The sequence below is a fragment of the Dyella acidiphila genome (assembly GCF_014863405.1).
GTDB lineage: Bacteria > Pseudomonadota > Gammaproteobacteria > Xanthomonadales > Rhodanobacteraceae > Dyella_B > Dyella_B acidiphila.
This window is the reverse complement of sequence record NZ_JACZZA010000015.1, coordinates 57,672-114,710: the sequence shown is the minus strand read 5'-3', so window position 1 is coordinate 114,710 and position 57,039 is coordinate 57,672. Positions and strand designations below refer to the sequence as shown.

Genomic DNA, 57,039 nt, shown 5'->3' with positions numbered 1-57,039 from the left:
GCGGGCGACATGCCGGCCCAGGGACCAAGGTTGTCGGTATCGCGCAGATACGCATCGTCGGAGAACAGCAGGCCGGCTTCGTCCGCATGCATGGCGAGATCTTCGTAGACATCGCCGATCCATTGCTTGACGCGCGGATCCCACGGCGCCAGCCGGTAGTGATCGCCGCCGGGCTTGGGCTCGCCGGCCAGCGACGGCAGTTGCGGCGCATCCGGGAAACGGAAGGCCAGCACCGGCATCCACGCATAAACCCGCACGCCGGCACGCGTGCGCAGCTGCCACTCCACGCGCGAGAACAAGTCGGCGCGCATCGGCAGATGGCGGCTGGGGAAATACACGGCCTCGGCTACGCCATCGCCCTTCGGATCGGCATAGGCCTGCAGCCACACCTGCGTCGGCTGCATGCGCTTGATGCGGTCGAGCAGCACGGACAGGTTGCGCTCCTGCTGCTTCGGATCGGGATCGTAGACATAGTCCAGATCCACCTGCACCGCGCGTACCGGATCGGTGCGCTGCTGGTGGCGGATCAGCCAGCCCAGGCGATTGGCGCTGATATTGCCGCTGATCAGAAGGCGCGGAATGGTGCTGTCGATCTGGCCGTCGGGCAACTGGTCGCCCAGGCTGAAGGACAGCGGCATGCCCACGCTGGCGGCGACCTGCACGGCAATCTTGTTGTACGAACCGTAAGGCCACACGATCGCGCGCGGACGATGGCCGATTTCCTTGGCGATTTCGTCGGAGCTGTGCTGCAGATCGGTGCGCAGGCGCGCGATGTAGTCGTTCTCGCTTTCGTAGCGATGGCCGTCCATGTCGTAACGCAGGGTGGTCACCGACGGCATCTGGTTGTTCTGCGGATTGCCGGGAATACCCATATGCAACTGCCAGGTATGCGAGGCGAATTCCACCAGGCCGGATTTCTGGATCTCGCGCACCTGATCCCAGCTCATAAAGCAGTCGCGCGTGCACTGCGCGCCGTTGTAGGCCATCTGCTGGCCCGCCGGCATATCGATCCAGGACCCGACCAATGCCGAAACCGCCGGGTAGTTGTACGCGCGCAGCAAGGGATACACGCGCGTGTAGAACGATTCCAGGCCGTCGTCGAAGGTGAGCAGTACTGCGTGCGCAGGCAAGGCCGGCCCGCCACGCGCGGCCTGCACCACCTGCTCCAGGCTGACCATGTGGTAGCCGTTGCTCTTGAGCCAGTCGAACTGGGCAATCAGGTGATCGGTGCTGATCGCATCCGCATCGTGATCGCCCAGCGGATCCACGTCATCGCGCACGTTGTGATAGGTCAGCACGATAAAGTCGGGCTTGGCCGGCGCCAGCACGGCCGCCTGTGCCAGGCCGGCGCACAGCATCAAGACAAGGGTGAGTAGCAGTCGGCGCATCGTCACTCTCCCCAATGCACGGTCAGGTCCAGCACGACACGCGATTCGTGCCGGCCGTCATAGGGTTGGTAATGCCAGCTCACGCCCCAGCCGAAACGCAGGCCGAATTGCGGCTGGAAAATCTGGCCGTAGCGCACGCTGGCCATGGCGCCGGTGCCGTAGTTGAGTTCCTGGTAAGCACCCAGCGCCACGTCGATGCGTTGCGTCCAGCTGCGATCCTCGTATTGGCTGAGCAGGTTCTGCAGGGAGCCGGTGAAGGCCAGGGAATGATCGCTGCGCGGATTGAAATACGGCCGGTTGTCTTCGCTGTTGTGCGAGCCGCCCACTTCCACGCCGCCGTCGAAGGTAAAGTTCGGCGCGGTGTGCAGGCGCTGCACAAAATCGCCCAGCCAGCCTTCGCGCAGATTGCCGTCGGTGAAGCCATCGCGGTACACCGCCAGCCGCGCCGAAGTCAGTTCGCTCGGGCGCCACTGCACGGCGGTGCTGACCGAATTGCCGGTGATGCCGTAGTACTGCGCACGCAGCGGGATGTCGTTGCTGGCGCTGTTCCAGTCGGTGGACCACGACCATTGGTCGTTGATCGCCCAGGTGAAGCCGGCGGCGATATCCGTGCGCTTCACGAAGCGATCCGCCGAGGGCAGCGCTTCCACATAAAACTGCAGCCCGTGCAGATAACCCTGCAGTCCCAGGCCCGCGCGTTCGCGCGCAACATCACCCTCCGGCAAGCCGGCGGTGGCGTATTGCGCAATCGCCAGCACGCGCCAGTGATCGGCGAGCAAGGGACTGGCCAGCGTCGCCTGCGTTTCCTGGTCGCGATCGCCGTAGTCGGGGCTGTTGCCCCAGCCGTTGTCGTGAGTGAGATCGAACTGCCAGCCGCGATAGCGATCCCACGCGGTCTGCGCATCCTGCACACGGCCGCTGCGCCCGGCTTCGGCCTGCGCCTGGGCGAGATCGGATTGCTCGGCCGCAAAGTCGTACAGCGCCTGGTGCGCCGCGGCTTGGTCGAGCGCGGCGTTGGCGTCGCGTTCGTCCAACGTATCGGCGATATGCAAGGTCTGCAGCGCGCGGCGCGGCCAGCCGCGGGCGAGCTCGGCCATGGCCAGCTGGCGGCGCAGGTCGGCGTTGCCGGGGGCTTCGGCGCTCATCGCGGCCAGTTCGTCGTAAGCCGTCTTGAGCAGGCCTTCATCTTGTTCGATCGAGGCGGCATTGCTGTCCGCGTCGACCTTACGCTGATTGCGTGCATTGCCACGCGCATCGCGCAGGTGCAGCCAGCGCGCCTCGCCGGCGGCCAGCTTGTGGATGGTGTCCAGCGCATCGTGCATGCGGCCGGCCTGCAGGTAGGCGTAGGCCAGGCCGATACGCGGATCGACTTCGCTGGGATCGTACGGACCGGGGTCGCGGCGGATGCTGTCTTCGTACAACGGAATGGCTTCGCGCGAGCGGTGCTTCTGCATCAGCGCATCCGCCACCGCCTGCTCGGCATACGGCGGCAAAGCCACGCCCTGCTGTTTGAGCGTGGCGTAGTGGCTCAGCACCTGGTCGGCGCGATCGGCCTGATCCAGTACGGCAAGCAGGTCGAAGCTTGCACGCAAGCGGATATCGGCGGGCGCGTTCGGATCGTTGGCCAGTTGCTCAATGCCGGTCGCGGCCCTGTCGGCCTCCGCATAAGGCTGATGCGCATCGGCCGGCTCACCGCGCGCCCAGCGCACCTGATGGGCGTCGTAGTCGGCCTGCAGGCGGTAGTGCTCTTGCGCATCGACCGGCAGCGCCGTGCCCAGTTCCAGCGCGCGCGCAGAAGCCCCCAGCTCGGACAACAGGGTGACGTTGAGCGCCCGCGCATCTGCGTTGTCGGGCCAGCGCGCCAGCACTTCCTGGCAATACGCCAGGGCTTCCACGCGCTTGCCCGCATGACGCGCCGCCTGCGCCTGGGCCAGCAGGCTGCCGGCGTCGGCCGCCGCCTGCGCGCAAGCCGTGCCGGCCGCACCGGCCAGCGTCAGCATCACGAGCAAAGCGATCGCGGTGCGGCGGACCGGCACGCTGCGCTTCCTGGTTGTGAATTCAATGAACATGCGAACGCCTGCATCTGCCATGCAATGGAGTCAACCGAGGAATCCCCCGTTTTGGTGCTGCGGTTCGCCCCCCGGCCGCCCTCAGCCTTGCCTTTGCGGTAAGTCGAGCAAGAAGCGGGCCATTTGTGATGTAGATCACATTTTTGGAAGGTGACGGCCTTCGCTCCGGCCGCACGCCCTGCAGAAGGGCCGGCCCAGGCATGACCCGGCGCAGCGGGTTGCCCACCCGCGTCCGAATACGACCTACTGTGCGCAATCGCCAGTCTGCCGGGCCTTGCCAATTAAACGTTTGTTGCAATACCACCCGTGCCGCAGCAATCACCCGTCGCCCCTGACGCGCTCGATGTGCGTGAAAAAATAAAGGCCTGTACGTGACAGGCCCGTTGATATACGCAAACTTGCATCGCGCTCAGCGCGCCTGCGGCCGCAAACCGAACAGGATCAGCAGCACCGCCCCCACGGTGATGCCGCAATCGGCCACGTTGAAGGTGGGGTAATACCAGTCGCGGTAATACACCTGGATGAAGTCGGTGACTTGCGAGGCGTGCAGCCGGTCGATCAGGTTGCCCAGCGCACCGCCGATCACCAGCGCCAGCGGCAGGGCCGTGCGCCATTCGCGCCGCGCCGTGCGCAGCAGCCACACCACCAGCGCGCCGCTGATCACCAGCGCCAGCAGCACGAAGAACCAGCGCTGCCAGCCCCCGCTGTGGGCCAGGAAGCTGAATGCCGCGCCGGTGTTGAAGGCCAGCGTCCAGTTGAGCAGGCCGGGGATCACCGGGTGCGGCAGGCCCTCGGGCTGCAGCGCGGTGAGCGCCCACCACTTGCTGAGCTGGTCGAGGGCGATCACCAGGGTGGAGATCAGCAGCCAGGGGAGTGCGTTGGGTTTGGGGTGCATAGGCGTACTCGATTACATGGCGTGCCGAAGAATGCCCCCTCCCCTACGTGCAGTAGGGGAGGGTTGGGGTGGGGTGAAGCCAACCTCGCCTTGAACCTGAAGAACGCGGCAAGCTCGTACAACCCCACCCCAGCCCTCCCCTGCCAAGCAAGGGAGGGAGTTGGTTTGCGGTGACGTTAGAACCAGCGCCGATCCTCGCCCGGCCCTTCCACATTGCTCACGCAGCGGCTGCAGATCTCCGGATGTTCCGGATGGCTGCCCACATCCTCGCGCCGATGCCAGCAGCGAATGCATTTGACCGCCTCGCTCACGCTGGCCGCCACCTGCACTTCGCCGTCTTCCAGCGGTACCGCCGCGGCATCGGCCGGACGCTCCTGCAAGGGCGCCACGCGCAGCTCGGAGGTGATGAAGAAGAAGCGCAGCTCATCGCCCATCGCGGCATAGCGCGCCGCGGTGGCGGGATCGGCATGCAGCACCAGCTTGGCTTCCAGCGCCGCGCCGATCTTCTCGGCCCGGCGCATCTCTTCGAGCACGCGCGACGCGGTCTCGCGCATGGCCAGCAGGTCAGCCCAGTAGCGGCGCTGCTCAGGCGAGTTCTGCGTGTTCACCAGGCCGTCGTACCAGGTTTCGAACAACACGCTTTCGCTGCGCTGGCCCGGCATGTGCTGCCAGATTTCTTCCGCAGTGAAGGACAGTATCGGCGCCAGCCAGCGCACCAGCGCCTCCAGGATGCGGTACATCGCGCTCTGCGCACTGCGCCGGCCGAGGCTTTCGGTCGGCATGGTGTACAGGCGGTCCTTGGTGATATCCAGATAGAGCGCGCCCATTTCGTTGGTGCAGAAGTTCTGCACGCGCTGCACGATTTCCGGAAAATCGTAGCGCTCGTAGGCGGCGACCACTGCCTGCTGCAGTTCGTGCGCCTGGCCGATCGCCCATTGATCGAGCAGCAGGCTCTGCTGCACCGGCACCAGTTGGGTGACCGGATCGAAACCGTCCAGATTGCCGAGCAGGAAGCGCGCCGTATTGCGGATGCGGCGATACATGTCCGCTACGCGCTTGAGGATCTCCTCCGACAGGGACATCTCGTAGCGGTAGTCGGTGGATGCCACCCACAGCCGCAGGATGTCCGCGCCCATGCGATTCATGATGTCCTGCGGCTCGATACCGTTACCCAGCGACTTGGACATCTTGCGGCCCTGCGCATCGACGCTGAAGCCGTGCGTCAGCAACTGCTTGTACGGCGGCTGGCCATCGAGCATGGCCGCGGTGAGCAGCGAGGAATGGAACCAGCCGCGATGCTGGTCCGAGCCTTCCAGGTACAGATCCGCCGGGAAGCGCAGCACATCGGCGTGCGAGCCGCGCAGCACATGCCAGTGGGTGGTGCCGGAATCGAACCACACGTCCAGCGTGTCGCGATTCTTCTCGTAGTGTTCGGCGTCGGCGCCGAGCAGCTCGGCCGGCTCCAGGCTCTGCCAGGCTTCGATGCCGTGCTGGTCCACCCGCTTGGCCACCTCTTCCAGCAGCTCGGGCGTACGCGGATGCAGTTCACCGCTTTCGCGATGCACGAAGAACGCCATCGGCACGCCCCACTGGCGCTGGCGCGACAGCGTCCAGTCGGGACGTTCGGCGATCATGTTGTGCAGGCGCTGCTTGCCCCAGGCCGGGAAGAACTGGGTGGCTTCCACGCCTTCCAGCGCGGTTTCGCGCAGCGTCTTGCCGCCGTCCTTGGGCGTGAGGTCCATGCCGGCGAACCACTGCGAGGTGGCGCGGTAGATGATCGGCGACTTGTGCCGCCAGCAATGCATGTAGCTGTGCCTGTACTGGTTCTGGTGCAGCAGCGAACCGGCCTGCTCCAGCACTTCGACGATCTTGGGATTGGCCTTCCACAGGAACATGCCGCCGAACAGCGGCAGCCACGACGCATACACGCCGTTGCCCATCACCGGATTGAGGATGTCGGCGTCCTTCATGCCGTGCGCCTTGCACGACTGGAAGTCTTCCACGCCGTAAGCCGGCGCGGAGTGCACGATGCCGGTACCGGTATCGAGCGTGACGTAATCGGCGAAGTACACCGGCGCCACGCGCGCATAGCCCGGATCCACCGCATACAGCGGATGGCGGAATTTCAGATCGCCCAGCGCCTGCCCCGGCACCGAGGCGACGATCTGCCCTTCCAGCCCGTAGCTCTTGAGGCATTCCTCCACCCGCTCGGTGGCCAGGATCAACAGGCCGCGGGCGGTATCGACCAGGCTGTAGCTGAATTCCGGATGCAGGTTCAGAGCCTGGTTGGAAGGGATGGTCCACGGCGTGGTGGTCCAGATCACCAGCTGGCCGTTCGGCTTGGGCAGTTTTTCCAGGCCGAACGCCTTGGCGACCGCCGCCGGATCGTCGAAGGCAAAGCCCACGTCGATGGCGATGTCGGTCTTGTCTTCGTATTCCACTTCCGCTTCGGCCAGCGCGGAGCCGCAGTCGAAGCACCAGTTCACCGGCTTCAGGCCGCGGTAGATGTAGCCCTTGCGCAGCAGCTCGGCCAGCGCACGGATTTCGCCGGCTTCATTTTGCGGCGCCATGGTGAGATAGGGACGATCCCATTCGCCGAGCACACCCAGGCGCTTGAAATCTTCCTTTTGCTTGTCGATCTGCGCGGTGGCGTAGGCGCGCGCCTTGCTCATCACCTCGGCGGTGGGCAGGTTCTTGCCGAACTGCTTTTCGATCTGGATTTCGATCGGCATGCCGTGGCAATCCCAGCCCGGCACATACGGGGCGTGGAAGCCGGCCAGCAGCTTGGACTTCACCACCACGTCCTTGAGGATCTTGTTGATCGCGTGGCCCAGGTGGATCGCGCCGTTCGCATACGGCGGGCCATCGTGCAGCACGAACATCGGCCGGCCCTTGGTCTGGGCCTGGATCTGCTGGTAGCGCCCCACCTTTTCCCAATCGGCCAGCCAGCCCGGCTCGCGCTTGGGCAGGTCGCCGCGCATAGGGAAGCTGGTCTGCGGCAGGTTGATGGTGTTCTTGTAGTCCTGGGTCATCGCTCGGTTGCCGTGTCTACGGTGGGCCCGCTTCGATGCCTGGAGGGGGAACCGAAGCCTCGTGCTATTGCTTGCCGCGCGCGGCGGCAAGCGCACGCGCTTCGGCGAGATGCGTCAAATAATAATGATCGCCGCGACCGCGGTTGCGGGCTCGGTGCGCTGGACTGGCAGGGATTGCAGGGTCTTCATGCCGTTACGCGTCGATCAGGGTGGGGTTCATGCCCAGGATCTCCCGGGCTGAACGTGCATCATGACTCATTTGGACCTTTAATGCGTCCAATCCGTCGAATTTCATCTCGTCGCGCAGCTTGGCCACGAACTCCACCGCCATGCGCTGGCCGTAGAGGTGGCCTTCGAAATCGAACAGGTGCACTTCCAGCAGCGGCTGGGCCACCTGGTTGACGGTAGGACGCACGCCCAGGCTGGCCACGCCCGGCCAACTGCAGGCGCTTTCGCCCAGGCCGACCCGTACCGCGAAGATGCCCTGCACCGGGGTGACCCGCTCGCGCAGATGGATATTGGCGGTGGGGAAACCCAGCGTGCGGCCCAGCTGGTTGCCGTATTCCACCTTGCCCTCGATCACGAAGGGCCGGCCCAGCAAGGGCGTGGCTGCGCCGAAATTGCCGGCCGCCAGCAGGGCCCGCACCCGGCTCGCCGACACCCGCTCGCCATCGAGCGATACCGCCGGCATGGTGCGGGCGGCAAAACCACGCTCGGCGCCGATGCGCTCCAGCATGGCGACATCGCCGGCACGCTTGTGGCCGAAGCGGAAATCCGCGCCCACCCACACCTCGCGCACGTTCAAGCGCTCGATCAGCACGCGCTGCACGAAATCCTCGGGCGACATCGCCGTCAGCGCCTGGTTGAAGCGCAGCAGCAGCGTGTGCTGCATGCCGGCGGCGGCGAAGCCGAGCAGCTTCTCGCGCACGCTGGACAGGCGCGCTACCGGCTCTCTGGAAAAGTAGGCGCGCGGCAGCGGCTCGAAACTCACCACCATCGGCGCGCAGCCGAGTGCCTGCGCCCGTTCGCGCACGTCGTTCAACAAGGCTTGGTGACCGCGATGCAGCCCATCGAAAGCGCCGACCGCAACCACACTGCCGCCGGGGGCCAGACACGGCCCCGCAACGTCCCGGGACAGTTTCATCATCGGCCAAGTATAGCGGTCAGTCGTGTTGCAATTCGCGCAGGCGGAAGCCCAATGCGAAAAGAACGATCACGTAGGTCGCACCGCCGGCCACCACCAGCAAGGCCAGTCGCCACACGCGACCGATCACCTGCAGCTGCGTCCAGTCTGGCCAGTACCAGCGGCCCAGCAGCAGCACCGCGACCATCGCCGCACAGGCCACACCCAGGCGCATGACATGGCGCGCCCAGCCAGGCTGGCGTTGATAGATCGCGGCCTGCCGCAACCAGCGCCACAGCAGCAGCAGATTGATATAGCTCGCCACCGCGCTGGCCATGCCCAGCGCCAGATGCAAGCCGGGTACGCGCGACAGGCCGTCGAACAACGGACCGGACTTCAATGCCGGCGGCGCCCACCACGCATACAGCAACAGCAGGAACAAGGCATTGAGCAGCATATTGGTGAGCAGCGCCGCCACGCCGGCACGCACCGGCGTGCGCGTATCGCGCCGCGCATAGAACGCCGGCAGCAGCACTTTCACCATCGCGTAGGCCGGCACGCCGAAGCTCAGCGCGGTCACCGACAGCGTCGCCATGCGCGTATCGAACGGGCGGAACTGGCCGTTCTGGAACAAGGTCGCCACCAGCGGCTGCGCCAGCAGCATCAGGCCGAACATCGCCGGCACTGCAATCAGCAAGGTGGTGCGCAGGCCCCAGTCCAGCGCCTTGGAAAAACCGTCATGATCGGTCGCCACGTGATGGCGCGACAGCGACGGCAGGATCACCGTGCCCAGCGCCACGCCGAATACACCCAGCGGCAATTCGAGAAAGCGGTCGGCCTGCGACAGCCACGTCTGCGAACCGGAAATCAGCAGCGAAGCGATCACCGTGTCGAACAGCAAATTGATCTGCGAGACCGAGGAACCGAACAGCGTCGGCACCATCTGGCGCATGATCCGGCGCACGTCCGGGTGCCGCCAGCCCCAGCGCGGCAAAGTCAGCAGATCCAATTGGCGCAAGGCCGGCAATTGGAACAGCACCTGCAGGATGCCGGCCGCGAACACCGCCCAGCCCAGGGCCAGAATCGGCGTGTGCAGCCAGCGCGACAGCCACCATGCAGCGGCGATCATGCACAGATTGAGGATCACCGGCGTCAACGCCGGCAGGCCGAAGCGATGGAAGCTGTTGAGCGCACCGCCGGAAAGCGCGGTCAGCGAAACGAACAACAAGAACGGGAAGGTGAGCCGCAGCAGCTCCACCGTCAGCGCAAACTTGTGCGGCTCATCCACCGCACCCGGCGAAAACACCGTCGCCACCTGCGGCGCAAACAACACGCACAAGGCCGTCACCACCAGCAGCACGCCGCCCAGGGTGCCGGCCACGCGCGACATCAGCTCCTTCAGCTGCGCATGCGTGCCCTGCTCTTTCACTTCAGTAAACACCGGCACGAAGGCGGTGGAAAACGAGCCCTCGGCAAACATGCGGCGCATGAAGTTGGGAATGCGGAACGCCACCCAGAACGCGTCGGTGGCGACATTGGCACCGAACACGTGGCTGATCGAGATATCCCTGAGCAGCCCCAGCACGCGCGAAACCATGGTCATGCTGCTGAAGGAGAGCAGGCCGCGGAGCATGCTGGGGGATTTCATGCGGGGTGTGGGTCTCGGCGCCGGGTTCGGGGGCGAATCTTGCCAGAAGGCCCGGCTTTCTCCCGCTTTGCTGGGGAAAAGGGTTGGGATGAGGGGCCAACCCCGTCATAATGGCGGTTCGTCGCCGCGCCTTGGTAGGCACGGCACCGCCAATGCGGCCCTCACCCGGCCAGGCGGCCCGCCTGCTCCCGCAGGAGCCGGGACAAGTGCTTGACCTATCGGCAAATTGCCGCCATAATTACCGCCTTTTTCCAACCCCAGCTAATTCATTCGGAGTTTTACCTTGGCTAACATCAAGTCCGCGAAGAAGCGTGCGCGCCAGTCCGAGCAGCGCCGCCTGCGCAACGTCAGCGCCCGTTCCATGGTGCGCAGCGCCCTCCGTAAGGTCGTCAAGGCTATCGAAGCCAAGGACAAGGACGGCGCCGTAGCCGCCTTCACCGCCGCTCAGCCGGTGATGGATCGTTACGCCGCCCGCGGCCTGATCCACAAGAACAAGGCTGCTCGCCATAAGAGCCGCCTGAACGCCAAGATTCGCGAACTGGCCTAAGGGCTGGTTGGCTAAGAGGGTTGGCGAAAAGCCGGCGGAAACGCCGGCTTTTTCGTGTGTGATGGCCCTTTTCCAAGGGAAAGGGCGGCCGGCGGAAACGCCGGCTTTTTCGTGCGCGCTCTGCTCCCTCTCCCCTGCGGGGAGAGGGCTGGGGTGAGGGGGCAATCTTGCGCCGCGGGCAGTTCAAAGCGTCGCTCCGATGCGGATCAACCGCGAGCGTGTCCCCTCACCTCGATCCTCTCCCCACAGGGGAGAGGAGGAAGAGCGTAGGAGCTCGGCTCCCTCTCCCCGCAGGGGACGAGGAGGAAGAGCGTGGGAGCTCTGCTCTCTCCCCTGCTGCGAGGAGAGGAAGAAAAGCTATGCCTCGCTCAATTCCCGCCGCATCGCCCGCACCTCATCCACACTGGTCCGCTCCGTATCCGGCGGCAGATCCTTCAGCGCCGGATTGAGGTAACGCATCCCCGACCGATGCACCGCACGCGCCGACCCATGAAACTCATGCGCCCGCGTCAGCCGCACCACCTCGGCCAGATTTTGCGAGCGGATCCCCGCCCCCGCCATGATCGAGATGCGCCCCGCCGCCTGCTCCACCAGCCCGGCAATCACCGCAGCACCAGCCAGGGCATTCGCACATCCGCCCGAGGTAAGCACGCGCTCGCAGCCCAGCGCCATCACCGCATCCAACGAACGGCGCAGATCCGCACTCGCATCGATCGCACGATGGAACGTCACCCCGGCATTGCCCGCCGCAGCAACCAGCTCGCGGCAACGCGGATCCACCGCACCGTCGGCATCCAGGGCGCCGATTACCACGCCTTCGAAGCCAAGCTGCACGCAGGTCTCGACATCGCGCCGCATGATCTCGAATTCGGCCTCGTCGTAAAGAAAATCGCCGGCGCGCGGACGCACCAGCACATACACCGGAATGCGCACGCGATCGCGCACCACCGCCAGCATGCCTTGGGACGGCGTGATGCCACCCTCGGCCAGACTGCTGCACAGTTCGACGCGATCGGCACCGCCCTCCTGCGCAGCCAGTGCGGAAGCCAGCGAACCGGCGGCAATTTCGAGCAAGGGTTGGCTGGACATCAGGTGTACGTCGTCTGGTAAAGGCTGGGCGAGGCGATCAGGCGGTCCTGCTGCTGCACATCGCACACGGCGTAGGTGAAACCCTTCTGGATTGCATACGCACCGCATTCGCCGTCGCGATTAAGAGCGAGGAAACCGACCTGCATGTCCTTGGTCGCCTCCGGCCGCTTCTTCACGATGCGATGCACCGCTTCTTCGCAGGCTTGCTGCGGGCTGCGGCCCTGGCGCATCAGCTCCACCACCAGGAAGCTGCCGGCATTGCGGATCACTTCTTCGCCTACGCCGGTGGAGGTCGCCGCACCCACTTCGTTGTCGACATACAAACCGGCGCCAATGATCGGGCTGTCGCCCACGCGGCCGTGCAGCTTCCACGCCATGCCGCTGGTGGTGCAGGCACCGGCCAGGCGGCCGTGCGCATCCACCGCCAGCATGCCGATGGTGTCGTGATTGTTCTTGCCGCCGGGCATGCCGAGATTCTGCACGGTGCGGTGATAGTCGAGGTTTTCGCTATTGGCCACCGGCGTGTACTTGGCGGTCTTGAGCCATTCGTGCCAGGCCTTGGCCGATTCGGGCGTAAGCAGGTCTTCTTTCTTGAAGCCTTCCTGCAAGGCGAATTCCAGCGCGCCGTCGCCGACCAGCAGCACGTGCGGGGTGTCTTCCATTACCTTGCGCGCCACCTTGATCGGATGGGCGATATGTTCGAGCGCAGCCACCGCGCCGCAGCGGCCGTCGCCGTCCATGATGCTGGCGTCCAGGGTGACCTTGCCGTCGCGATCCGGATAACCGGCGCGGCCCACGCTGTGATTGCGCAGATCCGCTTCCGGCACCAGCACACCGGTTTCCACCGCATCGAGCGGATGGCCGCCATTGCCCAGCACTGTCCACGCCGCCTGGTTGGCCGGCACGCCGAAATCCCAGGTGGAAACCACGCGTGCACCCACCCCGCCCGGCACCTTGCCGGACACGGACAATGCCGCGGTAGCTGCGCGCGACAGGCGCGGCAGGGCCAGCGCGGATGTCGCCAGCAGGGAGGTTCTCAGGAAATCGCGGCGGTTGCTCATCGGGTTCTCTCTATGGCGGTGAAAGCCTGCGGAACGTGCATGATGCGCGATCCATGCAGCGCAGGGGTCGTGTTATGCCATAGGTCACCCGTGCAGCGGGTCAAACCGCCGCGGTTTCGCGCACTCGCTCGGGCAAGGCCAGGCGGCGCTCGGTCTGGTCGTATTCGATCAGCAACACGCCCGAATCGTGGCGCCCGGTGATATCCACGAAACACGCGCCGCCGATGAATGGCTCCAGCGTCATCACCGATTTCAGCGGCGTAGCCACCACCATCTGGAAACCGAAGTTCTCGAAGATATTCATCGCCAGCGCGGTAAATTCGTTGTCGGCCTTGTCGAAGGCTTCGTCCAGCACCACCGGCGCATAGCGCGGCAGATGGCCGTCGTCGCCGCCGAGCTGATAACGCAGCGCCGCAGCCAGGCAGGTGGTGGCGAGCTTCTGGCGCTGGCCGCCGGACTTGCCGGCGCCGCTGCGATAAACCTCGACCTGGCGGCGCGTATCGGCCTCCACTTCCACGCCGACAAACTCCACATGCTGGCGCACATCCAGCACCTGTTCGCGCCAGCGCTTGTGTTCCGGATCGTCGGCGGCCAGTTTGCCCACCAGTTGGCGCAGGATGCCGAACTGCGCTTCGGCCAGTGCGCGGTCCTCGGTCTGGTGATGCGACAGCACGTCGCGCAGTTGCTGCTGAAACTCGCGCACTTCGCCCAGGCCGCGATCGGTCAGTTCGATCTGCAGCAGCGTGCCGCGGTTGAACGGCACGCGTTCCAGGCTTTCGTTGACCTCTTCCATGCGCTGGCCGATCTGCTTGCGCGCTTCCAGCATGTGCTTCTGCAAGACCAGCAGGTTTTGCTTGCTCTGGCTTTGCAGCAGTTCGAAGAAGCGCGCCTCGTGCTTGGGCAGGCCATCCAGTTCCAGCCGGCGCAAGCGCGCCAGAAAACCTTCGGCAGAATCGAGGTTGGGGGTGAAGTCGGCGCTGTCCTGTGGCCAGCGGCGACAGAAACCGCGGAAGCATTCCTCGGTTTCCTGCACCAGCCGGTTGTCGTCTTCGGCGTGATGACTGATGGCTTCGTTGAGACCGCGCTCCAGCACGCGGAACTGGTCGGCCAGGTTATCCAGCGACAACGGCGGATGCGCCGGCAAACGCTCCGGCAAGCCGCGCGCCTGCAGCGGGGTGAGCGTGGCCATGGTTGCCTTCTGCTGGCAGGCTTCGCGCTTTTCGTTGAGGCTGTTGCGCTCGCGCTGCAAGGCATTGCGCTCGCCGGCGGCGTCTTCGAACGCCGCCTGGGCACGGCGGCGCAGCTCGCGCTCGGTATCCACGCGCTGAGTGATTTCCAGCAGGCTGGCATCGCCTTCGCGCAATTGCTTCAACTGGGTTTCGATATCGCCCAGGCGCTGCAGCTTGGGAGCGACGTCGATCTCCTCCCACTCGGTCGCCGCCAAGGCAGCGGCCAGTACGCGGCGGTCGCCTTCGCGTGCGTTGTCGTCGCGCAGTGTCTTCAAGGCTTCATCGGCACCGGCGATCGCCTGTGCCAGCTGCTGGCCTTCTTTTTCGTAGATACCCAGCTTGTCGCGGTTGTCGAAGCCGAGCACCCAGTGGCGGCGATCGTCTACCGCGCGGCGGTCGTCTTTCTCGTAGCGATCGCCCGGATGCTTGACCTGCCCTTCGCGCGTGATGGCGCGGTCGGCCTGCTTCAGCGCCGCAGCCGTATCCACGCAGCTGTAGTCGAAACGGCGCGCCAGCTCGCCCGACAGCCAGTCGCGATGCGCATGGTCGCGCAGCTCCAGGCGATGCAGCATGGAGCGCGAATCGAGCTTGCGCGTGTTCAACACTTCGCCGCGGCCGACGCGGTAATACACCAGCTTGCTGCCCAGATGGGTTTTGTTGACCCAGGCCGACACTTCGCCGTAATGCTGCTCGTCCACCAGCAACGCCAGCGCGAAGCCATGCAGCACGCGCTCGATCGCACCGCGCCACGCGGCATGTTCGGATTTCACCTGCATCAACTCGCCGACGAACGGCAGGCTGTTCTCGGACAACCCCAGCTCCTGGCACAGGCGTGCGCGCACCGCTTGCGTGGGTGCCGGAATATTCGACGGATTGCGCTTCAGCGCATCGATTTCCGTGCGCACTTCGGCGAAGCGGCGGGCGGACTGCTCGCGCTCGCGCTTGGCCGTATCCATGCGCTCTTCCAGCGCAGCGGCGCGATTGCGCGCACCGTCGATCAGCTCGCGCGCCTGCCCGGCCAGTTCGGCAAAACCATGCGCCGTACCGGGCACGCTCCAGCCCAGCTCGCGGCAGGCCTGCTCGGCCTTGTTGCGGCGGCGCAGACGCTCGTCGCGTTCACGACTCACCTGCTCCTGCTCGCGCTCGAGTTGATCGATGGCGTCACCGCCCTGCTCGCGGCGCTGGCGCTCCAGGTCGGCCAGCTTCTGGTCGTGGTTGTCCAGCGACTGGCGGCGCTGCGCCAACTCGCCAGCCAGCGCCTGATCCTGCACCTGCAGTTCCGCCAGGCGCGCATCGAGCAAAGCCAGCCGCCGCTGTTCGCGATACAAGTCCGCGCCCTGCTGCAGTTCTTTCAATTCGCTGGTGGCACGGCGCAACTGCTGCAGCGATTCGTAGGCTTCGCGCGCCGGCGCCAGGGTATCGACCTGCTCGCGCGCGATCACTACCGCCTTGTGGGCCGCATCCAGCTCGCCGAAATCAGCGACCAGGCGATCGGCGGCAGCGAAGGTTTCCGGCTCGTCCAGCATGAAACCGCGCAGGAACTGGTTCAGATCGCCCAGGTTCTTGGCCGACTGCGTCTTGTGCAGCAGCTTCAGCGCCATCTCGTTCTGGATGCCGAGCACGCGGCGGAAGCGTTCGGCGTAGCCGGAGAAGGTGTCGAAGTGATGCACGTCATCGCCCAGGCGCGTGCGCAGGCGGCGGCGGTCCAGGTCGAATCCTTGCAGTTCCTTCGCCACATCGAAGGCGCGCTCGGTGACCATGTAGTGCTTCTGCACATCGGCCGCCGAGGAACTGTTGCCGCTGATCCAGAACAGGCGGATCAGGCTGACCTCCGCGCCCTGCGCATTGCGGTATTCCAGCACCACTGCCGACCAGGTCGCGCCCTTGCGCAGATACTGCGTGGCGATCTCGCCCGAATCGCTATCGTGCTGGTCGGCCCAGGCGCCACGCACATAGGAAACCAGGCTGCGGTCGCGCCCGCTGCGCTCGGCTTCGCGCGCCGCAGCGTTGAAGTCGACCAGGTTCGGCGGCACCAGCAAGGCCGACATCGCGTCCAGCAAGGTGGATTTGCCCGAACCGGAACGGCCGACAAACAGAAACCCGCGCTCGGCAATCGGCACTTCGACCAGGCCGCTGAAGGTGCCCCAGTTGAACACCTGCAGGCGGCGCATGCGGAACTGTTCGTCGCGCGGATCCGGCAGGTCCGACAGAAACAGCGATGGCGCGACCGGCTTTGCCGCCCGCACGGTCTTGCTGCGCGGCTTGCGCGCAGCGCCCTTCTCATTCGCCATCCGCAGTCTCCTCACCTTGGTCCGACTCGCGCAGTTCGCGATAGGCCTGTGCCAGCGCCTGCACGTCCTCGGCCGAGAACAACAGCTTCAGCGCAGGCGATACCTCGTAGCGATCCTCGCTGCCGCGCAGCTTGTCCAGCACGTGGTTGTCTTTCATCTTGCCGATCGCACCGGCCACGCGCTTGGCGAAGCCGGCGCGGTCGGTGGAAACGCTTTTTTCGTAGACCGACAAGGCATCGACCAGCGCCGCCTCTTCCACCACCGCGCGCTGGCCGCGCGCTTCGGCCTCGGCCAGTTGCTGGCGCAGATGCAGCAGCAACACCGAGTCGATAAAAGTCAGCGGCGAGCTGCGCAGCAGGGTCGGCGTGTCCAGCTCGCCGGTGTCGAACTGGCGGGTAAAGGCCACGCCGCCCTCGCGATCGATCACCAGTTCCAGGAACAGCTCGCACAGGCGCGAACGCAGCGCCGTTTCCTGCCGCAGCAGCGCTGTCCACAGCGGGCCATGCCGGCCGGCATCCAGGCTGGGGCCGGCCAGCAGCTGGCAGAGCGCGCGGCGCGCGTCCAGCGGCAGGCTGCCGCTGTCGCCGTCGAACAGCGCGCCCTTGGGCTTGTCCGCCACCGGCTCGATCAGAACGGTTTCGTGCTCAGGCAAATTCATTGCGCTTTTCTCTGAGGAACCATACGAGAGGAATGCGGGCATGACGATCGCTGCCGTCGTTGCCGCGCCAGCTGATGGTTTCATGCTCGCCGTCGGCGACCACGCCATGACGCGTCGCCAGCGAGAGATAACCGATGATGCTGCCCAGGCCCTGCTCGGCCGGGCGCTGCATCAGCACGGCGCCGATCGATAGCTGATCGTGCTTGCCCAGCAGTTCATGCAGATCGCGGCGCAGGCCGCGGTAGTTGATTTCCGACTGCGCCACCAGCTCGCCGACGCTGTCCAGCGAGATCGCCGCGCCGTCGCTGCGCGCGATGCTGCCGTCCACCCGCGCCTGCCGCGGATCGTGCAAACGCCATTGCGCCAGCGAACGCAGGCGGCTGGTGGTGAGCTGCAGGGTATAGGGCGTGCGCTGGCGCGCCTGCACCGAATCGCGCAATTGCAGGGCTTCGGCCTGCGCCTGCTTCAGCAACTGGTTCAGGCGGCGCTGCTCCAGATAGCCGCGGCTCTGCACAAAACCGCGCAGGCTGCGCGCGAAGTTCTGCATCACATCGTGCACGTGGCTGCCGCGTTCCAGCATTACGCCGGTCATGCCGCGCAGGAACTGCCGCTCCTGGCGCTGCAGCTTGCGTGCGAAGTTGCGCGCCAGCACGGTGTCCAGCGCGGCATCCAGCTGGGCGCTCTGCTCGACATCGTTGAGCAGGCCCCAGAACGCGTTGAAGCTGCGGCCGGCTTCGCTGTCGCCGATCAGGTCGACCCCGGCGAACAGCTTGTCGAGAATGTCGCCGCGCTCGCCTTCGTCATCGATGATGCGTTCGCGGAATTCGCGGTTGAGCTGTTCGAAATCGTCGCGGACGCGGCGGAAATCTTCGGCCAGTTCGTCGGCGAGCTGGATGATTTCGCGGGTGCGCTCCAGCGCGCGCTTGCCGTCGATGGCCGCCACCTTGCCGCTGCTGGCGCGGGCGATTTCCGCATCCAGCCGGTCGCGCTCGGCCTGCAGCGCACTGAGGCGCGCGGTGGGATCGGTTTCGGTCTGTTCGGCCAGTTGCACCAGCTGCTGGATCACCAGCGACAAACGGCTTTCGGTGGCGGCGATACGCGGCGCGTCCAGGCCGCCGACGAAGCGGATGGCCTGTGCGGCCGGCGCGGAAAGCTCGTATTCCTCTTCGCTGGCACCTTCCGGCAGGCGGCGCTCAAGAAAGCCCTTGGCCAGCCAGTCGGCCACATAGGCCTGGGCAGTGCGCGGCAGTTCGCGCGGCAGGTCGGACGCGTTGATGGCGTCGAGGTGATGCTGCAGGCGTTCGAACAGAACGGAAGCGCCGAGCTTGCGCTCCTCGTCCATCAGCAGGGTTTGCAGCAGGCCGATGATTTCGGGCGCGTGATCGGCAGCGAGCAGGCGCCATAGCGCTTCGTCGCGCAGCCGATGGTAGGCGGTAATGCGTGCCTGCAGCTTCATCTGCTTTTCCCCCTCTCCCCTCTGGGGAGAGGGCCGGGGTGAGGGGTCGCGCTTGCCTTGAATTCCATCGTCACCGTATTTGTTTTCTGCTTTTCTTTGAGCGGCATCTGCAAGCTTTATCGCCAGATTGGCCCCTCACCCCAACCCTCTCCCCGCAGGGGAGAGGGAGCAAAGATCACTCGCCGCGCAGACGCACGTCGCCGGGCAGCATATCGGTGCGGCCTTCGCGCGCCTGGCGCTGCTCTTCGAAGAAGCGCTGCACCTGCTGGCACACCGACATGGTGTTCTCGCGCGCGATCGCCGAGACCAGGAACCACGGCTGGGTCCAGCCCAGGCGCTTGATGATGTCCTCGGCCACCGCCTGGCGCTCGTCTTCCGGCAGTACGTCCGCCTTGTTCAGTACCAGCCAGCGCGGGCGCTCCAGCAGTTCGGCATCGAATTTCTGCAATTCGTGCTCGATCGCATGCACCTGCTCGACCACGTCGGAACCGTCGATCGGCGCGATGTCCACCAGATGCAGCAGCAGGCGCGTGCGCGACACATGGCGCAGGAACTGGATGCCCAGGCCGGCGCCTTCCGCGGCGCCTTCGATCAGGCCGGGAATATCGGCAATCACAAAGCTCTGGTCGGTGCCCAGGCTGACCACGCCCAGGTTCGGATGCAGGGTGGTGAACGGGTAGTCGGCCACGCGCGGAGTCGCTGCCGAGACCGCGCGGATAAAGGTGGATTTGCCCGCATTGGGGAAACCGAGCAGGCCCACGTCGGCCAGCAGCTTCAGCTCCAGCTTCAGTTCGCGCACTTCGCCCGGCGTGCCCGGCGTGGATTTGCGCGGCGCCCGGTTCACCGAACTCTTGAAATGGATATTGCCCAGGCCGCCCTTGCCGCCCTGCGCCACCAGCAGGCGCTGGCCGTGGGCGGTGAGGTCGCCGATGGTTTCGTCGGTATCGACGTTGGTGACCACGGTGCCTACCGGCACGCGGATGGTGGTGTCTTCGCCACCCTTGCCGTACATGTCGCTGCCCATGCCGTTCTGGCCGCGCTGGGCCTTGAAGCTGCGCTGGTGGCGGAAGTCGATCAGGGTGTTGAGGCCTTCGTCGGCCACCAGCCATACCGAGCCGCCGCTGCCGCCGTCGCCGCCGTCGGGGCCGCCGAACGGAATGAATTTCTCGCGGCGAAAGCTGATGCAGCCGTTGCCGCCGTCACCGGCGTGAACTTTGATGATCGCTTCGTCGACGAATTTCATGAGATTGGGTGCCGGGTAGGTCGTGAATCGTAATCGTAGCCCCGTCGCCGTCATTCCCGCGCAAGCGGGAATCCATGTTGCACGGATGCAAAAGGCGAGGATGCATTCCCGCTTGCGCGGGAATGACGGCCATGGAGGTTGTCGGGCGAGTGCCGGCCGCAACGGCCAACGTCCCCCGCCATAAAACAAAAGCCCCGCCAAAGCGGGGCCTTCGTTGCAACGCGAGGGCCTGGATCAGGCCTTGACGACGTTGACGTACCGGCGGTTGCCCTCGCCGCGGGTCTTGAACTCGACCACGCCGTCGACCAGTGCAAACAAGGTGTGATCACGGCCCAGACCCACGCCGGTACCGGCATGGAACTGCGTGCCGCGCTGGCGCACGATGATGTTGCCGGCCTCAATGGCCTGGCCACCGTAAATCTTCACGCCCAGGTACTTGGGGTTCGAATCGCGACCGTTGCGGGATGAACCTACGCCTTTTTTATGTGCCATGACTGTCTACTCCGGCTGTATCAGGCGTTGATGCCCGTGATCTCGACTTCGGTGAAATGCTGACGATGTCCCTGCTGCTTCTTGTGGTGCTTGCGGCGGCGGAACTTGATGATGCGGACCTTGTCGGCGCGGCCATGCATGCGCACGGTGGCGGTGACGGTGGCGCCGGACACGATCGGCGCGCCGACGGTGATGGACTCGCCGGAACCGACCAGCAGCACCTGGTCGAACTTCACGCTGGCGCCTTCTTCGGCGTTCAGCAGCTCCACGCGCAGGACGTCGCCCTGCTGGACGCGGTACTGCTTGCCACCGGTCTTGATGACTGCATAACTCATGGGAATAGCCCTTCTGTCGTTATTCTCTTGGGTTCGCCGCAGCCGATTCCGGTCGCAGCGAACTGGGGATTTTAGCGACGGAGGGCGTCCCTGGTCAACAACTGACCAGGTACCGGCCCGGCTCAGCGGCTGGAGCCGCCGTCCTGCACCGGCGCGGCCGGCTGGGCGCCGCCGCTATCCCCGCCGGCCGTACCCGGGCAGCGGCCCTGGGCGTCCAGCTTGCCCTGCTTCTGCAGGGTCGAGAACATGTCCGAGGTGCGCTGGCGCCCCCACTGCTGGCCGGCCTGGGCGGCCTCGGCCATGGTGGCGGGCATCTGGGTGACCAGCTTCTGCCCCAGCGGCGACTTGTAGAACTTGATCAGGCCCTCGACCTCGTCCGCACTGAAATGGTGCTGGTAGGCCGGGATCATCGCCTTGGTCAGCTGTTCCTGGCCGTTCTTGTCGATATAGGTCTGCCAGAAGCTGGCCTCCACGCAGGGCAGCTGCTGGCTCATCATGGCCGCCATCTGGTTGTTCATGACGGTGAACTGGCCGGGCACGTCCATCACCTGCATCAATTCCCGCACCTGCGCCTCGCTGGGCTGGGCCGCCAGCACGGGGGCTGCAGCCAGCGCCATGCATACGCCCAAGATCCACTTGCCTGCCGTCATGTCACACCCTCCGCCATAGAAAACCGGGGAAACAGCGGCCGAGCATATTCGGCCCTCTGCACGCTGCCTAGTCGGTCTGCAAACGCATCTGCTGACATAACGTTGTCAGCAGGTTTTTACGTAGCCCGAACGGGGCGCATGGGGTGGCTTGGTATAGTGCTCCGTTTCCCCATATCGGCGTGTCATGGACACCATACGCATTCGCGGCGCACGCACGCACAACCTCAAGAACATCGACCTGGACCTGCCCCGCGATCGGCTGATCGTGATCACCGGCCTGTCCGGCTCGGGCAAGTCTTCACTCGCCTTCGACACCATCTACGCCGAAGGCCAGCGCCGCTACGTGGAATCGCTGTCGGCCTACGCGCGGCAATTCCTGTCCATGATGGAAAAGCCGGACGTGGACCATATCGAGGGCCTGTCGCCGGCCATCTCGATCGAGCAGAAATCCACCTCGCACAACCCGCGCTCGACCGTCGGCACGATCACCGAGGTGTACGACTACCTGCGCCTGCTGTATGCCCGCGTGGGCACGCCGCGCTGCCCGGACCACGGCATTCCGCTGGAAGCGCAGACGGTCAGCCAGATGGTGGACAGCACCCTGGCGCTGGATCCGGACAAGCGCTTCATGCTGCTGGCGCCGGTGATCCGCGAGCGCAAGGGCGAGCATGTGCAGGTATTCGAGCAGTTGCGCGCGCAAGGCTTCGTGCGCGCCCGCGTCGACGGCACCGTGCACGACCTGGACGCTGTGCCGCCCCTGACCCTGCGCCAGAAGCACACCATCGAAGTGGTGATCGACCGCTTCCGCCCGCGCGACGATATCAAGCAGCGCCTGGCCGAATCCTTCGAGACCGCGCTGCGCCTGGGTGACGGGCTGGTGATCGTGGTCGACATGGATGACCCGAAAGCGAACGAGCAATTGTTTTCTTCGCGCTACTCCTGCCCGGTGTGCGACTACTCGCTGCCGGAACTGGAACCGCGTCTGTTCTCGTTCAACTCGCCGGTCGGCGCCTGCCCCACTTGCGACGGCCTGGGCGTTACCCAGGTGTTTTCGCCGGATCGCGTCGTGGGTCATCCGGAGCTGTCGCTGGCCGGCGGCGCGGTGCGCGGCTGGGACCGGCGCAATGCGCATTATTTCCAGCTGATCATGTCGCTGGCCAATCACTACGGCTTCGATGTCGATACGCCGTGGCAGAAGCTGCCGAACAAGGTGCAGCAGGCGGTACTCAACGGCAGCGGCAACGAGAAAATCGCCTTCCGCTATCTCACCGAGCGCGGCGGCAAGGTCACGCGCGAGCATGCCTTCGAAGGCATCCTGCCGAACCTGGAACGCCGCTACAAGGAAACCGAATCGTCGGCGGTGCGCGAAGAACTGGCCAAATACATCAGCGATCATCCCTGCCCCGATTGCGGCGGCCAGCGTCTGAATCGCTCGGCGCGCCATGTATTCGTGGCCGACCAGGCGCTGCCGGTGCTTACCGCGCGCTCCATCGACGATGCGCTGGCGTTCTTCGAGCAGCTCAAGCTCACCGGCTGGCGCGGCGAGATCGCGGTGAAGATCGTCAAGGAAATCCGCGAGCGGTTGAGCTTTCTCAACGACGTGGGCCTGAACTACCTCACGCTGGACCGCCAGGCCGATACGCTGTCGGGCGGCGAAGCGCAGCGCATTCGCCTGGCCTCGCAGATCGGCGCCGGCCTGGTCGGCGTGATGTACGTGCTGGACGAGCCTTCGATCGGCCTGCACCAGCGCGACAACGAACGCCTGCTTGGCACGCTTACGCGGCTGCGCGATCTGGGCAATACGGTGATCGTGGTCGAACATGACGAAGATGCGATCCGCGCTGCCGACTACGTGCTGGATATCGGTCCCGGCGCCGGCGTGCACGGCGGCGAAGTGGTGGCACAAGGCGGCCTGAAAGACATCCTCGCCTCGCCGCGTTCGATCACCGGCCAGTACCTTTCCGGCAAGCGCGAGATCAAGGTGCCGAGCGAGCGCCGCGAGCAGCTGGACAAGGATTCCTGGCTGTATCTGAAAGGCGCCAGCGGCAACAATCTGAAGAACGTGGATCTGGCGATTCCGGCCGGGCTGTTTACCTGCGTGACCGGTGTTTCGGGCTCCGGCAAATCCACCCTGATCAACGACACGCTGTTCGCCCTGGCGGCGGCGGAATTGAACGGCTCCAGCACCCAGGCGGCACCGTACAAATCGGTGGATGGGATGGATCTGTTCGACAAGGTGGTCGATATCGACCAGTCGCCGATCGGCCGCACGCCGCGCTCCAATCCGGCCACCTACACCGGCCTGTTCACGCCGCTGCGTGAGCTCTACGCACAGGTGCCGGAAGCGCGTTCGCGCGGCTATACCGCCGGCCGCTTCAGCTTCAACGTGCGCGGCGGCCGCTGCGAAGCCTGCGAAGGCGACGGCATGATCAAGGTGGAAATGCACTTCCTGCCGGATGTATACGTGCCTTGCGACGTCTGCCACGGCAAGCGCTACAACCGCGAAACGCTGGAAATTTTGTACAAGGGCCACACCATCGCCGACGTGCTCGACATGACGGTGGAAGACGCCGCCAAGCTGTTCGAGAACGTGCCGGTGATCGCGCGCAAGCTCGAGACCTTGCGCGCAGTAGGCCTGGACTACATCAAGCTCGGCCAGAGTGCGACCACCTTGTCGGGCGGCGAAGCGCAGCGCGTGAAGCTGTCCAAGGAATTGTCCAAGCGCGACACCGGGCGCACCCTGTACATCCTCGACGAGCCCACCACCGGCCTGCATTTCCACGATATCGAGCAATTGCTGGATGTGCTCCATCAGCTGGTCGACCAGGGCAATACGGTGGTGGTGATCGAGCACAACCTCGACGTGATCAAGACCGCCGACTGGATCGTCGATCTCGGTCCCGAAGGCGGTTCCGGCGGCGGCCGCATCCTGGTTACCGGCACGCCGGAAACCGTGGCGGCGACGGCGAGCTCGCATACCGGCCGCTTCCTCGCCACCCATCTCAAACCCGCCAAGCCGGCGCGCGCCAAGGCTGATACCAGCAGCGCGAACGGCAAGCCCAAGGCAAAACGCAAAGTCGCCTCATGACCATCGCCAGCAATGATTCCGACGCAGCCGTGCTGCTCTACACCGCCTCGATCGGCGTGCGCTGGCGCGACCTCGACGCCTTCAATCACGTCAACAATTCCAGTTACCTCACCTTTCTGGAAGAAGCACGCCTGCAGTGGCTGCAGCAGCTGAAAGGCGAATGGATGAACGAGCGCGCCGCGCCCGTGATGGCTGCCAGCCAGCTCAACTATCGCCGGCCGATCGCATGGCCGGCGCAGTTGCGCGTGGAGCTTCACTGCGCGCGTTTGGGCAACAGCTCCATGACGGTCGCGCATCGTATCGTCGATGCCGCCGACGGCGGCACGCTGTATTGCGATGGGCACGTGGTGATGGTCTGGATGGATCCGCTGAGCGGCAAATCGGTGGCATTGCCGCCGGTGGTTCGTGAAGCAGGGGAAAACGCCGTGCCGCAGGGCGGCTGAGCACACGCGCTGCATCCAGGTGTGCTGGCTATGATGGCGCCTCCCCTGTCGATGGAGCGCGCCATGAGGATCCAGCACCGAACCGCCCTCGCCCTTGCCTGCGCCGTATGCTGCGGCGCGCCGCTGGCGCAGGCTACCGACAACGCATCGATCACACTCTATCGCAGCGACAACCCCGACCTGTATGCCAGCAATGGCAACGGCAATGTCGACGATGGCTACGCTGTGGTGCGCGAACAGCGCAGCGTGACGCTGCAGGCCGGTGTGCACGATATCGTGCTGGGCGGATTGCCCAATCAACTCGATGCCGAGGCCATGGCGCTCGGCTTTCCCGGCGGCGAAGCCAAGGTCATCTCCCAACGGCTGCTGCTTGGCCAGGGCGCCAACGCCGCCCTTACCGGCCTCACCGGCAGCACCATCAACGTGCTCGGCGATAATGGCCAGCCTCTGGCCAGCGGTACGCTGCTGCGTGCGGGCGACGAAGGTCTGATCGTCAGCAGTGCCGGCAGCGGCACCACGCTGGTGCGCAACTATGCCGCCGTGAACACGGCCGGCAGCCATCTTGCCGCCGGCTCCAGCCTGCGCCTGCGCGTGGATGCCGCACGCTCGGGCGACACCACCGCCATGCTGAGCTATCCCACCTCCGGCATTGGCTGGCGCGCCGCCTACGTCGCCACCATGCAGCCCGGCAGCGCCTGCAGCATGCAGTTCGAATCGCGTGCCAGCATCGCCAATCGCAGCGGCAGCGACTGGCAAAACGCCAAGCTCACCCTGATTGCCGGCGAACCGAATTTCGCCAAGTCCAGCGGCCCGCGCCCGATGATGATGATGAAGTCGATGTCCGCGTCTGCCGCCGCCGAGCCGATGCCGGTGCAATCGTCCCTGGCCGACTACCGCAGCTACAGTCTGCCCGCGCCGGTCGATCTGCCGGATGGCAGCATCAGCCAGGTGCCGCTGTATGCCGCCCGCACGCTGAGCTGCGAACGCACCGAGCTGTATGAAAACGGCAGCACCTGGACGGTGAACCGGCCGATGATCAACGCGATGGAAATCAACAACAACGGCGGCAACACGGTCAGCAGCACCCTGAAGTTCAGCGCCTTCGACAGCCTGCCCGCCGGCTATCTGCGCGTGCTGACCGCCGACCGCAACGGCGTGCCGCAATTTATCGGCGAAGGCCGCATCAACGACACACCAAAAGGCGGCGACGCCAACATCACCCTGGGCACCGCCTTCGATCTGCGTGGCAATCACGAGCGCACCAGCTTCCATGTCGACAAGGCCGGCCGCAACATGGACGAAGCCTTCCGCATCACGCTCACCAATGCCGGCGACCATGCAAGCACGGTGACGGTGCGCGAGCATCCCAATCGCTGGCGCAATTGGACGCTGACTTCCTCCAGCAGCAAACCGAGCAAGCAAACCACCGATACGCTGGAATTCAAGGTCGAGGTGCCGGCCAATGGCAAGGCGGTGCTCGACTACGCCGTACGCTATACGTGGACGGCAGATGACGATCCGCAATCCTGACGATAGAGTTGCCGCTCGCGTGACACCATCGCTGCCTGCGCAGGCAGCGATGGCCACTCAGTGACACGAACGCCTGCCGGCCGGAGCCCAAGCCATGCTCAACCTCATCAAGCACGACGCCATCACGGAAATCCAGCTGGCGCGCCCGCCCGTCAACGCACTCAATCTGGAGCTGCTGCGCGCAATTCAGAACGGCATCGCCGAGGCCGTGCGTGACGGGGCGCGCGGCATTGTCTTTTCCGGTGCGCAAGGCATGTTCAGCGCCGGCGTGGACGTACCCGAACTGCTTACGCGCGACCGCGCCGGCGTGCGTGAATTCTGGCGTGAATTCTTTGCCACCTGCGCCGCGCTGGCGCATTCGCCGGTGCCGGTGGTTGCGGCGATCACCGGCCACAGCCCCGCCGGTGGCGCGGTGCTTTCCTTGTTCTGCGATTACCGCGTGATGGCGCAGGGGCCTTACCGCATCGGCCTGAACGAAGTGCAGGTAGGCCTGATCGCGCCCGATTGCATCCAGCTGGCGCTGCGCCGCGTGGTCGGCAGCTATCGCGCGGAACGCCTGCTGGTGTCCGGCGCACTGATCGATGCCGAACAGGCACTGGCCTGCGGCTTCGTCGACGAGCTGACCAATGTGGACGAAGTCACCGTGCGCGCCCTGCATTGGTTGAACGAGACCATCGCGCTGCCCTCGCACGCCATGCTGGCCACCCGCCAGATTGCCCGCGCCGATCTCACCAATGCTTATGCGGATATCGATCGCCTGCCGATCGATACCTTCGTCGACGCGTTCTTCCATCCGCAGACGCAGGCGACCTTGCAGCAGCTGGTCGCGCGCTTGAAAAGCAAGGCGAAATAAGCGCCGCCAACGCAGACGGCAGCGCGATCGCGCTGCCGCTCAGTCTTATTCCTTGCCGGTGGCGATCGGCCGCGCGGGATCGCTGACCCAGCCGCTCCACGACGGTGCATACAGCCGCGAACCGGTCAGTCCTGCGTGCTCCATCGCCAACAGATTGTGGCAAGCCGTTACACCCGAACCGCACATGTGCACCACCTGTTCCGGCGCATGGTTGCCGATCACCGCCATGAATGCCTGGCGCAATTCGGCGGCCGATTTGAAATGTCCGTCCGCCTGCAGATTGTCGGCGAAGGCGCGGTTCGCGGCACCTGGCACGTGCCCGGCGGCGCGGTCCAGCGGCTCCACCTCACCCAGATAGCGCGGTGCGGCGCGTGCATCGAGCAGCAGTTCCTGCTGCAGGCCGGCGATCGTGGCGTGGTCGAGCAGCACCTGGCTGGCGTCGTAGTGCAGCGCGACGGCGGTCGGCACCGGTTGCGGTGTGTCATGCGACACGGGCCGGTTGGCCGCCTTCCAGGCCGCGTAGCCGCCATCCAGCACGGCGACATCCTTGACGCCGCACAGCCGCAGCAGCCACCACAGCCGCGCGGCCGCCAGCGCGCCGTTGCCGGCGTCATAGCAGACCACCTGCAGGCCGGGGCGCCAGCCCCAGCGCCCGAGTGCGGCCGAGAACACCTGCTCCGACGGCAACGGGTGCCGTCCCAGCCCGAGCGGGATACGCGAGAGATCGGAAAGATCGTGGTCGAGGCTGGCAAATACCGCGCCCGGAATATGTTCCGCGCGATAGTCGCGCTCGCCTTTGCCGGCGTCGGCCAGGTCGTGGCGGCAATCGACGATCAGCACCTCCGGCGCTGCCAGCGCAGCCAGTTCATCGACCGAGATCAAGGTGGTTTTCATGCGTGCTCCATTCTCTGCAGCAGGTTCTGCAACATCGCCGCGGTGGCGCCCCAGATGCGGTGGCCATCGTGCTGGAATTCCACCATCTCGCGGCGACGGCCGCGGTAGTCCATCACGTAGCGTCGCAGGTTGCCAGGCTCTAGAAAGAACGCCAGCGGCACTTCGAACACTTCGGCCACTTCGTCCGGCGCTGGCTGGAACTGTGCTTCGTCGGCAATCCGCGCCACTACTGGCGTGATGCAGAAACCGCTGATGGTTTCAAAGCAATCGAGATAACCCAACGGCATCACCAGCCCACGCTGCAGGCCGATCTCTTCTTCGCTTTCACGCAGCGCCGTGGTCAATGCGTTGCCATCGTCCGGATCGGTGCGGCCCCCGGGAAATGCCACCTGCCCCGCGTGCGAGCTCAAATGATCGGTACGCACCGTAAAGATCATTCGCGGCGAGGCTTCCCCGCGCAGACCGATCAGCACGGCGGCAGGCGTGCGCGGCACGTCGCCGAGCAGATCATTCATCTGCGCATGGTTCCAGCCGGGAGCGGTCGGGGGCTGCGACAGCGGGCGCAAGGCGCGCAGCAGCGCCTCCATCAGGCGGACTCGCGTGCGGGCAGCACCACGTCCATGTAATGGTTGCGCTCGGTCTCGCTCATGCTGCGCCAGCGCGCAATTTCATCGCCGGTGCGATAGCAGCCCTCGCAATAGCCAAGCGGATCGAGCCGGCAGATGCCGACGCAAGGGCTGAGGATGACGGGTTGGGAAAGGGGGGAATCGTTCGACATGCGCCCGCCATGCTAACGCAGGCGCCCTGCCGGCGTCAGGGGCCGGGGGCCTGCGGATTCGGCGGCTTGATGTCCAGTAGCTCGATATCGAATACCAGCGCCTGGTTCGGGCCGATGCGCGGCAAGGCGCCGTGCTCGCCGTAGGCCAGCGAGGGCGGGATCACCACTTTCCAGCGGTCGCCCACATGCATGCGCGGAATTACGTACTGCCAGCCGCGGATCACGCGATCCACCGTGAAACTGACCGGCGAGCCATGCGCCCAGGTGCTGTCGAATTCGGTGCCGTCGATCAGCATGCCGCGGTAGTTCACGGTGACCAGGCTGTCGATGCCGGGGTTGATGGAGCCGTCGCCCTTCTTGATCACCGAATACTGGATGCCCGAGGGCAGCTGCACCACGCCCGGCAAGCCGGCGTTGTGGGAAAGAAATTCGGTGCTCTTGCGACCGTTGTCGGCGGCGATGCGGTTGTACTCGGCCAGTGCCTGCTCGTGCATGCGCTGGCCCAGGCTGACCAGCTGCTGGTACATGTCTTCCTTGGAAACCGCCGGTGCACGCTTGGCGTAGGCATCCTCGATCGCTTTTTGCAGCACCACCATGTCCACCGGGAAATCGCCCTCGGAGAACTGCGTGCCAATGCGGTAGCCGATCGCGTAGGACAATTTGCGCTTGTCCAGCTTCACCGCTGCGTTCGGCGCGGATGGCGAGGGGCTGGGCACAGCCGGCGCCTGCTGCGCCAGCGCCGGACCGGCGGCGAGCAGCAGAAACCCTGAAACCAGCCAACGCGTGTTTGCCATTACTTTCTCCGTTGCGGCAGGCAGACGGTCAAAGGCGCCATCCTAAGGGGTTCGGGCGTTTGATGCAGCTATGCCGGCGATTCGGCGACGCCATCGAGAGTCTGTGTAAGAAAGCCAGATGGGGGCAAAGGTTCCCGCTGCTAAAATCAACCCTTTACGTTCACCTGGAGCCAGGCAATGGCCTATCGCAATCTCGAGATCGGCAATCGCGATGCCGTACGCACCATCACCGTCAACCGGCCGGACAAGCTCAACGCATTGAATCGCGAGACCTTGAACGAACTGACCCTCGCCTTCGCCCAGGCCGCGCAGGACGATAGCGTCCGCGCGGTGGTGCTGGCCGGCGCGGGCGAAAAGGCCTTCGTCGCCGGCGCCGACATCAGCGAGATGAACGGCTACACACCGGTCCAGGCGCAGAGCTTCTCGCGCACCGGGCAGCGGCTGATGAGCAGCATCGAGCGGCTGGGCAAGCCGGTGGTGGCCCGCATCCAGGGTTTTGCGCTGGGCGGCGGCATGGAACTGGCCATGGCCTGCCATCTGCGCATCGCCAGCGAGAAGGCGAAGTTCGGCCAGCCGGAAATCAATCTCGGGCTGATCCCCGGCTTCGGCGGCACTCAGCGCCTGCTGCGCCTGGCGGGCCGCAGCGCGGCGCTGGAGCTATGCCTTACCGGCGGCACCATCAGCGCACAGCGCGCGTATGAACTGGGTGTGGTGAACCGTGTGGTGGCGGCCGACGCACTGGACGAGACGGTCCATGCCCTCGCCGATCAGCTGGCGGCCGCCGCGCCGCTGGCCGCCGCCGGCATTCTGGACACCGTGCTGCAAGGCGGGGAAAGCTCGATCGACCAGGGACTGGAATTCGAAACGCAGGCCTTTGCGCTGGCGTTTGCGACGGAGGACATGCGCGAAGGCACCAGCGCCTTCCTGGAGAAGCGCAAGGCGGTGTTCAAGGGGCAATAAGCCAACAGCCAGCTGCGCGCCGATATGTGTTCCCTCCCCCAACGCCGAGGGAGGGAACGCGCGATCTCAGTGCGCGCCGCGATATTTCTTTTCGCCGGCGGCAATGCGCAGGTCCAGCCGGTTTTCCGGCGGCGCCAGCGGACAGGTGGCGAACGAGGTGAACGCGCACGGCGGGTTGTAGGCCTTGTTGAAATCCAGCACGACCTTGCCGTTTACCGGCAGCGCCGCATAGAGAAAGCGCGCTGCGCCATAGGTTTCGTGGCCGGACGTGCGATCGGCAAGCACGAAGAACAGCTCTCCGCCCGGCTCTTCCTGATAGGGCAGCAGTTCATAGGTGTGACCATCACGGGTAAACACGGCCTTGCCCGGCACCTTCACCGTATCGATGGTGCCGATCACCGAACCCATCTGCAGATCGTGCGGCGGATCGAACGGCACCCAGTCGGCCACGATGCGCCAGGACGGATCGATCGGAAAGTAGTCGATGCCGAGGAAATGCTGGCGCGTGGCAGCCGTGGTGTCTTTCACGCGCAGGCCTTTGCGGCCCTCGCGATCGATCACATAGAAATTCGCCGTGCCGAACGCCACCGTCGTCGGCGAGGCATTGCCGCTTGCGTGCACATCGTCGATCAGGGTGGCTTCCTGCACTGCCTTGCCGTCGATCGTCGCGCCGCTGCCGGCATCGAGCTTGATCTGCACTTGTCCGGTCTTGTCGAGCGTGACCACGCCCAGATGGGCCGGCCCGGCCTGCAGCACGATATCGTTGTCGGCCACGCTGCCGACTTTGTTGGGGCCATCCTGCAGCCACTCCAGGCCGATCAGGCTGAGCCAGCCTTCGGGCGCGGTAAGCCGGGCGACGCGCTGGGCGCGCCATTGCTCGATGCTTTGCTGGTAGGCATCCGGCGCAGCGGTTGGGGCGGGTGTTTCAGCGTGCACGACAAGCACTCCAGTACTGAGGATCAATCCGGCCAGGACAATAGGACGCCACATCGGGTTTGCTCCGCTCGGGACAAGACTGAAGCAGGCAGTATGGACGTCCATTTGCCGAAGGCACAAGGCTGCGCGGGTACGCGGTTAACGACCACGCAGAAAAAGCTTATCCAATTCCGTCATGCCCAGCTGCACCCAGGTAGGACGGCCGTGATTGCACTGGCCGGACCGCTCGGTGGCTTCCATCTCGCGCAGCAAGGCATTCATTTCCGGCGTGGTGAGCCGGCGTCCGGCCCGCACCGAGCCGTGACAGGCCATGGTGGAGAGCAATTCGTTTTCCAGTTCCTGCAGCTGGCGCGAGCTGCCGTGCTGGGCCAATTCGCCCAGCACGCTGCGCGTGAGCTCGCCCACGTCGGCGCCTTCCAGCAGCGCGGGAATCCGGCGCACCACCACCGCCGACGGACCGCTGCGCGACAGCTCCAGTCCCCACGCGGCCAGTGCATCGCCGTGCTCTTCGGCAGCGGCAGCTTCTTTCGCGCTTACTGCCACCGACAAAGGCACCAGCAAGATCTGCGAACGCAGATTGCTGCAGGCACGTCCGGATTTCAGTTTTTCGTAGGTGATGCGCTCGTGCGCAGCATGCATGTCGACCAATATCAGGCCGTGCGCATTCTCGGCCAGGATGTAAATGGTCTTGAGTTGCGCGATGGCAAAGCCCAGCGGCGGCACTTCGCCATCATTGGCCGGCGGCAGCGACTGGGCAGCCTGCATTGGTGCCGGCGCGACTTCGCCAAGCAAGTTGGCGTAGTCCGCCAGCGGCTCTTCGCGTACACCCAATTGCAGACGGCTTTGACTGAACGAACTGCCTTGCCAGTTCCCGTTCGAACGACCGGAAAGCTGCAGCGCGGGTGCGGCCACGGTCGGCGCCGACTCCCAGGCTTCGCTTTCGGCCGGCAAGTGCTGGCCCGCACGTGTTTCGGCCAAAGCTTCGTGCAGCGTGCGAAATAGAAAATCGTGCACCAGCCGTTGCTCGCGGAAACGCACTTCGCTCTTGGCGGGATGCACGTTCACGTCGACGCCGACCGGATCCAGCTCCAGATACAGCACGAATGCCGGATGACGCCCGTGGAACAGCACATCCGCATAGGCCTGGCGCACCGCATGCGCCACCACGCGGTCGCGCACCAGCCGCCCGTTCACGTAGAAATACTGGGAATCGGCCTGCGAACGCGATGCGGTCGGCAAGCCTACCCAGCCGGACAGGCGCATGCCGGCTGCAGCGTGATCGATGCGCAGGCTTTGCTGCGGAAACGTGTCGCCCAGCACTTCGGCGACCCGCATCAGCATGGCCTGGTCATCGCGCGCAGCCTTCCACACGCGTACCGATTTGCCGTTGTGGCTGAGCCGGAATTCAACGCCGCGACGAGCCAGCGCCAGCGACTTGAGCAGATCGTCGATATGCGCGAATTCGGTACGCTCGGCGCGGAGAAACTTGCGTCGCGCCGGCACGTTGTAGAACAGGTCGCGCACTTCCACGCTGGTGCCCTGCGGATGCTGCGCCGGGCGCGCCGCCTGCATGCGGCCGCTGTCCACTTCGATGCGAAACGCCTGCTCGTCACCGCGCAGGCGCGACGTGATGGCGAAACGCGCTACCGACGACATCGAAGCCAGCGCCTCGCCACGGAAGCCCATGCTGGCTACGTGTTCCAGATCGTCGAAGCTGCCGATCTTGCTGGTGGCATGCGAGGCCACCGCCAACGACAGATCGTCGGGCGCAATGCCGTCGCCATCGTCGCGCACGCGAATCAGGCGCGCGCCGCCGAGCTCGATATCCACTTCGATCCGGGTAGCGCCTGCGTCGAGGCTGTTTTCAACCAGTTCCTTCACGACCGAGGACGGCCGCTCGATCACCTCGCCGGCGGCGATCTGGTTGATAAGGTCGGGGGGCAGCGGTTTGATGCGGGACATAGGACGCAAGCTTAGCGCGTCCCCCGCCGCCCAACTATCCGCAATCAGCTTTCCGGGATCTCCAGCATGGTGCCGACACGCACGCTATTGCTGTTGATGCCGTTGACGTTCTTGAGCGCGCTCACGCTTACGCCGTACTGCTTGGCGATGCTGCGCAAGGTTTCGCCATTGGCGACCCGGTGCATGTCGCGCACGTCGCTATCGGCCGCGGCGGGGACATCGGCCACCTTGTCGTCCGCCTTGCTCACGCTGGCCACTTCGGTATCGCCGCCGACGGCGATGCCCTTGCGACGCGCCGCGTCCACGGCAAACCAGGTGCCGGGCGGCGGATTGCTGGTGAAATAGCTTTTCACGCCGCCCATGATCGCGTCGGCGAGCTGCTGCTGGTGGCCGGGATCGCGCAATTTGCGCTCTTCCAGCGGATTGCTGATGAAGGCGGTTTCGACCAGGATCGAGGGCACGTCCGGCGAGCGCAGCACCACGAAGTTCGCGTGCTCGACGTAGCCGCGGTGGGTCGGACCCAGCGCGCCCAGCGCGCTCAGCACGTTCTGCGCCACCGTTTCGCTGGCCTGCACGGCCCAGCCCTGCTGCATATCCAGCAGCACGGAGGCCAGGCTGTCGTTCTCGGCCGCCAGCGATACGCCGCCGATCAGATCGGAACTGTTTTCACGGTCGGCCAGCATCTGCGCCGCCACCGAGCTCTTGCCGCGCGGCGACAGCACCCACACGGAGGAACCGCGAGCGTCGCTGCTGCTGAAGGAATCGGCGTGGATCGCCACGAACAGATCGGCCTGATTCTGGCGGGCGATCTCGTAGCGCCGCTGCAGCGGAATGAAGTAGTCGCCGTCGCGGGTGAGGATCGCCTTCATGCCGGGCTGACGGTTGATCTGCGCAGCCAGGTCGCGTGCCACCGCCAGGGTGACGTCTTTTTCCAGCGTACCGTCCGGGCCATGCGCGCCCTGGTCCTTGCCGCCGTGGCCGGCATCCACCGCCACGATCACCTGGCGCTGGCTGTTCAACAGCACCGCGGCCTGGCGGGTGGTGACGCCCTTGTGGCTGGTCAGCTTGCTGCTGGCATTGATCACCACCGGCGCAGGCGCCGCGGTGGTGGCATCGGTGTCGCTGTCGGCCTCGGCCATCGGCGCAGCCGGTGCCGGCTGGCTGATCGCCACCGCCTTGACGGGTGGCGGTTCCGTCACCGGCGACGCAGCCGCGCCGGCCGTACCCGGATAGAGATCCAGCACCAGGCGATAACCAGCCTGGCCCGAAGGACCCAGCACGAAGGTCTTGGGTTGGCTGTTCGGGGCCACCGCCGCCGTAAGGCGCAGGGAATCGCCCTGACCGCTGCTCTGCAGGCCCTTGAACAGACCCTGCGCAGACGGTGCCAGATGGCCGACGACGCGGCTGTCGCTGAGCTCCAGCAGCACCTGGTCGCCCTGCTGGCTGAGTTTGTATTTGGCCGGGCCGGACAGATCGAACACCACGCGGGTGTAATCCGGGCCGGCCCAGACACGGGCGTTGTTCACGTCGGATGCGTACGCGGCAGCCGCCGACGCCGCGGTCAGTAGCGCGGTGGCGGCGATGCAGATGGCGCGAGCGAGTAGTCCCCTCATAGCGCGGCATTGAAGCGCAGCGCTTTGCTGAATGCAAGAGGTTTTCCTTTAAATATCCATAACCTGCAGCCTGTTTGTCAGACCAGCTCAAGGTATTGGATCTAAACGACGCATTTCACAGGCAAGCCAGACGTGCCTGCCGCGTCAGCTTTTCTGTTATGCGACGGCCACTTAGCGCAGGCGATCGAGCAGGCGCAGGCCGCGGCTCGAGCGCGCTTGCAGCTGAGCGTGCCGGCCCAGGCCGCTGTAACCGAGGCCCAGTTCCACGTCGGGCGCAGGCAACGCACCCTGCCCGCGCTCCGGCCATTCCACCAGCACCACCGCCGCCGGATCGGCCAGCGCATCCAGGCCCAGCCATTCCAGCTCGCCAGGGTCGGCAATGCGGTAAAGATCCAAGTGCCAGGCCGCACGCCCTGCCGCCTGATAGCCCTCGACCAGGCTGTAGGTAGGGCTTTTGATGCGCTCGCCGACGCCCAGCGCAGTCAGCAGGGCGCGGGCGAAACTGGTCTTGCCGGCGCCCAGCTCGCCGCGCAAATACACCACCAGGCCGCCATCCAGCGCAGCGGCAACGTGCTGGCCCAGCGCGCGGGTGGCGTCTTCGTCAGCGAGTTCCCATTGCAGCTCAGTCATGCGCAAGTCCGTTGCCAAGGGCGCGCAACGGCTCCAGCAAGTCGCTGGCCAGCAGGCCGCGCTCGCCGTGCCGTGCCGCCAGGTCACCGGCACGCGCATGCAGGCCGACGCCGATGCGCGCCGCATCCCAGGCCGAACAGCCCTGCCCCAGCAAGGCGGCAATCACGCCAGTCAGCAAATCGCCCATGCCGCCGCTGGCCATGCCGGGATTACCCCAGGTACAGACGTCTAGACGTCCATCCGGATTCGCGATCAGGCTGCCCGCCCCCTTCAGCACGATGACCGCGCCGTAGCGCTGCGCCAGCTCGCGCGCCGACGCGAAGCGGTCGCGCTGCACTTCGGCAGTGGTGCGGCCGAGCAAACGCGCGGCTTCGCCGGGATGCGGCGTCAACACCGCGGGCACGCTGAAGCGTTGCGGCTCGCGCGCCAGCAAATTGAGGCCATCCGCGTCCACCACCAGCGGTTTGCCGCTGTCGAGCGCCGTCAGCCACAAGGCATGTCCCCACGCCCCCTGGCCCAGGCCTGGACCGACCGCCAGCACATCAGCGCGATCCAGCAGCGGCTGCAATTCCTGCGGCCCGTGCACACCGTGCGACATCAGCTCCGGGCGCGCGCTGTTCAAGGCGAAGATGTTTTCGGCGCGCGTGGCGATGCTGACCAGGCCGGCACCGCTGCGCAGCGCCGCTTCACCGCATAGGCGGATGGCGCCGGCCGTGCCGTGTTCGCCGCCGATCGCCAGCACATGCCCGCAATCGCCCTTGTGCGCATCGCGTGCACGCGGCGGAAGCTGCATGACGGGCAACAAGCCGGCATCCGACGGCATGCCCTGCCACAAAATATCCGGCAGGCCGAGCGTATCGAGCTGCAAGGCGCCCACCTTGGTCGCCGCCTGACCGGTATACAGGCCGCGCTTGGCGGCAATGAAACTCACGGTGAGCTCAGCTTCAATCGCCACACCGGGACATTCGCCGGTATCCGCATTCAGTCCCGACGGTACATCCAGCGCCAGCACCGGCACCGCCGCGGCATTGATGCGCTCGATCAGGCTGGACGCCAGCGCTTCGGGCGCGCGATTCAAACCGGTGCCGTACAGCGCATCCACATAGACATCGGCGAGCGGCAACAGCGCCTCTTGTTGCCAGCGGCGCGGGATGCCGGCGCTGCGCTGCCAGCTATCGCGGGCGCCGGCAGCATCGCCGCGCGGCGCATCGCCAAGCTCGATCACTTCCACCGCCATGCCGGCGCCATGGGCAAGCGCCGCCAGCAGATAACCGTCGCCGCCGTTGTTGCCAGGGCCACAGAACACCACAATGCGCCGCGCCTCCGGCCAATGCCGGCACAGCTGCACGAACGCAGCGGTGGCCGCCCGGCTCATCAGTTCAAAACCGGTGATGCCGAGGTCGTCGATGGCGCGCCGGTCGAGGGCGCGCACCTGTTCCACGGTGTAGAGATCGCGATGATGCGTGGCTGCGTGCATCGGCCGATTATAGGCAGCCATTACACTAGGCGCATGCCTACTGTTACGCCCGACTACGCCGCACTGGCCAGCGAGATCAAGCGCTGGGCGCAAGAACTGGGCTTTGCCGAGGCCGGTATCAGCGGCGTTGCGCTGGGGCAGGATGAACAGCATCTGCTGAGCTGGCTGGAGGACGGCTATCACGGCGACATGGAATACATGCAACGCCACGGCACCCGCCGCAGCCGCCCCGACGAGCTCGAGCCCGGCACGTTGCGGGTGATTTCGGTGCGCATGGATTACCTGCCTCCCGGCACCCAGCACGCCTGGGATGTAATCAACGACGCCGAAGCCGGCTACGTGGCCCGCTACGCATTGGGGCGCGACTACCACAAGCTGATGCGCAACCGCCTGCAGAAGCTGGCCGAGCGCATCCGCGGCGCCATCGGCGAGTTCGGCTACCGCGCCTACGTCGATTCCGCGCCGGTGCTGGAAAAAGCCCTGGCACGCAATGCCGGCCTGGGCTGGATCGGCAAGCACACCGTACTGATCAATCGCCAGGCCGGTTCGTATTTCTTCCTCGGCGAGCTCTATACCAATCTGCCGCTACCGATCGATGCACCTGCCAGCGCGCACTGCGGCAGCTGCCGCAAATGCATCGACATCTGCCCCACCCAGGCGATCGTCGCGCCTTACCGCCTGGATGCACGGCGCTGCATTTCCTATCTCACCATCGAACTGAAAGGCTCGATTCCGGAAGAACTGCGCGCACCGATGGGCAACCGCATCTTCGGTTGCGACGACTGTCAGCTGATCTGTCCCTGGAACAAGTTTGCGCAGGACGCTACCGAGCCGGACTTCGCGCCGAGGCACAGCCTGGATGGCGCCAAGCTGGTGGAACTGTTCGGCTGGAGCGAAGAGGAATTCCTCAAGCGCACGGAAGGCATGGCGATCCGCCGTACCGGTTATGAGGGCTGGTTGCGCAATATTGCGGTGGCGCTGGGCAATGCGCCTTCATCAGCAATAGTGCAGACCGCTCTGCTGGCGCGAGCGGAGCATCCATCGGCAATGGTGCGCGAACATGTGGCGTGGGCGCTGGCGCGACATGAACTCTTGCCGCCATCACACGCCTAAAAAAAACAGCTGTAGGTTGGGTTAGCGCAGCGTAACCCAACGATCTATCTTCGTAGCGATATCGTTGGGTTACGCTGCGCCAACCCAACCTACGTAGCCGGCGAATATCCCGCCGGGAATTACGCCGCCGCCATCTGCTTCGGAATCGAGCGATTGGTGTGGCTGATGCGGTTGTCCTTGTCGACATACACCAGCGTGGGCTGGAATTTCTCCAGCTCCGCTTCGTTCAGATGCACGAAGGCGGCAATGATGATCAGGTCGCCCGGCTGTGCGCGATGGGCGGCGCTGCCGTTCACCGAAATGATGCCCGAGCCTTCTTCGGCACGCAGCGCATAAGTGACGAAGCGCTTGCCGTTGTTGATGTTCCACGCGTGGATCTGTTCGTACTCGCGGATGCCCGACGCATCGAGCAGCAGGCCGTCGATGGCGATCGAGCCCTCATAGTGCAGCTCCGCGTGGGTCACGGTGGCACGGTGGATCTTCGCCTTCAGCATGTTCAGTTGCATGACTTCATTCCAGCAGGAACTGCCTGCGTAGCCCGTTATTATCGAACTGCCGACGCTGCGTCGCAACATCGGCACCCGGCGGCTACATGGGGGTGCCCCGCACCGGTTCAATCCCCGGGCCCGGGGCGGCCTTTTATTCAAACAGCAGGTTGTCGATCAGGCGGGTGCTGCCCAGCCGGGCGGCAATCAGGGCCACCAGCCCCTCCTGCTCGCCGTCAGCCGGCTCGGACAGGTCGTCAGCCCGGCGGATGGCGGCGTAATCGGGGGCGAAGCCGGCACGTTCCAGCTTGGATGCGGCAGCCTGTTCGACCACTTTGCGGGCGTGGCCCTTGGCGATCAGCTCGCGCATCTGCTGCAGGGTCTGGTAGATCTGCACCGCCTCGGCCCGTTCTTCCGGCGACAGGTACTGGTTGCGCGAACTGAGCGCCAGGCCATCGTCGGCGCGCTGGGTGGGCGCCCCCATCACCTTCACCGGCAGGGCCAGGTCGCGCACCATGCGCTCGATCACCTTGAGCTGCTGGAAATCCTTCTGGCCGAAGATCGCGATATCCGCCTGCACCAGGTTGAACAGCTTGCACACCACCGTGGCCACGCCGTCGAAATGGCCGGGCCGGTGCGCGCCTTCCAGGGTGTCGGTGATGTCCGGCACATGCAGGCTCACGCTGCCGGCCGCGCCGAACGGATAAATGGTGGCCACGTCCGGCGCGAACAGCAGATCGCAACCGGACTCGGCCAGCCCGGCCTGGTCCTGCGCCAGCGTACGCGGATAGCGCTCGAAATCTTCGCTCGGGCCGAACTGGGTGGGATTGACGAACACGCTAGCCACCACGCGGTCCGTACGCGCACGCGCCAGCTTGACCAGCGAATGATGGCCCGCGTGCAGATTGCCCATGGTCGGCACGAAGCCGACCGTCTGCCCCTGCGAGCGCCAGCCACGGACCGTGGCGCGCAGCCCTGCTGCGTCTTGCACCGTTTGCATGAGATTGGCTCTGCCTTGCCTTAAGTCGCGCTAGTTATAACCGTGTTCCGCTGAAGGAAAGGCACCGCTGCGCACGTCGGCGACATACGCGGCAATCGCCTCGCCCACCGAACCGCGGCCGGCCAGAAAATCCTTGCTGAACTTGGGCCGCTTGCCGGGCGTGATGCCCAGCATGTCGTACACCACCAGCACCTGGCCATCGCACTGCGGGCCCGCGCCGATGCCGATCACCGGAATATCCAGCGCCCGGGTGACGCGCTCGCCCAATGGCGAAGGCACGCCTTCCAGCACCAGGATGCTGGCGCCGGCCTGCTGCACCGCGAGCGCCTCGCTCAGCACGCGCTCGGCCGCATCCGCGCGGCCCTGCACCTTGTAGCCGCCGAATTTATGCACCGACTGCGGAGTAAGGCCCAGATGCGCGCAGACCGGAATCGCGCGTTCGGTCAACGCATGGATCGATTCAAGAATGTGCGGTGCGGCACCTTCGATCTTCACCATCGCCGCGCCCGCCTCACCCACCAGCCGTGCGCCTGCCTCGAGCGCATATGACACGTCGCGGTCGGCCATGAAGGGCATGTCGGCAGCCAGCAAGGTCGCCGACAAGCCGCGCGCCACCATGGTGGTGTGATAAACCATCTGCTCCAGCGTCACCGGCAAGGTGCTGCGCTGCCCCTGCACCACCATGCCCAGTGAATCGCCGACCAGCGCGATGTCCACGCCGGCATGTTCGACCTGCGCGGCAAAACTCGCATCGTAGGCAGTAAGCATCACGATCTTGCGCCCTTCCGCCTTCATCGCATGCAGGCCCGGCACAGTGACCGGCTTGCGCGCGGGAGCGCTGCTGTTTTCCACGTACACGGCGGTTTCCTTCAATGCTGCGGTGAACAATTATCCGGCGCCAGGCGGCAAACGCTCAAGCCACGGCCTGACAGCCTTGCGTATCAACGGCCCGCAGCAGATCGGAGACCCGGCCCTGGCCGGGAATCTCCAGCTCAGGCGCCAGCTCGCTCAGCGGCAACAACACGAACGCACGCTCGGCGATATGCGGGTGCGGCAAGGTCAAACGCTCGTCGCACACGGTGGTGCCAGCGACGTGCAGCAGGTCCAGATCGAGGGTGCGCGGCCCCCAGCGTTCGCCATGGCGTTCGCGTCCGGCCGCCCGCTCGATCTCCAGCAATGCATCGAGCAGCGCATGCGGCGCCAGCGGCGTTTCCAGCACGACCACGGCGTTGAGGAAATCGGGTTGATCCACGATGCCCCATGGCGGCGTGCGATAGAAACGCGAGCGCGCCAGCACCCGCGTATGCGGCAACCCTGCCAGTGCTTCGATGGCATGGAGCAGTTGCTGCCGCGAATCGCCAAGGTTGCTGCCCAGCGCGACATAGGCGCGCATCAGGCGCTCCCGGAATGGCCTGCCGGTTTACGCCGGCGCTTGCGCTTGCGCGGCAAGGACGAGCGCGATGAATCGAGTTCGCCGGCCGCGCCGTTGTGCTGCTGCATCGGCAAATGCGCCGCCAGTGTTTCGTGCGGCAATTGCTGTGCATGCGCCCACCACTGCCCTAGCTCGCCGATCGCCGGCGATTCGGCGGCGCGCAGCAAGAGGAAATCGAAGGCGGCGCGGAAGCGCGGATGGGCCAGCAAACGAAAGACCTTCTTGCGCTGGATCTGCTCGAACCGCGGCTGCAGCGCCCAGATTTCTTCCATGGTGATGGTGAAGCGGCGCGGGATGGCCACGCGCTGGCATTGCTCGGCCACCACATGTGCGGCGGCGCGCGACCAGGCTTCGTTGACATCCTTGCCGTGCGCGTTCCAGGTATGCGCCAGATCGCGCACCTCGCCCCACAACAGCACGGCAAACAGGAACGCCGGCGTCACCGACTTGCCCTCGGAAACGCGCGCGTCGGTATTTTCCAGGCCTTGCTCGATCAGCGAGCGCAGCGCTTCGTCGCCGCGTTTGAGCGCACGCGCCGTGGCCGGGAACATGAACTTCAGCAGGCCGCACTGCTCCAGCATGCGGAAGCTCTTGCGGCCATGCCCGGTGAGAAACATCTTCAGCGATTCGTCGAACAGCCGCGCCGGCGCCACGCTGCTCAGCAGCGGCCCCAACTCGGCAAACGGCGCGGAGGCTTCCGGATCGATACGGAAATCCAGCTTCGCCGCCAGGCGCACCGCGCGCAGCATGCGCACCGGATCTTCGCGATAGCGCGTATCCGGATTGCCGATCAGGCGCAGCACGCGATCGTGCAGGTCCTGCATGCCGCCCACATAATCGCGCACCGTGAAATCGCTGATGTCGTAGTACATGGCGTTGACGCGGAAATCGCGGCGCAGGGCATCTTCTTCGATCGTGCCCCAGACGTTGTCGCGCACGATGCGGCCGTCCACGATGTGGCGGTCGCCCTCGCCCTGCTCCTCGCTGGTGCCGCGGAAGGTCGCCACCTCGATGATCTCGTTGCCGTACACCACATGGGCGAGACGGAAACGGCGGCCGATCAGGCGGCAGTTGCGGAACAGCTTTTTGACTTCATCCGGCGTCGCATTGGTGGCGACGTCGAAATCCTTGGGGTGTCCGCCCAGCAGCAGATCGCGCACGGCGCCGCCGACCAGGTAGGCATTGAAGCCAGCCTCGTTCAGGCGATAGAGCACACGCAGCGCCGCCTTGCTGATGTTCTTGCGGGAGATGGTGTGCTGCTCGCGCGGGATGATATGCAGCGCGTGCTGGTTCCTGGATTTGGGATTCAAGCGATCGAAATCCTTGCGGGTATGCAACTTCCGGTGGCTCGGCAGGACCTGCCATGAGCCTTGTCCAAACCGGCCTCGAGCATTGTCCCGCAGGCGCGTGGTCCTGTGCAGGCCGGCATCATCGGACGTTGCCGGGTGAGACAATTCAGATATACTACCGCGCCTCGCAACAATACGCTCCCATCGTCTAGTGGCCTAGGACACCGCCCTCTCAAGGCGGGAACACGAGTTCGAACCTCGTTGGGAGCGCCACCCCTCCTAGTATGATCGGCCTCCGATCCCAAGCAGGCGCACGGCAGCATGACCTTCGTCGTCACCGATAACTGCATCAAATGCAAATACACCGATTGCGTCGAGGTCTGTCCGGTCGACGCCTTCCACGAAGGCCCCAACTTCCTGGCCATCGATCCCGATGAATGCATCGATTGCACCCTGTGCGAGCCCGAATGCCCGGCCAACGCGATCTTCCCGGAAGACGACGTGCCGGCAGGCCAGGAGCACTTCACCCCGCTGAACAAGGAACTGGCCAAGGCCTGGCCGGTGATCGTCACGCGCAAAGAAGCGCTGGCGGACGCGAAAGAGTGGGATGGCAAGCCGGACAAGTTCAAGCTGCTGGAGCGCTGAACCCGCAAGGCACCGAAAATCGGCGCTGAAGATCGAAAAAAGGCACCGCGCAAACGCCGGTGCCTTTTTCTTTGGCCGCCGAAGCAGCCGAGGCGCCACGCCATTTCAGTCAAAGCCGAAATGGCGACGCCCCGATCTTTGACTCAGCCCTTGCCGCCCAGGCGCGACTTCAGGCTGTCGACCACCTTGGCCACCGCAGCCGCTTCGCCCTGCGCACGCACTTCGCTCGAACCCTGGCCGCTGGCGTTGACGACAACCACCACCGGATGCGCCGCTACGGTGCCGCCGCTGGAGCTGCTGCTCTTGCCGAACATGCGGCCGAGGAAGCTCGGCTTTTCGGCCGGCTGGTCGGAGGCCATCACCGACAGGGTGTAGGTGTGCGCGGCATCGTCATGCCCCTGCAGCGAGCCCAGGTCGCCATTGGCCAGTGCTTCGCCAACGCGGCGGTAGGTTTCGTCCACGCTGTCGGCCAGGATGAAGCCGTCGGTGATCGTGCCCGGCGCATTGCCCACGCGCGCGGTAGCGCCGTTCGGCGACGGCTGGTTGCCACCGGCCGGCGGAATCACCAGCGCGGCGGTCGCCGAAGGCGTATCCAGGCCCGGCGGGATCTCCAGCGGCGTTTGCTGCTTGGCGTTCTGCCAGGCGCGTTCGGAACGGAACATGCCGCAGCCCGAAAGCAGCAGGCCAGTGAGAGCCAGGGCCGGCAGGGCAACGGCGAGGGACGTTTTCTTCATGTAGTGAGATTCCGTAGATGTTCCGTAATTTGAGGCAGGCCGCCGACCCGATCGGTCAGGCAGCATCCGCCAAGGATGCCAGAGTCGCCAAGGCCTTGCGCAACTGCTCGCGCTCCGCCCCCTGTTCCAGTTCCACCAGCGGCAGCCGCGGCAGCGCCGTGCCCAGCCCCAGCTCCGGCAGGCCAGCCTTCACCGCGATCGGGTTGGGCGCGCAGTTGAGCGCCTGCACCAGCGGATCCAGGGCGGCGCTGCAGCGCGCCGCCGCCGCACGATCACCCGTGCCGGCCGCATCACACAACGCACGAAACGCCCTGGGCACCAGATTGGCCACTACCGAGATGGTACCGGCGGCGCCAGCCAGCATGGCCTGGGCCGCGCTGCCGTCATCGCCGGACAGATAGACGAAATCGGCGCGCACAAGTTCCGCGGTCTGCGCGATGCGCTCGGCGTCGCCGCGCGCCTCCTTGATGCCGATGATGGCCGGATGCTCGCGCAGCGCCGCGGTGGTCTGCGGCAACAGATCGCAGCCAGTACGGGACGGCACGTTGTACAGCAGCACCGGCAGGCCACCCTGCTCGGCCACTTCCAGGAAATGGCGGCGCAGGCCCTCCTGCGTGGGGCGCACGTAGTACGGCGCCACCACCAGGGCCGCATCGGCGCCCAGTGCGCGGGCGCGCTTGGTTAGCGCGACGGTCTTGGCGGTACCCGCCTCGCCGGTTCCGGCCAGCACCGGAATACGGCCGGCGACATGCTCGAGCGCGAACGCCAGCAGGCGATCGTATTCATCGTGTTCGAGCATGTGGGCTTCGCCAGTGGAACCGGCGACGACCACCGCCTGGGTGCCGCCCGCGATCTGGAAATCGAGCAGGCGACCGAATGCCGCCATATCGAGCGCCCCATCCGATCCGAATGGGGTAACCAGCGCGCAGACGCTTCCGTGAATCTTCATGGCGCCATCCGCACAAAAACTAGACCCGGCATCTTACTTGCGGGCTCGCAGGACGGGCAAGTAAGCTGGCGTATCGTTCGTCGTCATCCCGCACGACGCGGGGTCTCCATGTCCACCAACCCTTTTTCCGCGCGATCCAGCAACGATCACCAGCTGCTGATCCAGACGCTGACACCCGCCTCGCGCACCCCGCTGCTCGCACTGGCCCGGCGCATCGCCGATGCCGGCTGCAATCTGTCCGATGCGCGGGTTTCTACGATCGGCGCGGACACCTCGCTGACCCTGCTCGCCACCGGCGCCTGGGATGCCGTCGCCAAGCTCGAAACCGCGCTGACCAAGCTGGCCCGCGAGGAAGAGCTGCGCCTGACCCACTACCGCACCAATCCGCGCGAACCCAGCGGACACCTGCTGCCGTATCTGGTCGAAGTGGTCTCCTCCGACCGGCCGGGCATCCTGGTGAAGATCGTGGATTTCTTCAATCGCCACGACATCAGCGTGGAGCAGCTGAGCTCGATGCGCTACCAGGCCATGCAGACGGGCGCCTCGATGTTCCAGGCGCAATTCACCATCGGGGTACCGGACAAACTCCACATTGCCGCCTTGCGCGACGACTTCCTGGAGTTCTGCGACAGCCTGAACCTGGATGCCATCATGGACCCGGTGAAATTCTAGGCAGCGGCGAAATTCTAGAATGCTCCCGCAGGAATAATCTGACAAGGCTGTAACCGTAATCTGACTCGCGCTAGTCTCCAGCCCCAGGAACACGCAGTACTCCTGTTCTGATGGAGAACCCATGCCCGAACTAGGTAAGAAAGTCCCCAAGCTGCAAGGCCCCACCGGCGACGGCAGCACGCTGAAACTCGATGCACTGAAAGGCCAATGGGTAGTCGTCTACTTCTACCCCAAGGACAGCACCCCCGGGTGCACCAACGAGGCCAAGGACTTCCGCGATCTCTATCCGAAGTTCAAGAAACGCCACGCCGAGATCATCGGTGTCTCGCGCGACTCGGTAAAATCCCACGCCAATTTCGCCAGCAAGCAGGAACTGCCGTTCCCGCTGGTTTCCGATCCCGAGGAAACCTGGTGCAGCGCCTTCGACGTGATCCACGAAAAGGTGCTGTACGGGAAACGTCACATGGGCGTGGTACGCAGTACGTTCCTGATTGATCCCGACGGCAAGCTCGCCGCGGAATGGCGGGGCGTGAAAGTGCCCGGCCATGCCCAGGCGGTGCTCGACGCGATACCGGCCCGGTGATTTCCACGTCACACGCTCTCGCCAACGTGCACGTCCCTCTCCACCTCCAACCACGTGAGGTTTCTTCCGCATGACCGGAAGCAAGCGCATCTACGCTCTCGATACCAATGTGCTGTTGCACGACCCCACTTCGCTGTTCCGCTTCGAGGAACACGACGTCTTCATTCCGATGACGGTGCTGGAGGAACTGGACGAAAAGAAGAAAGGCGCTTCGGAAGTTTCACGCAACGGCCGCCAGGTCAGCCGTTTCCTCAATGAGTTGATCGAGCGCGGCAACGGGCACGGCATCAGCAATGGCCTGGAATTGACCAGCCCGCAAGGGGTCACGCTCAAGCGCGGCATCGCCGTGGGCCGGCTGTATTTCCAGCAGCGCACCAGCAACGGTCACGGCAAGGCCGACAACCAGATTCTTTCCGCGGTGATCGAACTGCGCGAACAGAATCCGGATCGCGCGGTGATCCTGGTCACCAAAGACATCAACCTGCGCATCAAGTCCAAGATCTACGGCATCGATGCGGAGGACTATGAGAACGATCGCGCGCTCGACGATTTCTCCCTGCTCTACACCGGCTCCACCGAGCTGGGGGAGAACTTCTGGGACAAGCATCCGGAAGTGCAGTCCTGGAACGAACGCGGCCGCACTTACTACAAGCTCGACCGGCACGAGGACGAAGACTGGTATCCCAACCAGTGTCTGTTCCTCCCCGGCGACGACAACGTCGAACTACGCGTACTGCATATCGACGAGGAACGCGCCACCCTGGTACTGCTCGACGACCACAGTCACAGCAACCACAGTGTGTGGGGCATTGCCGCGCGCAACCGCGAACAGAACTTCGCACTCAATGTGCTGGTCGATCCGGATGTGGATTTCGTCACCCTGCTCGGCACCGCCGGCACCGGCAAGACCTTGCTGGCGCTGGCCGCAGGACTGGCGCAGGTCATGGACCAGCAGCGCTACCGCGAAATCATCATGACCCGCGCCACTGTATCGGTCGGCGAAGACATCGGCTTCCTGCCCGGCACCGAAGAAGAAAAGATGACGCCGTGGATGGGCGCGCTCACCGACAACCTCGAAGTGCTTGCCAACCCCGAAGAAGGCGGCAGCTGGGGGCGCCAGGCCACCAACGACCTGCTCGCCTCGCGCATCAAGATCCGTTCGCTCAACTTCATGCGCGGACGCACCTTCCTCTCGCGCTACCTGATCATCGACGAGGCGCAGAACCTTACGCCGAAGCAGATGAAAACGCTGATCACGCGTGCAGGTCCGGGCACCAAGATCGTATGCCTGGGCAACGTCGAGCAGATCGACACGCCGTATCTGACGGAGACCACATCGGGCCTGACCTACGCGGTGGATCGCTTCAAGCACTGGGCGCATTCGGCGCATATCACGCTGCGGCGTGGCGAGCGTTCGCGCCTGGCGGATTTCGCTTCCGAAGCGATGTAGTTTGGTCGTAGGCTGGGTGAGCGCAGCGCAACCCAACGATGCCTCTTCGACGCGACATGGTTGGGTTACGCTGCGCTAACCCAACCTATCCTCTATCGAATCGTGGCGACTTCTCCTCCTCCCATCGCCCTCACCATCGCCGGCTCCGACTCCGGCGGCGGTGCCGGCATCCAGGCCGACCTGAAAACCTTCCACGCACATCGCGTGCATGGACTTTCAGTGATCGCCGCGATTACCTCGCAAAACACGCGCGGCGTAAGCGCCGTTCATGCGGTGCCGTTGAAGCACATCCGCAGCCAACTCGATGCGGTATTCGACGATTTCCCGATCGCCGCGGTGAAAACCGGCATGCTCGGTAACGCCGCCACTGTGCGACTGGTCGCCAAGGCATTGCGCAAGCGCAAGCCGGCCTGGCTGGTGGTCGATCCGGTGATGGTTGCCACCAGCGGGGCGCGCCTGCTCGACGAAGATGCGATCGATGCGGTAATCAACGAGATGATCCCGCTGGCCGACGTGCTCACGCCGAACCTGCCCGAGGCCGAAGCCCTGCTCGGCCACCCGCTGCGCACGGCCAAGCAATTGGCGGCGGCCGGCGAAGCGCTATTGGCGCTGGGCGCCCGCAGCGTGCTGCTGAAGGGCGGCCATGCGCGCGGCGGCGAAGTGATCGATCGTTATTTCGATGAGCATGGCGTGATGGAGATCCAGCACCCGCGCTTGCCACTCGAAGGCCATGGCACCGGCTGCACCCTGGCGTCGGCCATCGCCGCGCAGCTGGCGCTGGGCTACCCGCCGCACCGGGCGGTACGCCGAGCGGCCGTCTACGTCCATCGCGCCCTCAAGCATGGCTACCGCCCGGGTGGCGGAACAGCTCACGTACTGCGTCATTGAGGCCGACCGGCGCGGCCCCATCCGGACCCGGATCTGCCGTAAAATCCTTGACCTGCGGCCTTTCGGCCACATACTCCGGCCTTGCCCCTGGCGCTATCCGAGCCGCTTTCACGATGGATTTCCTCAGCCCCCGCTTCATCGTCCTCTATGTGCTGCTGGCCTTCGTGCTGTGCGTGCTGCTGGTGCATCTGCGCGGGCGTGCGCGCCTGCGCTTCGATCGCCAACTGGTCGACCACTCCGCCGTGTTCGCGCCGTACAACTTGCTGATGTATGCGTTTTCCGCCGTGCCGGCGCGGCCGATTCTGGATCGCGGCGGCTTCCCGCAGCTCGACTTGCTGCAGTCGAACTGGCAGATCATCCGCGACGAAGCCTTGCAGCTGTTCGACGATGGCCATATCCGCGCGGCGCAGAACAACAACGACGCCAGTTTCAACAGCTTCTTCAAGCAGGGCTGGAAGCGCTTCTACCTGAAATGGTACGGCGAGCCGCTGGTGTCGGCCGAGGCGCTATGCCCCAAGACGGTGGCCTTGCTCAAGTCCATTCCGAGCGTGAAGGCGGCGATGTTCGCCACGCTGGCGCCGCACAGCAAGCTCAATCCGCATCGCGACCCCTTCGCCGGCTCGCTGCGTTATCACCTGGGCCTGATCACCCCCAATTCGCGCGACTGCCGCATCTTCGTCGACGGCGAAGAGCACGCCTGGGGCGACGGCAAGGATGTGGTGTTCGACGAAACCTATGTGCACTGGGTGGAAAACAACACCGACCAGACCCGCGTGATCCTGTTCGCCGACGTGGAGCGCCCGCTGCGCACTGGCGTGATGAATGCGATCAACCATCGCGTCGGCGCCTTCATGGGCAAGATCACGGCCTCGCCCAATACCGAGTCGCCGGAAGAAAAGACCGGCTTCGTCAACCGCATGTTCGCCCTCAACCAGCGCAGCCGCGAACGCAACCGCGTGTTCAAGCGGAAATACCCGCGGCTGTTCCGCACGGTGAAATACATCGGCATGCTGGTGTTTATCTGGCTGGTGTTCCTGGCACCGTGGCCGTTCGTGCACTGAGCCGCTGACCCGTCACGTTCCGGCGGGCTTGTGCGTCCTGGTTCCAGTCACCCTGGGAGATCGCCATGGACCCGCATACCGAACTGTTCCAGCAACACCGCCCGCGCCTGCTCGGCCTCGCCTACCGCATGCTGGGCACGCCTGCCGATGCGGAGGATGTGCTGCACGATGCCTGGCTGCGCTGGCACGCGCAGGACAAGAGCGCCCTGGACGACCCGGAAGCGTGGCTGGTCACCGTCACCACCAGGCTGGCGCTGGACCGCCTGCGCCGCGCCAAGCTGGAGCGCGAGCACTACACTGGGCCCTGGCTGCCGGAACCGCTGATCGCGTCGGAAGAGCATCCCGAGGCCATGGCCGAGCATGCCGAAACCCTCAGCATGTCGTTCCTGCTGATGCTCGAACGGCTCAGTGCCGAAGAACGCGCCGCCTTCCTGCTGCATGACGTGTTCGACTACAGCCATGCGGAAGCCGCCACCATCCTGGGCATCAGCGAAGACAGCGCCCGCCAGCGCGCGCACCGCGCGAAACAGCGCCTGCGCGACGAGCGCACGCGCTTCACCGCCAATGCGCAAACCCAGCGCCGCCTGCTGGAACGATTTGCGCAGGCGCTGGAGCAGCCTACCGAAGCCAATCTGCGCGTGCTGTTTGCCGAGGACGCCCTGCATATTTCCGACGGCGGCGGCCTGGCGCGTGCCGCACTGCGTCCGCTGCTGGGCGGCGAACGGATCGCCCGCCTGTACCTGCAGGTATCCAAAAACGAGCAGGGGCATCAGATGCGCCGCCAGTTGCAGATGCTCAACGGCGCCCCGGTACTGTTGACCTGGGCCGACGGCACCCTGGTCACTGCCGCCTGGGTCGAATGCGACGGCGAGCGCATCGTCGCCCTACACGCCTTGCGCAACCCGCAAAAGCTGGCCCGGCTGGCGGCTGTCACGAAATCGCAGACTGGGCCGTCCTTGCATTGAAACGGCCGATCGCGGCCGCGCAAACCGAGGACCCTCCCATGAGCCGCTTTTCCTACTACGACTATCCCGACGCCCTGAAGCCGCTGTTTGCGATGAAGGCGTATATCGACCACTCCGGCTTGGAAAAAGGGCTGGTGCACCTGGTGATGCTGCGCGCTTCGCAACTCAATGGCTGCGCCTACTGCATCGACATGCACAGCAAGGAAGCACGTGCGGAAGGCGAAACCGAGCAGCGCCTGTATGTGCTGCAGGCCTGGCGCGAAGCGCCGTTCTACAGCGAGCGCGAACGCGCCGCCTTCGCCTGGTGCGAAGCGGTGACGCGGCTCGATCCCGTGCATGGTGTGCCGGACGACGTGTACGAGCAGGCGCGCGCCCAGTTCAGCGAGCGCGAGCTGATCGATCTGAACCTGCTGGTGATCATGATCAACGGCTGGAACCGCATCGCGATACCGTCGAAGCAAGAGCCCGGCAACTTTCAGCCGGCGAAGCACAAAGCGGCCTGAAACGCCGACGCACTGAAAACAAAAAAGCCGCCCCATGGGCGGCTTTTTTGCGGACAGCGATAACTCAGCCCTTTACGCGCTTGGCGATCGCTTCGCCAAAGCTCTGGGTCGAACCCTTGCCACCCAGATCCGGCGTGACGTGATCGCGATCGTTCGCCATCGTGTCGCGGATCGCATCGCGCAGCTTGGTGCCCTTCTCCACCATGCCCAGGTGATCGAGCATGTCGGCCGCCGCCAGCAGCAACGCGCAGGGATTGGCCACACCCTTGCCCGCGATATCCGGCGCCGAGCCGTGCACCGCTTCGAAGATCGCCGCGTGCTCGCCGATATTGTCGCCCGGGGCCAGGCCCAGGCCACCAACCAGGCCGGCGCACAAGTCGGACAGAATGTCGCCGAACAGGTTGGTGGTGACGATCACGTCGAACTGTTCCGGACGCATCACCAGCTGCATGCAGGCGTTGTCCACGATCATCTCGTTGAACTCGATCTGCGGGTATTCCTTGGCGATTTCGCGCGCCACATTGAGGAACAGGCCCGAAGCGGTCTTGATGATGTTGGCCTTGTGCACGGCCGTGACTTTCTTGCGGCCCTTCTTCACCGCCATCTCGAACGCATAGCGCACGATGCGCGCGCTGCCCTTGCGGGTGTTGCGGATCATCGAGGTAGCCACTTCACCGTCTTCGGACAGCGTCTGGCCTTCGGCCAGGTAGGCGCCTTCGGTGTTCTCGCGCACGGTGATGATGTCGATGTTGTCGTAGCGCGCCTTGGTGCCCGGGAAGCTGATCGCCGGACGCACATTCGCATACAGGTCGAAGTGACGGCGCAGGGTGACGTTGATCGAGGTGAAGCCGCCGCCCACCGGCGTGGTCAGCGGGCCCTTCAGCGCCACCTGGTGCTTGGCGATCGCGTCTAGCGTGGCCTTGGGCAGCAGATCGCCGTGCTTTTCCAGCGCGATCATGCCGGCTTCGACCGTGTCGTAGCTGAGACCGCAATCCAGCGCATCGAGCACGCGCAGCGTGGCGGTCATGATCTCCGGGCCGATGCCATCGCCCGGGATCACCGCAATGGTCTTGCTCATGGGGGGAACTCCTTGGAATAAAGCGGGGAACCGGCGCATGGGTGAGGCGCCTGGTCGAAATCCGCTCAATTATCGCCGATACGCCTGTCGGCGAACAGTCCGAAGAAGCCGGGAAGCGTTGCAAATACTCGTATGGAGCATTGCTTCAAATCGAATGATGGCTCGCTTCAATACAAAAAACGGGCCTTTCGCATTCGCCTCCTCTCCCCTGCGGGGAGAGGATTGAGGTGAGGGGGACAAGGCTTGCCCTGAGCCACATCGAAGCGACGCTCCGATTCACCTTGGTCGCGAGCGCGCCCCCTCACCCCAGCCCTCTCTCCGCCGGGGAGAGGGAGAAAAGCTCAGGCGTGGTCGCCGCAGCTTTCCGCCTGCCCTGCGTCACCGGTTTCGAGCTTGTCGAGAAAATCCACCGCGCGGCGCAGATGCGGAATCACGATCGACCCGCCCACCACCAGCCCCACGCTGAATACTTCGAAGAACTCCTCGCGATTCACGCCCGCTTCCTTGCACTGGGCCACGTGATAGCTGATGCAGTCGTCGCAGCGCAGCACCATCGACGCCACCAGGCCCAGCATTTCCTTGGTCTTCACATCCAGTGCGCCGGCCTTGTAGGTCTGCGTATCGAGTGCGAAGAAGCGGCGTACTACCTGGTTGTCTTCGCCCAGGATGCGTTCGTTCATGCGCTGGCGGAAGGCGGTGAATTCGGCGACGCGGTCCTTCTCGGCGCTCATGCAGACTCTCCCAGCAGTTGCGCCAGCTTGCCGCTGCGATCGGCGGCGACCAGGTCGTCATAACCGCCCACGTACTGATCGTTGACGAAGATCTGCGGCACCGTGCGGCGGCCGCCGCTGCGCTGGAGCATGGCGTCGCGCTGCGCCGGATCGGTGTCCACGCGCACCTCCTCCCAATGCAGGCCCTTGGCCTTCAGCAGGTTCTTGGCGGCCACGCAGTAAGGGCATACCGCGGTGGAATAGACTTCGATCTTGGACATCGCGAAAAACTCCGGAATTACTTGCGCCGTAAATGGCGGTGGCAGGCCTGCAAAACAAGCGGTTGAGACTGAACTGCAACCCAATCGAAAGGTCCCAGCTGATATTGTCGTCGATCTATGACCATGGCACCACGACACCTCCGTAAACACCTGCTGACCGTGCTGCTGATGGCCGGCCTGACCACGGCGGCCGGCGCCCAGGACAAGCCGGACGACATCCGCCTGCCGGACCTGGGCAGTTCGGCCAATGCACTGATCTCGCCGCAGGAGGCGCAGGACTACGGCGCGATGATGCTGCAGCAGATGCGCGCGCTGGACATGGTGGTGAACGATCCGCTGCTGGACGACTACATCAACAGCCTCGGCTTCCGCCTGGTCTCTAATTCGGCCAAGCCCAAGGATCACTTCGCGTTCTTTATCGCCAAGGATCCGGAGATCAACGCGTTCTCCGCGCCGGGCGGCTATATCGGCATCAATTCGGGCCTGATCATCATCACCCGCAACGAGGACGAGCTGGCTGCGGTGATGGCGCACGAAATCGGCCACATCACGCAGAACCATCTGCAGCGCGCCTACGAATCAGCCAAGAAGGACACGCCGCTGATGGCGCTGGTGGCGCTCGGTGCGATTGCCGCGGGCGGCGCGGCGGGCGGCCAGGCGGCAGCGGCCGCACTGCTGGGCGGCCAGGGCGCGATCATGCAGAAAGAAATCAACTTCACCCGCAAGGATGAAGCCGAGGCGGACCGCACCGGCATTCTCACGCTGACCAAGGCGGGCTTCGATCCCAACGCCATGGCCGGCTTTTTCGGCCGCATGGAAGACGTGATGAGCGCCGATTCCGGCGGCATCAACGTGCCCTCGCTGCTGCAGGATCACCCGGTCACCGCCCAGCGCATCGCCGACGCCAAGGCACGTGCCGATACCTTGATCGCCGAGCAGAAATCGCAGCCCACCGGCAACCTGCTCGACAAGAAAAGCTGGTCGCAGCAGACCGCGCCGATCGCCTATGTGAAGGATCCCACCACCCTCGCCGCCGCCACCGGCAGCACGCCGGGCCCGAATACGTACCTGCTGATGCGCGAGCGCGTGCGTGTGCTGTCCGACGACCCGTACCGCATGAGCACGTATTACGGCGACCTGCTGGCCCGCCAGGATGGCGCCTATCGCACGCCCGAGAACTACTACGGCTACGCCCTGGCCCTGACCCGCAGCGGCCAGGGCGCCAAAGCCGTTCCCCAGCTGCAGCCGCTGCTGGCCAAATTCCCCAATAGCCTGGTGCTGCGCCTGGCCATGGCCGATGCCCGCCTGCAGGCCGGGGAGCGCAGTGCGGCGCTGGACCTCTACGCCACCCTGAACGCCCAGTCCCCGCGCAACAAGGCGATCGGCGTGGCCTACGCCAATGCGCTGACCGTGGGCGGCAGCAAGGCCCAGGCCGCGCAGGCCGCCGGCATGCTGCGCCCGATGCTGGAAGACACCGACGAACCGGACCTGTTTACCGCCTACGCCAAGGCCAGCGAAAAGGCCGGCGACAGCGTGCGCTCCGGGGAGGCCTACGCCCAGGCCAGTTATCTGTCCGGCCGGCCGTTCGATGCGATGGAGCAGCTCAAGGGCCTGCTCAAGCGCCCGGACCTGGACTACTACGCCCGCGCCCGCATCCAGGCGCATATCGCCGAAATCACCCCGCTGGTGATGGAATTGCGCAAGCGCCGGGTGGCCACGGACGACAATCCGGACGGCAACAACCAGGGCCAGCAACTCGACGCCAAGACGTCATGCAGCGGCAAAATCTGCTACGGCCTGGGCGATGTGGTGCATTAATGTAGGTGAATATTCCTGTCCGTGACGGCTTTTTCTGGCATTGTCATTGCCGCGTAACATTTCACCGCTGCAATATTTGCGTCATAGGCCACCCCGACCGGACCCAGCGTGCACAAACGCATCCTTATTGTTGAAGACGAAGCCTCCATCCGCGACATGGTCGCTTTCGCCCTGCGCAAGGCCGGCATGGATACCGCCCAGGCTGCCGACGCACGCACCGCCCAGATGTCGATTGCCGAGCAGGTGCCGGATCTGATCCTGCTGGACTGGATGCTGCCCGGCACCAGCGGCCTGGATCTGGCCCGCCGCCTGCGCAAGGAAGAACTGAGCCGCGAAGTGCCGATCATCATGCTCACCGCCCGCGGCGAGGAAATGGATCGCGTCAACGGCCTGGAAGCAGGCGTGGACGACTACGTGGTGAAGCCCTTCTCCACCCGCGAGCTGATCGCCCGCATCAAGGCCGTGCTGCGCCGCAGCCAGGGCGACGATGGTTCGGGCATGGTGGAACTGGGCCGGCTGCGCATCGATGGCCCGGCGCACCGCGTGTTTGCGGGCGACGAGCCGGTACCGATCGGCCCCACCGAATATCGCCTGCTGTATTTCTTCATGACCCATCCGGAGCGCGTCTACTCGCGCGCGCAGCTGCTCGACCATGTATGGGGCGGCAGCGTGTATGTGGAGGAGCGCACGGTCGACGTGCATATCCGCCGCCTGCGCAAGACGCTGGAGCCGTGGAAGCTGGAAGAGATGGTGCAGACCGTGCGCGGCGCCGGCTATCGGTTCTCGGCCAGCCCTTAAGGTGCGCATCAGCAACCGGAGATCGGATAGCGTGACAAGTCGGGACTGCAAAAGCTTCTACCATTCCCGCCCCACGCTCCTCCGTTCCCGGTGATGCCGCCCATGTCCCCAGCCTCCAACGCCTGGAAACTTCCGCTTGCACTGCTTGCCGGCCTGCTCGCCGGCGGCGTGCTCGGCTGGCTCCTGGGCAATCACGCGACAGCCGGTGTGGCGGCGGTCGCTGTAGCAGAGATTGTCTTGCTACTGACGCACTTGCGTCACATTGCTAAGCCCATGATGAGTTCGCGCTCCCCCGAACCCTACGTGGACCCCGACCAACCCCGGCATGACCGATTCATGATGCGTTCCCGTCGCCTAGCCGCCAACCTGCATGACCTGCGCCGCGCCGCCGGCAGCCTGCCGGATGCGATCGTGTTGCTCGACCAAGAGCAGCATGTGCGCTGGTTCAATCATGCCGCCGAAAGCCTGCTCGGCCTGCGCCGTCCGCAGGACCGCGGCGTGGTGCTGAAAGACAAGCTGCACAATTCCGAACTGGCCGGCTGGCTGCAGGAAACCTCGCCGGAGCCGCTCAACGACGTCAGCGCGCCCGGGCAGCCCAGCCGCCACATCAACGTGACCATGCTGCCGTTCGGCCAGCGCCAGCGCCTGCTGCTGGCGCGCGATATCAGCCACATGTCGCGGCTGGAGCAGATCCGCCGCGATTTCGTCGCCAACGTGTCGCACGAATTGCGCACGCCGCTGACGGTGATCCACGGTTATCTGGAATTGCTCGATCCGGAAGATGTGCCGCATCTGGCGCCGGTACTCAACGAAATGCGTGCGCAGTCCAAGCGCATGGGCCAGATCGTGGAAGACCTGCTGACCCTCTCGCGCCTGGAAACGCAGGATCACGTCAGCGAGGAGCGCGTGCCGATGGCGCCGCTGCTGGCCACCTTGCGCAAGGAAGCCGAAGCGCTCAGCCAAGGCCGTCACAGCATCAGCCTGGAATCCTCCGCCGAACTGGATCTGCTCGGCTCGCCCAAGGACCTGCACAGCGCGCTGTCCAACCTGGTCAGCAATGCCGTGCGCTACACCCCCACCGGCGGGCGCATCACCATTCGTTGGGAACGCACTGCCGACGGCGCCAATTACTCGGTGAGCGATACCGGCTACGGCATTCCGGCCGATCACCTGTCGCGCCTGACCGAACGCTTCTATCGCGTGTCGTCCAGCCGTTCGCGCGACAGCGGCGGCACCGGACTGGGCCTGTCGATCGTCAAACACGTACTGGGGCTGCATCAGGCGCGACTGGATATCCGCAGCACGCCGGGCCAGGGCTCCACCTTCACCTGCTGCTTCGGGCGCGAGCGTCTGCTGGCGCCTGAGGTGCACGAGACCAAGACGCTGGAAAGCCACTGACCGAGAACGCCATAGCCGGCGTA

Annotated in this window: 49 protein-coding genes, 1 tRNA gene and 2 pseudogenes (1 of these 52 cut by a window edge); 19 read left to right on the top strand and 33 right to left on the bottom strand. The window is 65.1% G+C overall.

What is annotated here, in order from left to right; all coding sequences use genetic code 11:
* The 6 genes from pgaB to murJ all read right to left on the bottom strand — a co-directional run.
* A protein-coding gene (pgaB, locus tag IGX34_RS19995) for a poly-beta-1,6-N-acetyl-D-glucosamine N-deacetylase PgaB (protein WP_192557512.1) crosses the window boundary here: on the bottom strand, positions 1-1,388 show its 5' portion. Its footprint begins 487 nt before the window's first position; 1,388 of the gene's 1,875 nt are visible here — the first part of the coding sequence; its start codon is at positions 1,386-1,388; its stop codon lies off the left edge, out of view.
* A 2-nt stretch (positions 1,389-1,390) separates the two neighbouring features.
* Complete coding sequence (pgaA, locus tag IGX34_RS19990; RefSeq protein WP_192557511.1) at positions 1,391-3,424, bottom strand: poly-beta-1,6 N-acetyl-D-glucosamine export porin PgaA; 2,034 nt, start codon at positions 3,422-3,424, stop codon at positions 1,391-1,393.
* 442 nt (positions 3,425-3,866) lie between these two features.
* Positions 3,867-4,352 (bottom strand): signal peptidase II, encoded by a 486-nt coding sequence (gene lspA, locus IGX34_RS19985; protein WP_192557510.1) that lies wholly within the window; start codon positions 4,350-4,352, stop codon positions 3,867-3,869.
* A gap of 176 nt (positions 4,353-4,528) precedes the next feature.
* Entirely contained in the window at positions 4,529-7,384 is a 2,856-nt protein-coding gene (gene ileS / locus IGX34_RS19980) for an isoleucine--tRNA ligase (RefSeq protein WP_192557509.1), read from the bottom strand.
* 193 nt (positions 7,385-7,577) lie between these two features.
* Positions 7,578-8,531, bottom strand: a complete 954-nt coding sequence (locus IGX34_RS19975; protein ID WP_192557508.1) for a bifunctional riboflavin kinase/FAD synthetase — start codon at positions 8,529-8,531, stop codon at positions 7,578-7,580.
* A gap of 16 nt (positions 8,532-8,547) precedes the next feature.
* Positions 8,548-10,155 (bottom strand): murein biosynthesis integral membrane protein MurJ, encoded by a 1,608-nt coding sequence (gene murJ, locus IGX34_RS19970; protein WP_192557507.1) that lies wholly within the window; start codon positions 10,153-10,155, stop codon positions 8,548-8,550.
* Positions 10,156-10,438: 283 nt separating this feature from the next.
* Between murJ and rpsT the strand changes: the two genes are divergently transcribed.
* Complete coding sequence (gene rpsT / locus IGX34_RS19965) at positions 10,439-10,702, top strand: 30S ribosomal protein S20 (RefSeq protein ID WP_192557506.1); 264 nt, start codon at positions 10,439-10,441, stop codon at positions 10,700-10,702.
* Positions 10,703-11,059: 357 nt separating this feature from the next.
* On the opposite strand, the gene IGX34_RS19960 is transcribed toward rpsT, so the two are convergent.
* The 9 genes and pseudogenes from IGX34_RS19960 to IGX34_RS19920 form a co-directional block, all read right to left on the bottom strand.
* Positions 11,060-11,791 carry a copper homeostasis protein CutC gene (locus IGX34_RS19960; RefSeq protein ID WP_192557505.1) on the bottom strand — a complete coding sequence of 244 codons (732 nt, stop codon included), beginning with the start codon at positions 11,789-11,791 and terminating at the stop codon, positions 11,060-11,062.
* Positions 11,791-12,852 carry a glycosylasparaginase gene (locus tag IGX34_RS19955; protein WP_192557504.1) on the bottom strand — a complete coding sequence of 354 codons (1,062 nt, stop codon included), beginning with the start codon at positions 12,850-12,852 and terminating at the stop codon, positions 11,791-11,793. The genes IGX34_RS19960 and IGX34_RS19955 overlap by 1 nt, the downstream gene beginning before the upstream one ends.
* Positions 12,853-12,970: 118 nt before the next feature.
* A pseudogene (locus IGX34_RS19950) lies at positions 12,971-16,372 on the bottom strand (ATP-binding protein); the annotation flags it as partial.
* Entirely contained in the window at positions 16,362-17,030 is a 669-nt protein-coding gene (locus IGX34_RS19945) for a DUF4194 domain-containing protein (RefSeq protein ID WP_225737642.1), read from the bottom strand. The pseudogene IGX34_RS19950 and the gene IGX34_RS19945, both read right to left, overlap by 11 nt.
* On the bottom strand, positions 17,017-18,486 hold the full coding sequence (locus IGX34_RS19940) for a DUF3375 domain-containing protein (protein ID WP_192557501.1): 1,470 nt from the start codon (positions 18,484-18,486) through the stop codon (positions 17,017-17,019). Before IGX34_RS19940 ends, IGX34_RS19945 begins: the two co-directional genes overlap by 14 nt.
* A gap of 175 nt (positions 18,487-18,661) precedes the next feature.
* A complete protein-coding gene (gene cgtA / locus IGX34_RS19935) occupies positions 18,662-19,729 on the bottom strand; it encodes an Obg family GTPase CgtA (RefSeq protein WP_192557500.1) in 1,068 nt (355 codons plus the stop codon).
* 234 nt (positions 19,730-19,963) lie between these two features.
* On the bottom strand, positions 19,964-20,221 hold the full coding sequence (gene rpmA / locus IGX34_RS19930; protein ID WP_192557499.1) for a 50S ribosomal protein L27: 258 nt from the start codon (positions 20,219-20,221) through the stop codon (positions 19,964-19,966).
* A gap of 20 nt (positions 20,222-20,241) precedes the next feature.
* Positions 20,242-20,556 (bottom strand): 50S ribosomal protein L21, encoded by a 315-nt coding sequence (rplU, locus tag IGX34_RS19925; RefSeq protein WP_192557498.1) that lies wholly within the window; start codon positions 20,554-20,556, stop codon positions 20,242-20,244.
* A 122-nt stretch (positions 20,557-20,678) separates the two neighbouring features.
* Positions 20,679-21,206 carry a DUF2059 domain-containing protein gene (locus IGX34_RS19920; protein WP_192557497.1) on the bottom strand — a complete coding sequence of 176 codons (528 nt, stop codon included), beginning with the start codon at positions 21,204-21,206 and terminating at the stop codon, positions 20,679-20,681.
* Between the two features lie 184 nt (positions 21,207-21,390).
* Between IGX34_RS19920 and uvrA the strand changes: the two genes are divergently transcribed.
* From uvrA to IGX34_RS19900, 4 genes are all read left to right on the top strand, one after another.
* On the top strand, positions 21,391-24,294 hold the full coding sequence (gene uvrA / locus IGX34_RS19915) for an excinuclease ABC subunit UvrA (RefSeq protein ID WP_192557496.1): 2,904 nt from the start codon (positions 21,391-21,393) through the stop codon (positions 24,292-24,294).
* Positions 24,291-24,737 (top strand): acyl-CoA thioesterase, encoded by a 447-nt coding sequence (locus IGX34_RS19910; protein ID WP_192557495.1) that lies wholly within the window; start codon positions 24,291-24,293, stop codon positions 24,735-24,737. Before uvrA ends, IGX34_RS19910 begins: the two co-directional genes overlap by 4 nt.
* A gap of 63 nt (positions 24,738-24,800) precedes the next feature.
* Positions 24,801-26,267, top strand: a complete 1,467-nt coding sequence (locus tag IGX34_RS19905) for a DUF4139 domain-containing protein (RefSeq protein ID WP_192557494.1) — start codon at positions 24,801-24,803, stop codon at positions 26,265-26,267.
* Positions 26,268-26,361: 94 nt separating this feature from the next.
* Positions 26,362-27,120 carry an enoyl-CoA hydratase/isomerase family protein gene (locus IGX34_RS19900; protein ID WP_192557493.1) on the top strand — a complete coding sequence of 253 codons (759 nt, stop codon included), beginning with the start codon at positions 26,362-26,364 and terminating at the stop codon, positions 27,118-27,120.
* Between the two features lie 45 nt (positions 27,121-27,165).
* Here IGX34_RS19900 and IGX34_RS19895 read toward each other — a convergent pair whose 3' ends face one another.
* From IGX34_RS19895 to bamJ, 3 genes and pseudogenes are all read right to left on the bottom strand, one after another.
* Positions 27,166-28,014 (bottom strand): sulfurtransferase, encoded by an 849-nt coding sequence (locus IGX34_RS19895; protein WP_192557492.1) that lies wholly within the window; start codon positions 28,012-28,014, stop codon positions 27,166-27,168.
* Positions 28,011-28,792, bottom strand: a pseudogene (locus IGX34_RS19890) (CoA pyrophosphatase). The gene IGX34_RS19895 and the pseudogene IGX34_RS19890 overlap by 4 nt, the downstream one beginning before the upstream one ends.
* Before the next feature lie 35 nt (positions 28,793-28,827).
* Positions 28,828-29,586: a BamJ family beta-barrel-assembly machinery protein gene (gene bamJ, locus IGX34_RS19885; RefSeq protein WP_192557491.1), complete on the bottom strand. Its 759-nt coding sequence runs from the start codon at positions 29,584-29,586 to the stop codon at positions 28,828-28,830.
* A 177-nt stretch (positions 29,587-29,763) separates the two neighbouring features.
* On the opposite strand from bamJ, the gene IGX34_RS19880 reads away from it, so the two are divergent.
* Positions 29,764-30,546: an enoyl-CoA hydratase/isomerase family protein gene (locus IGX34_RS19880; RefSeq protein ID WP_192557490.1), complete on the top strand. Its 783-nt coding sequence runs from the start codon at positions 29,764-29,766 to the stop codon at positions 30,544-30,546.
* Between the two features lie 66 nt (positions 30,547-30,612).
* Here the strand turns inward: IGX34_RS19880 and IGX34_RS19875 are convergent, their stop codons facing one another.
* The 5 genes from IGX34_RS19875 to IGX34_RS19855 all read right to left on the bottom strand — a co-directional run bounded on the left by IGX34_RS19875 (position 30,613) and on the right by IGX34_RS19855 (position 37,164).
* A complete protein-coding gene (locus IGX34_RS19875; protein WP_192557489.1) occupies positions 30,613-31,536 on the bottom strand; it encodes a DUF1684 domain-containing protein in 924 nt (307 codons plus the stop codon).
* Positions 31,537-31,620: 84 nt separating this feature from the next.
* Positions 31,621-33,444, bottom strand: coding sequence for a DNA mismatch repair endonuclease MutL (mutL, locus tag IGX34_RS19870; RefSeq protein WP_192557488.1), 1,824 nt, complete (start codon positions 33,442-33,444; stop codon positions 31,621-31,623).
* Between the two features lie 44 nt (positions 33,445-33,488).
* The gene (locus IGX34_RS19865; protein WP_192557487.1) at positions 33,489-35,057 is read right to left on the bottom strand and encodes an N-acetylmuramoyl-L-alanine amidase; all 1,569 of its coding nucleotides are present in this window, start codon (positions 35,055-35,057) and stop codon (positions 33,489-33,491) included.
* A gap of 171 nt (positions 35,058-35,228) precedes the next feature.
* Positions 35,229-35,687: a tRNA (adenosine(37)-N6)-threonylcarbamoyltransferase complex ATPase subunit type 1 TsaE gene (tsaE, locus tag IGX34_RS19860; protein ID WP_192557486.1), complete on the bottom strand. Its 459-nt coding sequence runs from the start codon at positions 35,685-35,687 to the stop codon at positions 35,229-35,231.
* Positions 35,680-37,164 (bottom strand): NAD(P)H-hydrate dehydratase, encoded by a 1,485-nt coding sequence (locus tag IGX34_RS19855; RefSeq protein WP_192557485.1) that lies wholly within the window; start codon positions 37,162-37,164, stop codon positions 35,680-35,682. The genes tsaE and IGX34_RS19855 overlap by 8 nt, the downstream gene beginning before the upstream one ends.
* Positions 37,165-37,197: 33 nt before the next feature.
* Here IGX34_RS19855 and queG point away from each other — a divergent pair, with 33 nt between their 5' ends.
* On the top strand, positions 37,198-38,277 hold the full coding sequence (queG, locus tag IGX34_RS19850; protein WP_225737641.1) for a tRNA epoxyqueuosine(34) reductase QueG: 1,080 nt from the start codon (positions 37,198-37,200) through the stop codon (positions 38,275-38,277).
* 119 nt (positions 38,278-38,396) lie between these two features.
* Here queG and panD read toward each other — a convergent pair whose 3' ends face one another.
* From panD to pcnB, 5 genes are all read right to left on the bottom strand, one after another.
* Entirely contained in the window at positions 38,397-38,783 is a 387-nt protein-coding gene (gene panD, locus IGX34_RS19845) for an aspartate 1-decarboxylase (protein ID WP_192557484.1), read from the bottom strand.
* A 133-nt stretch (positions 38,784-38,916) separates the two neighbouring features.
* Positions 38,917-39,762 (bottom strand): pantoate--beta-alanine ligase, encoded by an 846-nt coding sequence (gene panC, locus IGX34_RS19840; RefSeq protein ID WP_192557483.1) that lies wholly within the window; start codon positions 39,760-39,762, stop codon positions 38,917-38,919.
* Between the two features lie 30 nt (positions 39,763-39,792).
* Positions 39,793-40,620 carry a 3-methyl-2-oxobutanoate hydroxymethyltransferase gene (panB, locus tag IGX34_RS19835; RefSeq protein WP_192557522.1) on the bottom strand — a complete coding sequence of 276 codons (828 nt, stop codon included), beginning with the start codon at positions 40,618-40,620 and terminating at the stop codon, positions 39,793-39,795.
* A gap of 55 nt (positions 40,621-40,675) precedes the next feature.
* Positions 40,676-41,158 carry a 2-amino-4-hydroxy-6-hydroxymethyldihydropteridine diphosphokinase gene (folK, locus tag IGX34_RS19830; protein ID WP_192557521.1) on the bottom strand — a complete coding sequence of 161 codons (483 nt, stop codon included), beginning with the start codon at positions 41,156-41,158 and terminating at the stop codon, positions 40,676-40,678.
* Positions 41,155-42,504, bottom strand: coding sequence for a polynucleotide adenylyltransferase PcnB (gene pcnB / locus IGX34_RS19825; RefSeq protein ID WP_192557482.1), 1,350 nt, complete (start codon positions 42,502-42,504; stop codon positions 41,155-41,157). The genes folK and pcnB overlap by 4 nt, the downstream gene beginning before the upstream one ends.
* 176 nt (positions 42,505-42,680) lie before the next feature.
* Between pcnB and IGX34_RS19820 the strand changes: the two genes are divergently transcribed.
* Both IGX34_RS19820 and fdxA read left to right on the top strand, forming a co-directional pair.
* Positions 42,681-42,756 (top strand) — tRNA-Glu (locus IGX34_RS19820).
* 48 nt (positions 42,757-42,804) lie between these two features.
* On the top strand, positions 42,805-43,128 hold the full coding sequence (gene fdxA / locus IGX34_RS19815) for a ferredoxin FdxA (protein WP_192557481.1): 324 nt from the start codon (positions 42,805-42,807) through the stop codon (positions 43,126-43,128).
* A gap of 143 nt (positions 43,129-43,271) precedes the next feature.
* Here the strand turns inward: fdxA and IGX34_RS19810 are convergent, their stop codons facing one another.
* Together IGX34_RS19810 and dapA are read right to left on the bottom strand one after the other, a co-directional pair.
* Positions 43,272-43,862: a hypothetical protein gene (locus IGX34_RS19810; protein ID WP_192557480.1), complete on the bottom strand. Its 591-nt coding sequence runs from the start codon at positions 43,860-43,862 to the stop codon at positions 43,272-43,274.
* Between the two features lie 55 nt (positions 43,863-43,917).
* Positions 43,918-44,811, bottom strand: coding sequence for a 4-hydroxy-tetrahydrodipicolinate synthase (gene dapA / locus IGX34_RS19805; RefSeq protein WP_192557479.1), 894 nt, complete (start codon positions 44,809-44,811; stop codon positions 43,918-43,920).
* Positions 44,812-44,919: 108 nt separating this feature from the next.
* On the opposite strand from dapA, the gene IGX34_RS19800 reads away from it, so the two are divergent.
* From IGX34_RS19800 to IGX34_RS19770, 7 genes are all read left to right on the top strand, one after another.
* Complete coding sequence (locus IGX34_RS19800) at positions 44,920-45,483, top strand: glycine cleavage system transcriptional repressor (protein WP_192557478.1); 564 nt, start codon at positions 44,920-44,922, stop codon at positions 45,481-45,483.
* 121 nt (positions 45,484-45,604) lie between these two features.
* Positions 45,605-46,066: a peroxiredoxin gene (locus tag IGX34_RS19795; RefSeq protein ID WP_192557477.1), complete on the top strand. Its 462-nt coding sequence runs from the start codon at positions 45,605-45,607 to the stop codon at positions 46,064-46,066.
* 70 nt (positions 46,067-46,136) lie between these two features.
* Entirely contained in the window at positions 46,137-47,516 is a 1,380-nt protein-coding gene (locus IGX34_RS19790) for a PhoH family protein (RefSeq protein ID WP_192557476.1), read from the top strand.
* Between the two features lie 102 nt (positions 47,517-47,618).
* The gene (thiD, locus tag IGX34_RS19785) at positions 47,619-48,404 is read left to right on the top strand and encodes a bifunctional hydroxymethylpyrimidine kinase/phosphomethylpyrimidine kinase (RefSeq protein WP_192557475.1); all 786 of its coding nucleotides are present in this window, start codon (positions 47,619-47,621) and stop codon (positions 48,402-48,404) included.
* A 137-nt stretch (positions 48,405-48,541) separates the two neighbouring features.
* Positions 48,542-49,465 carry an aspartyl/asparaginyl beta-hydroxylase domain-containing protein gene (locus IGX34_RS19780; protein ID WP_338015518.1) on the top strand — a complete coding sequence of 308 codons (924 nt, stop codon included), beginning with the start codon at positions 48,542-48,544 and terminating at the stop codon, positions 49,463-49,465.
* A gap of 65 nt (positions 49,466-49,530) precedes the next feature.
* Positions 49,531-50,430, top strand: a complete 900-nt coding sequence (sigJ, locus tag IGX34_RS19775) for an RNA polymerase sigma factor SigJ (RefSeq protein WP_192557473.1) — start codon at positions 49,531-49,533, stop codon at positions 50,428-50,430.
* Positions 50,431-50,468: 38 nt separating this feature from the next.
* Positions 50,469-50,933, top strand: coding sequence for a carboxymuconolactone decarboxylase family protein (locus tag IGX34_RS19770; protein ID WP_192557472.1), 465 nt, complete (start codon positions 50,469-50,471; stop codon positions 50,931-50,933).
* Between the two features lie 64 nt (positions 50,934-50,997).
* On the opposite strand, the gene IGX34_RS19765 is transcribed toward IGX34_RS19770, so the two are convergent.
* From IGX34_RS19765 to grxC, 3 genes are all read right to left on the bottom strand, one after another.
* A complete protein-coding gene (locus tag IGX34_RS19765; protein ID WP_192557471.1) occupies positions 50,998-52,011 on the bottom strand; it encodes an isocitrate dehydrogenase in 1,014 nt (337 codons plus the stop codon).
* Between the two features lie 341 nt (positions 52,012-52,352).
* Positions 52,353-52,742, bottom strand: a complete 390-nt coding sequence (locus IGX34_RS19760) for a carboxymuconolactone decarboxylase family protein (RefSeq protein WP_192557470.1) — start codon at positions 52,740-52,742, stop codon at positions 52,353-52,355.
* Positions 52,739-53,002, bottom strand: coding sequence for a glutaredoxin 3 (grxC, locus tag IGX34_RS19755; protein ID WP_192557469.1), 264 nt, complete (start codon positions 53,000-53,002; stop codon positions 52,739-52,741). The genes IGX34_RS19760 and grxC overlap by 4 nt, the downstream gene beginning before the upstream one ends.
* A gap of 123 nt (positions 53,003-53,125) precedes the next feature.
* Between grxC and IGX34_RS19750 the strand changes: the two genes are divergently transcribed.
* The 3 genes from IGX34_RS19750 to phoR all read left to right on the top strand — a co-directional run bounded on the left by IGX34_RS19750 (position 53,126) and on the right by phoR (position 57,016).
* Positions 53,126-54,820 carry a M48 family metalloprotease gene (locus IGX34_RS19750; protein ID WP_425598809.1) on the top strand — a complete coding sequence of 565 codons (1,695 nt, stop codon included), beginning with the start codon at positions 53,126-53,128 and terminating at the stop codon, positions 54,818-54,820.
* A 108-nt stretch (positions 54,821-54,928) separates the two neighbouring features.
* Positions 54,929-55,618 (top strand): phosphate regulon transcriptional regulator PhoB, encoded by a 690-nt coding sequence (phoB, locus tag IGX34_RS19745; protein WP_192557467.1) that lies wholly within the window; start codon positions 54,929-54,931, stop codon positions 55,616-55,618.
* Between the two features lie 102 nt (positions 55,619-55,720).
* Positions 55,721-57,016 (top strand): phosphate regulon sensor histidine kinase PhoR, encoded by a 1,296-nt coding sequence (gene phoR, locus IGX34_RS19740; RefSeq protein WP_192557466.1) that lies wholly within the window; start codon positions 55,721-55,723, stop codon positions 57,014-57,016.
* Positions 57,017-57,039: the final 23 nt, after the last annotated feature.

Bases quoted from the DNA above. Each gene is read 5' to 3' on its own strand.
- lspA (WP_192557510.1), bottom strand. From the start codon at position 4,352: ATGCACCCCAAACCCAACGCACTCCCCTGGCTGCTGATCTCCACCCTG.
- ileS (WP_192557509.1), bottom strand. From the start codon at position 7,384: ATGACCCAGGACTACAAGAACACCATCAACCTGCCGCAGACCAGCTTC.
- IGX34_RS19975 (WP_192557508.1), bottom strand. From the start codon at position 8,531: ATGATGAAACTGTCCCGGGACGTTGCGGGGCCGTGTCTGGCCCCCGGC.
- murJ (WP_192557507.1), bottom strand. From the start codon at position 10,155: ATGAAATCCCCCAGCATGCTCCGCGGCCTGCTCTCCTTCAGCAGCATG.
- IGX34_RS19960 (WP_192557505.1), bottom strand. From the start codon at position 11,791: ATGTCCAGCCAACCCTTGCTCGAAATTGCCGCCGGTTCGCTGGCTTCC.
- IGX34_RS19955 (WP_192557504.1), bottom strand. From the start codon at position 12,852: ATGAGCAACCGCCGCGATTTCCTGAGAACCTCCCTGCTGGCGACATCC.
- IGX34_RS19945 (WP_225737642.1), bottom strand. From the start codon at position 17,030: ATGAATTTGCCTGAGCACGAAACCGTTCTGATCGAGCCGGTGGCGGAC.
- IGX34_RS19940 (WP_192557501.1), bottom strand. From the start codon at position 18,486: ATGAAGCTGCAGGCACGCATTACCGCCTACCATCGGCTGCGCGACGAA.
- cgtA (WP_192557500.1), bottom strand. From the start codon at position 19,729: ATGAAATTCGTCGACGAAGCGATCATCAAAGTTCACGCCGGTGACGGC.
- rpmA (WP_192557499.1), bottom strand. From the start codon at position 20,221: ATGGCACATAAAAAAGGCGTAGGTTCATCCCGCAACGGTCGCGATTCG.
- rplU (WP_192557498.1), bottom strand. From the start codon at position 20,556: ATGAGTTATGCAGTCATCAAGACCGGTGGCAAGCAGTACCGCGTCCAG.
- IGX34_RS19920 (WP_192557497.1), bottom strand. From the start codon at position 21,206: ATGACGGCAGGCAAGTGGATCTTGGGCGTATGCATGGCGCTGGCTGCA.
- uvrA (WP_192557496.1), top strand. From the start codon at position 21,391: ATGGACACCATACGCATTCGCGGCGCACGCACGCACAACCTCAAGAAC.
- IGX34_RS19910 (WP_192557495.1), top strand. From the start codon at position 24,291: ATGACCATCGCCAGCAATGATTCCGACGCAGCCGTGCTGCTCTACACC.
- IGX34_RS19905 (WP_192557494.1), top strand. From the start codon at position 24,801: ATGAGGATCCAGCACCGAACCGCCCTCGCCCTTGCCTGCGCCGTATGC.
- IGX34_RS19900 (WP_192557493.1), top strand. From the start codon at position 26,362: ATGCTCAACCTCATCAAGCACGACGCCATCACGGAAATCCAGCTGGCG.
- IGX34_RS19895 (WP_192557492.1), bottom strand. From the start codon at position 28,014: ATGAAAACCACCTTGATCTCGGTCGATGAACTGGCTGCGCTGGCAGCG.
- bamJ (WP_192557491.1), bottom strand. From the start codon at position 29,586: ATGGCAAACACGCGTTGGCTGGTTTCAGGGTTTCTGCTGCTCGCCGCC.
- IGX34_RS19880 (WP_192557490.1), top strand. From the start codon at position 29,764: ATGGCCTATCGCAATCTCGAGATCGGCAATCGCGATGCCGTACGCACC.
- IGX34_RS19875 (WP_192557489.1), bottom strand. From the start codon at position 31,536: ATGTGGCGTCCTATTGTCCTGGCCGGATTGATCCTCAGTACTGGAGTG.
- mutL (WP_192557488.1), bottom strand. From the start codon at position 33,444: ATGTCCCGCATCAAACCGCTGCCCCCCGACCTTATCAACCAGATCGCC.
- IGX34_RS19865 (WP_192557487.1), bottom strand. From the start codon at position 35,057: ATGAGGGGACTACTCGCTCGCGCCATCTGCATCGCCGCCACCGCGCTA.
- tsaE (WP_192557486.1), bottom strand. From the start codon at position 35,687: ATGACTGAGCTGCAATGGGAACTCGCTGACGAAGACGCCACCCGCGCG.
- IGX34_RS19855 (WP_192557485.1), bottom strand. From the start codon at position 37,164: ATGCACGCAGCCACGCATCATCGCGATCTCTACACCGTGGAACAGGTG.
- queG (WP_225737641.1), top strand. From the start codon at position 37,198: ATGCCTACTGTTACGCCCGACTACGCCGCACTGGCCAGCGAGATCAAG.
- panD (WP_192557484.1), bottom strand. From the start codon at position 38,783: ATGCAACTGAACATGCTGAAGGCGAAGATCCACCGTGCCACCGTGACC.
- panC (WP_192557483.1), bottom strand. From the start codon at position 39,762: ATGCAAACGGTGCAAGACGCAGCAGGGCTGCGCGCCACGGTCCGTGGC.
- fdxA (WP_192557481.1), top strand. From the start codon at position 42,805: ATGACCTTCGTCGTCACCGATAACTGCATCAAATGCAAATACACCGAT.
- IGX34_RS19810 (WP_192557480.1), bottom strand. From the start codon at position 43,862: ATGAAGAAAACGTCCCTCGCCGTTGCCCTGCCGGCCCTGGCTCTCACT.
- dapA (WP_192557479.1), bottom strand. From the start codon at position 44,811: ATGAAGATTCACGGAAGCGTCTGCGCGCTGGTTACCCCATTCGGATCG.
- IGX34_RS19800 (WP_192557478.1), top strand. From the start codon at position 44,920: ATGTCCACCAACCCTTTTTCCGCGCGATCCAGCAACGATCACCAGCTG.
- IGX34_RS19795 (WP_192557477.1), top strand. From the start codon at position 45,605: ATGCCCGAACTAGGTAAGAAAGTCCCCAAGCTGCAAGGCCCCACCGGC.
- IGX34_RS19790 (WP_192557476.1), top strand. From the start codon at position 46,137: ATGACCGGAAGCAAGCGCATCTACGCTCTCGATACCAATGTGCTGTTG.
- sigJ (WP_192557473.1), top strand. From the start codon at position 49,531: ATGGACCCGCATACCGAACTGTTCCAGCAACACCGCCCGCGCCTGCTC.
- IGX34_RS19770 (WP_192557472.1), top strand. From the start codon at position 50,469: ATGAGCCGCTTTTCCTACTACGACTATCCCGACGCCCTGAAGCCGCTG.
- IGX34_RS19765 (WP_192557471.1), bottom strand. From the start codon at position 52,011: ATGAGCAAGACCATTGCGGTGATCCCGGGCGATGGCATCGGCCCGGAG.
- IGX34_RS19760 (WP_192557470.1), bottom strand. From the start codon at position 52,742: ATGAGCGCCGAGAAGGACCGCGTCGCCGAATTCACCGCCTTCCGCCAG.
- grxC (WP_192557469.1), bottom strand. From the start codon at position 53,002: ATGTCCAAGATCGAAGTCTATTCCACCGCGGTATGCCCTTACTGCGTG.
- IGX34_RS19750 (WP_425598809.1), top strand. From the start codon at position 53,126: ATGGCACCACGACACCTCCGTAAACACCTGCTGACCGTGCTGCTGATG.
- phoR (WP_192557466.1), top strand. From the start codon at position 55,721: ATGTCCCCAGCCTCCAACGCCTGGAAACTTCCGCTTGCACTGCTTGCC.